Source organism: Microcystis protocystis FBCC-A270 (assembly GCF_050500235.1).
In the GTDB taxonomy this organism is placed as follows: Bacteria; Cyanobacteriota; Cyanobacteriia; order Cyanobacteriales; family Microcystaceae; genus Microcystis; species Microcystis ichthyoblabe_A.
In genome coordinates, this window is sequence record NZ_CP191407.1 from 572,173 (window position 1) to 629,843 (window position 57,671).

At 44.6% G+C, this 57,671-nt stretch carries 46 protein-coding genes, 2 tRNA genes and 1 pseudogene (2 of these 49 only partly in view); 23 read left to right on the top strand and 26 right to left on the bottom strand.

Annotated features, from left to right (window positions below):
* Both ACQY1X_RS02680 and ACQY1X_RS02685 read left to right on the top strand, forming a co-directional pair.
* Window positions 1–484, top strand: the end of a protein-coding gene (locus tag ACQY1X_RS02680) for a DUF262 domain-containing protein (RefSeq protein ID WP_430015359.1). The gene continues 626 nt to the left of window position 1, outside the view; only the last 484 of its 1,110 coding nucleotides appear in the window; the start codon falls outside the window, past its left edge; its stop codon occupies window positions 482–484.
* A gap of 484 nt (window positions 485–968) precedes the next feature.
* Complete coding sequence (locus tag ACQY1X_RS02685; RefSeq protein ID WP_043997324.1) at window positions 969–1,358, top strand: RidA family protein; 390 nt, start codon at window positions 969–971, stop codon at window positions 1,356–1,358.
* 40 nt (window positions 1,359–1,398) lie between these two features.
* Here the strand turns inward: ACQY1X_RS02685 and ACQY1X_RS02690 are convergent, their stop codons facing one another.
* The 5 genes from ACQY1X_RS02690 to ACQY1X_RS02710 all read right to left on the bottom strand — a co-directional run bounded on the left by ACQY1X_RS02690 (window position 1,399) and on the right by ACQY1X_RS02710 (window position 10,607).
* A complete protein-coding gene (locus ACQY1X_RS02690) occupies window positions 1,399–3,279 on the bottom strand; it encodes a DNA-directed RNA polymerase subunit gamma (protein ID WP_002737004.1) in 1,881 nt (626 codons plus the stop codon).
* Between the two features lie 147 nt (window positions 3,280–3,426).
* Window positions 3,427–4,932 carry a WD40 repeat domain-containing protein gene (locus tag ACQY1X_RS02695; RefSeq protein ID WP_430015360.1) on the bottom strand — a complete coding sequence of 502 codons (1,506 nt, stop codon included), beginning with the start codon at window positions 4,930–4,932 and terminating at the stop codon, window positions 3,427–3,429.
* A gap of 42 nt (window positions 4,933–4,974) precedes the next feature.
* Window positions 4,975–6,555 carry a photosystem II high light acclimation radical SAM protein gene (locus tag ACQY1X_RS02700; RefSeq protein WP_430015361.1) on the bottom strand — a complete coding sequence of 527 codons (1,581 nt, stop codon included), beginning with the start codon at window positions 6,553–6,555 and terminating at the stop codon, window positions 4,975–4,977.
* Between the two features lie 78 nt (window positions 6,556–6,633).
* Window positions 6,634–10,164, bottom strand: coding sequence for a chromosome segregation protein SMC (gene smc, locus ACQY1X_RS02705; RefSeq protein WP_430015362.1), 3,531 nt, complete (start codon window positions 10,162–10,164; stop codon window positions 6,634–6,636).
* Between the two features lie 173 nt (window positions 10,165–10,337).
* The gene (locus ACQY1X_RS02710) at window positions 10,338–10,607 is read right to left on the bottom strand and encodes a YciI family protein (RefSeq protein WP_002771659.1); all 270 of its coding nucleotides are present in this window, start codon (window positions 10,605–10,607) and stop codon (window positions 10,338–10,340) included.
* Window positions 10,608–10,928: 321 nt separating this feature from the next.
* Here ACQY1X_RS02710 and ACQY1X_RS02715 point away from each other — a divergent pair, with 321 nt between their 5' ends.
* On the top strand, window positions 10,929–12,176 hold the full coding sequence (locus tag ACQY1X_RS02715; protein ID WP_430015363.1) for a phosphatase PAP2 family protein: 1,248 nt from the start codon (window positions 10,929–10,931) through the stop codon (window positions 12,174–12,176).
* 292 nt (window positions 12,177–12,468) lie between these two features.
* Here ACQY1X_RS02715 and ACQY1X_RS02720 read toward each other — a convergent pair whose 3' ends face one another.
* From ACQY1X_RS02720 to psbU, 4 genes are all read right to left on the bottom strand, one after another.
* Window positions 12,469–13,542: a glycosyltransferase gene (locus ACQY1X_RS02720; protein WP_069474661.1), complete on the bottom strand. Its 1,074-nt coding sequence runs from the start codon at window positions 13,540–13,542 to the stop codon at window positions 12,469–12,471.
* A 9-nt stretch (window positions 13,543–13,551) separates the two neighbouring features.
* Complete coding sequence (locus tag ACQY1X_RS02725) at window positions 13,552–14,655, bottom strand: HEAT repeat domain-containing protein (RefSeq protein WP_430015364.1); 1,104 nt, start codon at window positions 14,653–14,655, stop codon at window positions 13,552–13,554.
* 206 nt (window positions 14,656–14,861) lie between these two features.
* The gene (gene nadB, locus ACQY1X_RS02730; protein WP_430015365.1) at window positions 14,862–16,532 is read right to left on the bottom strand and encodes an L-aspartate oxidase; all 1,671 of its coding nucleotides are present in this window, start codon (window positions 16,530–16,532) and stop codon (window positions 14,862–14,864) included.
* A 192-nt stretch (window positions 16,533–16,724) separates the two neighbouring features.
* Complete coding sequence (gene psbU, locus ACQY1X_RS02735) at window positions 16,725–17,132, bottom strand: photosystem II complex extrinsic protein PsbU (RefSeq protein WP_104395577.1); 408 nt, start codon at window positions 17,130–17,132, stop codon at window positions 16,725–16,727.
* A 486-nt stretch (window positions 17,133–17,618) separates the two neighbouring features.
* Between psbU and ACQY1X_RS02740 the strand changes: the two genes are divergently transcribed.
* The 5 genes from ACQY1X_RS02740 (at window position 17,619) to ACQY1X_RS02760 (ending at window position 22,600) form a co-directional block, all read left to right on the top strand.
* Complete coding sequence (locus tag ACQY1X_RS02740; RefSeq protein ID WP_002735346.1) at window positions 17,619–18,254, top strand: peroxiredoxin; 636 nt, start codon at window positions 17,619–17,621, stop codon at window positions 18,252–18,254.
* A gap of 591 nt (window positions 18,255–18,845) precedes the next feature.
* Window positions 18,846–19,148, top strand: a complete 303-nt coding sequence (locus ACQY1X_RS02745; protein WP_430013924.1) for a ferredoxin — start codon at window positions 18,846–18,848, stop codon at window positions 19,146–19,148.
* 134 nt (window positions 19,149–19,282) lie between these two features.
* Window positions 19,283–19,367 (top strand) — tRNA-Tyr (locus ACQY1X_RS02750).
* An 8-nt stretch (window positions 19,368–19,375) separates the two neighbouring features.
* Window positions 19,376–19,447, top strand: a tRNA-Thr gene (locus ACQY1X_RS02755).
* Window positions 19,448–19,591: 144 nt separating this feature from the next.
* Complete coding sequence (locus ACQY1X_RS02760) at window positions 19,592–22,600, top strand: alpha-mannosidase (RefSeq protein ID WP_430015366.1); 3,009 nt, start codon at window positions 19,592–19,594, stop codon at window positions 22,598–22,600.
* On the opposite strand, the gene psbN is transcribed toward ACQY1X_RS02760, so the two are convergent.
* Window positions 22,597–22,728: a photosystem II reaction center protein PsbN gene (psbN, locus tag ACQY1X_RS02765; protein ID WP_002736132.1), complete on the bottom strand. Its 132-nt coding sequence runs from the start codon at window positions 22,726–22,728 to the stop codon at window positions 22,597–22,599. The genes ACQY1X_RS02760 and psbN overlap by 4 nt on opposite strands.
* A gap of 168 nt (window positions 22,729–22,896) precedes the next feature.
* Between psbN and ACQY1X_RS02770 the strand changes: the two genes are divergently transcribed.
* The 4 genes from ACQY1X_RS02770 (at window position 22,897) to ACQY1X_RS02785 (ending at window position 25,960) form a co-directional block, all read left to right on the top strand.
* Window positions 22,897–23,745 (top strand): carbonic anhydrase, encoded by an 849-nt coding sequence (locus tag ACQY1X_RS02770; protein WP_430015367.1) that lies wholly within the window; start codon window positions 22,897–22,899, stop codon window positions 23,743–23,745.
* An 82-nt stretch (window positions 23,746–23,827) separates the two neighbouring features.
* On the top strand, window positions 23,828–24,844 hold the full coding sequence (gene glsA / locus ACQY1X_RS02775) for a glutaminase A (RefSeq protein WP_002736106.1): 1,017 nt from the start codon (window positions 23,828–23,830) through the stop codon (window positions 24,842–24,844).
* Between the two features lie 390 nt (window positions 24,845–25,234).
* A complete protein-coding gene (locus ACQY1X_RS02780; RefSeq protein WP_430015368.1) occupies window positions 25,235–25,594 on the top strand; it encodes a YtxH domain-containing protein in 360 nt (119 codons plus the stop codon).
* On the top strand, window positions 25,595–25,960 hold the full coding sequence (locus ACQY1X_RS02785) for a hypothetical protein (RefSeq protein WP_002735843.1): 366 nt from the start codon (window positions 25,595–25,597) through the stop codon (window positions 25,958–25,960).
* A gap of 453 nt (window positions 25,961–26,413) precedes the next feature.
* Here the strand turns inward: ACQY1X_RS02785 and ACQY1X_RS02790 are convergent, their stop codons facing one another.
* The gene (locus ACQY1X_RS02790) at window positions 26,414–28,972 is read right to left on the bottom strand and encodes a COR domain-containing protein (protein WP_430015369.1); all 2,559 of its coding nucleotides are present in this window, start codon (window positions 28,970–28,972) and stop codon (window positions 26,414–26,416) included.
* A gap of 534 nt (window positions 28,973–29,506) precedes the next feature.
* Between ACQY1X_RS02790 and ACQY1X_RS02795 the strand changes: the two genes are divergently transcribed.
* Together ACQY1X_RS02795 and ACQY1X_RS02800 are read left to right on the top strand one after the other, a co-directional pair.
* Window positions 29,507–30,313, top strand: coding sequence for a TPM domain-containing protein (locus ACQY1X_RS02795; RefSeq protein WP_002775882.1), 807 nt, complete (start codon window positions 29,507–29,509; stop codon window positions 30,311–30,313).
* 150 nt (window positions 30,314–30,463) lie between these two features.
* The gene (locus tag ACQY1X_RS02800; protein WP_016514674.1) at window positions 30,464–31,168 is read left to right on the top strand and encodes an LmeA family phospholipid-binding protein; all 705 of its coding nucleotides are present in this window, start codon (window positions 30,464–30,466) and stop codon (window positions 31,166–31,168) included.
* A 387-nt stretch (window positions 31,169–31,555) separates the two neighbouring features.
* Here ACQY1X_RS02800 and ACQY1X_RS02805 read toward each other — a convergent pair whose 3' ends face one another.
* The 3 genes from ACQY1X_RS02805 to ACQY1X_RS02815 form a co-directional block, all read right to left on the bottom strand.
* The gene (locus ACQY1X_RS02805; RefSeq protein ID WP_036395313.1) at window positions 31,556–32,794 is read right to left on the bottom strand and encodes a DUF445 domain-containing protein; all 1,239 of its coding nucleotides are present in this window, start codon (window positions 32,792–32,794) and stop codon (window positions 31,556–31,558) included.
* A 35-nt stretch (window positions 32,795–32,829) separates the two neighbouring features.
* Window positions 32,830–33,528, bottom strand: a complete 699-nt coding sequence (gene ubiE / locus ACQY1X_RS02810; protein WP_016514676.1) for a bifunctional demethylmenaquinone methyltransferase/2-methoxy-6-polyprenyl-1,4-benzoquinol methylase UbiE — start codon at window positions 33,526–33,528, stop codon at window positions 32,830–32,832.
* Window positions 33,529–33,653: 125 nt separating this feature from the next.
* On the bottom strand, window positions 33,654–34,523 hold the full coding sequence (locus ACQY1X_RS02815; RefSeq protein WP_430015370.1) for an MBL fold metallo-hydrolase: 870 nt from the start codon (window positions 34,521–34,523) through the stop codon (window positions 33,654–33,656).
* 130 nt (window positions 34,524–34,653) lie between these two features.
* On the opposite strand from ACQY1X_RS02815, the pseudogene ACQY1X_RS02820 reads away from it, so the two are divergent.
* Window positions 34,654–34,971 (top strand): annotated as a pseudogene (locus tag ACQY1X_RS02820) (class I SAM-dependent methyltransferase); the annotation flags it as partial.
* 4 nt (window positions 34,972–34,975) lie between these two features.
* On the opposite strand, the gene ACQY1X_RS02825 reads toward ACQY1X_RS02820, so the two are convergent.
* The 5 genes from ACQY1X_RS02825 to ACQY1X_RS02845 all read right to left on the bottom strand — a co-directional run bounded on the left by ACQY1X_RS02825 (window position 34,976) and on the right by ACQY1X_RS02845 (window position 39,854).
* On the bottom strand, window positions 34,976–35,962 hold the full coding sequence (locus ACQY1X_RS02825) for a DMT family transporter (RefSeq protein ID WP_193979721.1): 987 nt from the start codon (window positions 35,960–35,962) through the stop codon (window positions 34,976–34,978).
* A gap of 67 nt (window positions 35,963–36,029) precedes the next feature.
* Window positions 36,030–37,073 carry an AI-2E family transporter gene (locus ACQY1X_RS02830; protein WP_430013933.1) on the bottom strand — a complete coding sequence of 348 codons (1,044 nt, stop codon included), beginning with the start codon at window positions 37,071–37,073 and terminating at the stop codon, window positions 36,030–36,032.
* A gap of 29 nt (window positions 37,074–37,102) precedes the next feature.
* Complete coding sequence (locus ACQY1X_RS02835) at window positions 37,103–37,963, bottom strand: shikimate dehydrogenase (protein ID WP_043997319.1); 861 nt, start codon at window positions 37,961–37,963, stop codon at window positions 37,103–37,105.
* A gap of 284 nt (window positions 37,964–38,247) precedes the next feature.
* A complete protein-coding gene (locus tag ACQY1X_RS02840; protein WP_002737069.1) occupies window positions 38,248–38,625 on the bottom strand; it encodes a hypothetical protein in 378 nt (125 codons plus the stop codon).
* A gap of 233 nt (window positions 38,626–38,858) precedes the next feature.
* The gene (locus ACQY1X_RS02845; RefSeq protein WP_430015371.1) at window positions 38,859–39,854 is read right to left on the bottom strand and encodes an amino acid ABC transporter permease; all 996 of its coding nucleotides are present in this window, start codon (window positions 39,852–39,854) and stop codon (window positions 38,859–38,861) included.
* A gap of 85 nt (window positions 39,855–39,939) precedes the next feature.
* Between ACQY1X_RS02845 and ACQY1X_RS02850 the strand changes: the two genes are divergently transcribed.
* The 3 genes from ACQY1X_RS02850 to ACQY1X_RS02860 all read left to right on the top strand — a co-directional run bounded on the left by ACQY1X_RS02850 (window position 39,940) and on the right by ACQY1X_RS02860 (window position 42,106).
* Window positions 39,940–40,455 carry a single-stranded DNA-binding protein gene (locus ACQY1X_RS02850; RefSeq protein ID WP_024970685.1) on the top strand — a complete coding sequence of 172 codons (516 nt, stop codon included), beginning with the start codon at window positions 39,940–39,942 and terminating at the stop codon, window positions 40,453–40,455.
* Between the two features lie 243 nt (window positions 40,456–40,698).
* Complete coding sequence (locus tag ACQY1X_RS02855; protein WP_002736449.1) at window positions 40,699–40,950, top strand: UPF0175 family protein; 252 nt, start codon at window positions 40,699–40,701, stop codon at window positions 40,948–40,950.
* 337 nt (window positions 40,951–41,287) lie between these two features.
* On the top strand, window positions 41,288–42,106 hold the full coding sequence (locus ACQY1X_RS02860; protein WP_430013935.1) for a PEP-CTERM sorting domain-containing protein: 819 nt from the start codon (window positions 41,288–41,290) through the stop codon (window positions 42,104–42,106).
* 116 nt (window positions 42,107–42,222) lie between these two features.
* Here the strand turns inward: ACQY1X_RS02860 and ACQY1X_RS02865 are convergent, their stop codons facing one another.
* The gene (locus ACQY1X_RS02865; protein ID WP_123230458.1) at window positions 42,223–43,794 is read right to left on the bottom strand and encodes a Na+/H+ antiporter; all 1,572 of its coding nucleotides are present in this window, start codon (window positions 43,792–43,794) and stop codon (window positions 42,223–42,225) included.
* 135 nt (window positions 43,795–43,929) lie between these two features.
* Here ACQY1X_RS02865 and ACQY1X_RS02870 point away from each other — a divergent pair, with 135 nt between their 5' ends.
* Together ACQY1X_RS02870 and ACQY1X_RS02875 are read left to right on the top strand one after the other, a co-directional pair.
* Window positions 43,930–44,469: a DUF3038 domain-containing protein gene (locus ACQY1X_RS02870; RefSeq protein WP_194014799.1), complete on the top strand. Its 540-nt coding sequence runs from the start codon at window positions 43,930–43,932 to the stop codon at window positions 44,467–44,469.
* 168 nt (window positions 44,470–44,637) lie between these two features.
* On the top strand, window positions 44,638–45,975 hold the full coding sequence (locus tag ACQY1X_RS02875; protein WP_430015372.1) for a DUF4335 domain-containing protein: 1,338 nt from the start codon (window positions 44,638–44,640) through the stop codon (window positions 45,973–45,975).
* A 152-nt stretch (window positions 45,976–46,127) separates the two neighbouring features.
* On the opposite strand, the gene ACQY1X_RS02880 is transcribed toward ACQY1X_RS02875, so the two are convergent.
* Window positions 46,128–46,391: a TIGR02450 family Trp-rich protein gene (locus ACQY1X_RS02880; protein ID WP_430013938.1), complete on the bottom strand. Its 264-nt coding sequence runs from the start codon at window positions 46,389–46,391 to the stop codon at window positions 46,128–46,130.
* 129 nt (window positions 46,392–46,520) lie between these two features.
* The gene (gene lexA / locus ACQY1X_RS02885; RefSeq protein WP_002737392.1) at window positions 46,521–47,135 is read right to left on the bottom strand and encodes a transcriptional repressor LexA; all 615 of its coding nucleotides are present in this window, start codon (window positions 47,133–47,135) and stop codon (window positions 46,521–46,523) included.
* A gap of 904 nt (window positions 47,136–48,039) precedes the next feature.
* Between lexA and nifJ the strand changes: the two genes are divergently transcribed.
* The 3 genes from nifJ (at window position 48,040) to ACQY1X_RS02900 (ending at window position 54,289) form a co-directional block, all read left to right on the top strand.
* Window positions 48,040–51,594, top strand: a complete 3,555-nt coding sequence (nifJ, locus tag ACQY1X_RS02890) for a pyruvate:ferredoxin (flavodoxin) oxidoreductase (protein ID WP_430015373.1) — start codon at window positions 48,040–48,042, stop codon at window positions 51,592–51,594.
* A 2-nt stretch (window positions 51,595–51,596) separates the two neighbouring features.
* The gene (locus ACQY1X_RS02895; protein WP_430013940.1) at window positions 51,597–52,622 is read left to right on the top strand and encodes a dihydroorotate dehydrogenase-like protein; all 1,026 of its coding nucleotides are present in this window, start codon (window positions 51,597–51,599) and stop codon (window positions 52,620–52,622) included.
* Window positions 52,623–53,080: 458 nt separating this feature from the next.
* Window positions 53,081–54,289 (top strand): ATP-dependent 6-phosphofructokinase, encoded by a 1,209-nt coding sequence (locus tag ACQY1X_RS02900; RefSeq protein WP_430015374.1) that lies wholly within the window; start codon window positions 53,081–53,083, stop codon window positions 54,287–54,289.
* Window positions 54,290–54,476: 187 nt separating this feature from the next.
* Here ACQY1X_RS02900 and ACQY1X_RS02905 read toward each other — a convergent pair whose 3' ends face one another.
* From ACQY1X_RS02905 to ACQY1X_RS02920, 4 genes are all read right to left on the bottom strand, one after another.
* Window positions 54,477–54,692 carry a type II toxin-antitoxin system HicA family toxin gene (locus ACQY1X_RS02905; protein ID WP_002754319.1) on the bottom strand — a complete coding sequence of 72 codons (216 nt, stop codon included), beginning with the start codon at window positions 54,690–54,692 and terminating at the stop codon, window positions 54,477–54,479.
* A 2-nt stretch (window positions 54,693–54,694) separates the two neighbouring features.
* The gene (locus ACQY1X_RS02910) at window positions 54,695–54,943 is read right to left on the bottom strand and encodes a type II toxin-antitoxin system HicB family antitoxin (protein ID WP_002736552.1); all 249 of its coding nucleotides are present in this window, start codon (window positions 54,941–54,943) and stop codon (window positions 54,695–54,697) included.
* A 37-nt stretch (window positions 54,944–54,980) separates the two neighbouring features.
* On the bottom strand, window positions 54,981–55,106 hold the full coding sequence (locus tag ACQY1X_RS02915) for a hypothetical protein (protein ID WP_256378255.1): 126 nt from the start codon (window positions 55,104–55,106) through the stop codon (window positions 54,981–54,983).
* A gap of 511 nt (window positions 55,107–55,617) precedes the next feature.
* A protein-coding gene (locus tag ACQY1X_RS02920; RefSeq protein ID WP_430015375.1) for an eIF2A-related protein crosses the window boundary here: on the bottom strand, window positions 55,618–57,671 show its 3' portion. It continues 1,774 nt past the right edge of the window; only the last 2,054 of its 3,828 coding nucleotides appear in the window; the start codon falls outside the window, past its right edge; it ends in the stop codon at window positions 55,618–55,620.

Here is a 57,671-nt window from a genome sequence, read left to right on the forward strand (position 1 = left end):
TCAATATGAAAACTGGCTTTTGCTGATGGATCGAAAGCAGAAAAAAGCATCTCGGTTTGAAGATGAAGAATTAGTGCTTCGTTTCTTTGCTTTTTATGATGGATACCAGAACTACAAGGGGAAATTGACCAGATTTTTAAATGATTATATGTATAAACATAGATTGGCTCATGAAGATTTTATTCAAGATAAAGATAAATTATTTAAGCAAACTGTTGACTTAATTTATGATAGAATCTTCAAAGAGGAACCTCTCAAAACCAGTAAAGTTATTGCTGAGGGAATTTTGTTAGGAGTTGCCAAAAATTTAGATACTTTAGTCAATCTCTCCAATGGTGAATTACAAGACAAGTATTCTAGATTAATAAAATCTGAACCATTTTTGACTAAAAATTTAGCTAGTGGTATTTATCAAAAAGATAAGGCTTTAGAGAGAATTAATACATCTATCAAAATTTTTTCATCTACTGGTAATGATTACTAAAGATTATTTACTCAAGACGTTAAACTGGCTTGATCAACTCTATAATGACCCTACAGCTGATAATCAAAAAACTTCTTCTTATTCCAAACTAGCTCTTATAGAATTATGTGGCTGGATCGAGGAAACTATGGATGATATAGTTTTAAGATGTGCTAAACGATGCTTAAAGTCCGAAGCTAACAAAAAATTCATCGATAAGACTATTAGTGGTACTCATAGTTTTGAATATGAACCTTTTAGAAAAATGTTGATGATGGTTATTGGTTTAGCAACATTAGAAAAAATCGAAAAAAAGTTAGAAAAAACTGGTAAAATTAGTGCTTTAAAAGGTTATCTTGGTAATCTAAAAGATAGTCGCAATCGAGCGGCTCATACTCATACTAAAGGTACTTTGAGAACTTATGACGCTCCTTCTAAAACTAAACCTGATTTTGATAAAATATATGGTTTGTTAAAAGAGTTAGATGCAGAATTGCAACGTCATATGAATAATCAGGTCATCCGTACTGATAAAGCTCCGGCCCCTGTGGGTCCCTATAATCAAGCGATCGCCGCTCCTGGTCCTTTTCTCTTTGTTGCGGGACAAATTCCCCTAGATCCCGTCACGGGTGAAATCGTCTCCGGGGAAATTAGCGCCCAAACCGAACAAGTTATGGCTAATATAGAGGGCATTTTAACCGCTGCTGGGGCTAATTGGTCAAATGTGGTGAAAACTACCGTCTTTCTCTCGGATTTAGCCAATTTTGGGGCGATGAATCAAGTTTATGCCCGTTATTTCCCCCCGGAAACTGCCCCGGCCCGGGCCTGTGTGGAGGTGGCCCGTCTTCCCAAAGATGTGCTAGTGGAAATAGAATGTATTGCCGCTTTAGCCTAAAAATTAAGGTGGGCAATGCCCACCCTAACCTAATCTCTCTCTAGACCACCAAAGCCTCTAGAATCGTCTTATTGTAGATAATTCGCCCTACAGTAGTACGCACATACTGAGAAATTATCTCACCATCCTTCTCCCGGGTTTTGCGCTCCCGATAATATTTCCAGATGCTGCCATCGGGGAGAGTTTCCGTTTCCAGGACTTCCTCATCGGGTTTATTGGTTTTCACCTTTTCTCCCACTGGTAAACGCAACCACACAGAAGCGTGCAGATCCACCAATCCCTGATCAAAAGAGCGAATAGCGTCATCCATGCTGGCGAAATAACGACCCCCACCCTTTTGGGCCTTGGGATTTTCGGCCGTGAGATAATAACAACCCAAAACCATATCCTGAGAAGGGGCAACAATCGGGCGACCGGTCGCCGGTGAGAGAATATTATGACAGGCCAACATCAATAAGCGCGCTTCCGATTGTGCCTCCAGGGAGAGGGGAATATGTACGGCCATTTGGTCCCCGTCAAAGTCGGCGTTAAAAGCGGGACAGACGAGGGGATGTAACTGAATCGCCCGGCCCTCCACCAATATCGGTTCAAACGCTTGAATGCCCAAACGGTGCAGGGTAGGAGCGCGGTTTAACATCACCGGGTGTCCCGTGATCACTTCATCCAAGACGTGCCAAACATTGGCATCCCCCCGTTGGATCATTTTCTTGGCTGCCTTGATATTATTGACGATGCCTAATTTAATTAAACGATGAATAACGAAGGGTTGGAACAATTCGATCGCCATTTCCCGGGGTAAACCGCATTGATAGATCTTCAATTTCGGACCGACAACGATAACCGAACGTCCGGAATAGTCCACCCGTTTGCCGAGGAGATTTTGACGGAAACGCCCCTGTTTACCCTCGATAATATCCGATAAAGACTTCAGGGCGCGATTATTGGCTCCCACCACCGTGCGACCGCGACGACCGTTATCAATTAAAGCATCGACGGCCTCCTGTAACATCCGTTTTTCGTTGCGGACGATAATTTCCGGGGCGAGAATTTCTTGCAGACGGGATAAACGGTTATTGCGGTTAATCACCCGACGGTAGAGATCGTTCAGGTCAGAGGTGGCAAAACGGCCGCCGTCCAACTGCACCATCGGGCGTAAATCGGGAGGAATCACGGGAATTACGCTTAAAACCATCCATTCTGCCTGAGAACCCGTGGCGATAAAGTTATCGATTACCCGGAGACGTTTAATTAATTTTGCCCGTTTTTGCCCTTTACTTTCGACAATTTCCGTCCGCAGTCTTTCCGCTTCTTCTTCCAGGTTAATTTCCTGTAAGAGTCTTTGGATAGCCTCGGCCCCGATACCCACTTCAATGCCGACTAATTCCGAGTCCTCCGCGTAGATTTCTTCTTCGATCTCTAACCATTGATCTTCGCTGAGGAGTTGTTTATAACTAAGATTGCCGGCATTACCCGGATCGAGAACCACATAGGCATTAAAATAGACGATTTGCTCCACGTCCCGCAGGGGCATATCGAGCAGGATACTGAGATAACTGGGAATACCTTTGAGATACCAAACGTGGGTGACGGGGGCAGCTAATTTGATAAAACCCATGCGATGACGACGTACCCGCGACTCGGTGACTTCTACCCCGCAACGTTCACAGACAATTCCCCGGTGACGGACTCGTTTGTATTTACCGCACCAACATTCCCAGTCCTTGGAGGGTCCAAAAATTTTCTCGCAGAATAACCCATCCATTTCCGGTTTGAGAGTCCGATAGTTGATCGTTTCTGGTTTGGTTACTTCTCCGACGACTTGACCGTTAGGTAGGGTTCTTTCTCCCCATTGCCGAATTCTCTCGGGGGACGCTAAACCGATTTTGACGTAATCAAATCTTTGATCTGTTGGAGTCTTCATTCTGAATTTTTTACTATGGGTAATGATTCTGGGTTGACAACTATTAGGCAGAAACGACGGTTAACTCAGTCACTTTTTCTTGGGGTCAAACTGGCCCGATCGAGTCCGGGACACTACATTATACAATTTTTCTAGTTCGATCGACCATTAAGTGATATTTTCCCAGATGGTTATGCTGCCGTCGGCCGCGGCCGCCGCTAGGTGACAATAATCGGGGCTGAGAACTAAACTGGAGATCGGCGATGATCGCTCATTGGTGGCGCTGAGAGTTGCGATCGCCTGTTGAGAATTGGCTAACCAGATTTTAATTTCTCCGTCGGTTCCCCCGGTAAATAACCACTGACCCTCCTCTGCAAATACCAAGCTTGTCACCTGACCATTATGGGCATTAATCACCCGAATTGGCGCAAAATGACCGCTTTTCTCCTGGTCGTATTGCCAGATTTTCACCGTCCCATCCACACAACCGGCGGCAATAATCTGACTATCAGCAGCGATCGCCAGACTCTGCACCGAAGAAACGTTACCAGATAGGACGGCGATTTTTGCTCCCGATCCCAATTGCCAGAGGGTGACAGTGCCATCACCCCCAGCTGCGGCGATAAAATCTTGATTAGGAGCCACTGCTAGGGCATAAATTGCCCCCAGACTGTCATAGGAGCTAAATTCTTCGTTTTCCTGCTCTAAATTCCACTGTTTTAGGGTTTGATCGTAACTACCACTAACCAAAAAATGCCAACGGGGGGCAAAATCTAGGCCGTGAATCGAACCGAGATGACCGAGGAAAATTTGATTTAATTCCAGATTACTGCCATCCCTGGCTAAAGTCCATAATTTAACGGTTTGATCGAATCCCCCCGTCGCTAGATGATAATCGCCGTTTCCGGTCACTGCTAGGGCTAAAATGCCCTGATCATGAGCTTCCACCGTATTAATCAGGGTTCCTCTCGCAAAATCCCAGATTTTTAGGGTACGATCCCAACTAACGCTAATTAAAAACCTTTGATTTTCGGTAATTGCGATCGCTGTAATCATTTCCCGATGGGCGCTCAGACGGCGATAATAATGCCAATGGGGGACAGGGGGGGAAGTGGGAGTTAAATTAAGGGCAGGTAGGGTGATTTGTGGCTCATTTTCCGCTTTTATGGCGTTAATATCTGCTGATTCTTCCTTAAGCGGCAAAATCTCTCTTTGTAAGCGACTGTAGGATTTTTCCAGATGTTCGATGCGTTCCAGCAGCCCGTTACGGTTGATGTATTGAATAATTTGATTGTAGGACTGTTCGAGGGCGAGAATATTCTCCTCTAATTCTGCGATGGCACTGGCGTTATCCCTGGCCACTGCGGGACTGAGGGACTGTATTTGTGCTGATAAAGCTTCTTTTTCTTCTTCCCACTGCTCCTGTAAATGACCGGTCATTTCAGTTAAGCGTTGACGTTGCAGGGTTCTTTCTCGGAGACGATTGAGAATATTCAACCCGAAAGTCACGACTAGGAGGAACAAAGGCAAAAACCCCGCACCCATGGCGATAAGGGTAAGCAGGGTTAATCCTAGGGCGATATATTCCGCTAATTCTAGCCCATGGAGGCGATGGTCGGTCATTTTGCAGTTACCGGTAAAGGGATTTTGATCATCTCCTGATTTCAGACTCATGGTAACGCTAATTGCCGCCTTAGGATTGACTAAAATTAATTTTTAAGCAGGAGTTAAGACTTTTTTCTTAGTTTCTATCGGTGCGGTTAAAGCGGATTCTAAATCGGCCTTCCCTAGTCTTGCTTCCAAAATTTTCAGCACTTCCCGTCCAAAATCATCGGGATTTTGTCGCCATGCTTGCAGACAAACTTCGCCAAAGAATGACCCCAAAGGTTCGGGATTCCAGAGCAGTTTTTTGGCTGTCCAGGGCATTAAACTCATGGGATCATAGTCGGGTTTAATAATTTCCTTTTTGAAGGCGTATTCTTCTAGATGGGTGTGGGGTTGTAGTCCGATAAAAAAGATGGCTGGTTCCACTTTATCGACTCCAAAAATATTTTCTAATTCCCGATGATAGGTGATAGTTTGACGAATAGTTTCTAGGGTTTCATCAATAACATTAAAGGAATAATTTACCGAAACTATATCATTAAAACCTGCCGCTTTTAAGTCTCGACAATTTTGCAGAACTGTCCGCAAATTATAGCCCATACGCATTTTTCGGACTAATTCCTGAGAACCACTGGTGATGCCGATTTCAAAGTAGTTCATGCCTGTTTTTACCATTAAATCGCACAGTTTTGGGGTAAGATTATCGGCGCGAATATAGGCAGCCCAATGGATATCTTTCATCCCATCGGCGAGGATTTTTTCTAATAGTTCTTCTACATCGTTGATAAATTTTCTGGTGGGGATAAATTGGGCATCGGTAAACCAAAAATTGCGAATGCCGCGGTCGTATAATTGGCGCATTTCCTTAACTACTTCATCGGCGGGATTAATGCGTACTTGTTTCCCTTCGACGACGGTATAGATGCAGTAGCAGCAGTTATGGGGACAGCCGCGCTTGGTTTGTACCCCGATATAAAAGTCGTTTTCTTGGAAATAGTAGGAAAATTCCGGCCAAATACCGGCGATGTAATCGTAGTTACAAGCGGATTTTTCTAAGGGGGTGGGGGATTCGTGGATTAAACGCGGCCGGGGTGTGGTTTCTCCGACCACATAACAACGTTCATCGCTAAAGTCCCGGCCGGAGAGGAATTTTTCTAGCAGGGTTTCCCCTTCTCCCACTGATACAATTGTTCCTGTGGGCAGTTTGGTTTTTAGTTGTTCGTAGAAAACACTGACGGCACCACCCCCGACGATAACTCGCGCTTCGGGATGGTATTTTCTGGCCCGCTGCAACCCTCGGCGAATTAGTCCCTGATTCCGCCATAATTCCCCGTAGTAGGCTGTTGTCACCTTTAAACCCCCTAAAGCACCTCGCAGCTTGATTAGGGGGTTTTTAGCGTAGTAAAATTCAAAGGCGTTTTGTAGGGGATTACCACCGCGACCACCGACGGGGGCATATATTTGAATATCCCGCCAGGAGAATACTAGCAGGGTGGGCTGAAATTCGTCAACACAGCGATCGAGTGCCTGGTTAAAGTCTAAGGGGGGGACGGTGCCAAGGTCAAAGATCCTTTGTTCGATGTCGGGGAAGAGTTTATGAACGTGGTCGGAAAGATAAACCACACCGATGGGGAAAATGGGGTTACAGGGGAGTCTAACGTAGAGGATGCGTTGTGCTTGCGGTTGAGTCATGAGATTTCTGAATGGGACGGGGACGCATTCTGAGTAATCTTAATATAACTTAACTTTGCTGGGCTTGTCTGGGAGAGGTTAAACTTTAATTCCTAGTACCTGTGTATGGGTTCCCCGTGCTTGGGTGACACCGATGGTTCTTTCCGATGCTTCAATCATCGGCCGACGCAAACTAACAACAATAAATTGCGCTTGTTGTGCTTGTTTTTGAATCATTTTGGCCAATTTCTCCACATTTGCCCCATCTAAAAACATATCCACTTCATCAAAGGCATAAAAGGGAGAAGGACGATATCTTTGTAGGGAAAAAATAAAGCTTAAAGCGGTTAAAGATTTCTCCCCCCCAGACATGGAACTTAATCGCTGTACGGGTTTTCCTTTCGGATGGGCCACCAGATTTAAGCCACCATTAAAGGGGTCATTTTCGTCTTCTAGTTGTAAGTAACCGTCGCCATCGGACAGGGTGGCAAATATACTCTTAAAGTTTTCGTTAACGGCAGTAAATGCTTCCTGAAAAGCATTAAATCTGAGGGTGGTAAAGTTTTCTATGCGTAAAAGTAGTTCGGTTCTTTCTCCCTCTAGAGTTTGCAGTTTTTCTGATAGTTCATCTAATCTCTCTTTGGTTTTTTGGTGTTCTTCTAAAGCTAACATATTCACAGGTTCTAAAGCTGCTAATTTCTTTTGTAACTGCCGAATATCGCTTTGAATTTTCTCGAAATCTCGCTCGCTTTCAGGAATTTCAGGCAAGGGATTGGGTAAGTCGCTTTCTAGTTGACTAATTTCTGTCTGTAAAGTGGTTAGTAATGCTCGTCTTTCCTCTTGATTGTTGACTAACTTCTCCGATTGCCAGATAGCCTGTTGTTGCTGGTTTTGTTGTTGTCGCAAAACTGTCTCTAATTGGTCTCTTTTTTGCTTGGTTTCCCCTAGTTGTCGGGATAATTGCTGTAAAGCTTGATTGATTTCTAAAATATGGTGATCAAGTTTTTCTATCTCCAGATTACCGATATTTCTCTGATTAACTGCATCGGTAATTATTTTCTCAATCTCAATAATTCTATCCCCAGACTCTTGACTTTTTTCCTCTAGTCTGATCTGTTGACTTTGTAAATCTTTTAACTGTTCGCGGACTGTAGCGAGGTGATTTTCTTGGGTTTGTAACTCTAATTCTTGAGCGCGAATTATTCCCTGTACCTGTTGCCATTCGCTATGGGTATGATTGGCCTCTAAAGCAGTTAATTTCTCCTGTTCTTGCTGTAAAGATAACTCTAACTCAGGAATTTCTCTGGTTAATACCTCTAACCGTTGACGAGAAATAGTAATTTCCTCTTGCTGTCCCGATAATTGACGGGTTAAATCCTCTTTTTCTGTGGTTAAACGTTGTAAATCCTTGCTTAATTGTTGTAGAGATAATTGATTTTCCCGATGACTTTGACGGGTTTCGGTTAACTGTTGGGTTAACTGACTGATAAGATTATTAACTTGAGTAATTTTTTCTTCGTTGCGGGTAAGAATGCGATCGATTTCTGCTAATCTTTCCCGTAGAGATTCCGCTTCACTAGACTCCTTCGGAGAAATTTTACCAAAACGCAGCCCCGATCGCGTCGGTTGGCTGCCTCCGGTCATAGCGCCAGTCATCTCTAATAACTCGCCATCCAAAGTAACGATGCGATATTGATTGATATAATAACGGGCAGAATCTATATCCTCGAAAACCACCGTACTGCCAAAAATATAGTTAAAAACCTCCCGATACTGGGATTGAAACTTAACTAAATTCACCGCTAAATCCAGATAACCCCGCGCGTGACGCAGAGAGGAAATATCCTGGGGACGGGGAGGACGAATTTTATTCAGGGGTAAAAAAGTGGCCCTACCGATGCGACGCTGTTTTAGTAAGGCAATTCCGGCAGCCGCAACGCTATCATCTTGGACGACTACATGACCTAAACGACCTCCGGCGGCGATTTCCAGAGCAATTTGATAACGTTCTTCTACTTCGCCCAATTGTGCCACTAATCCGCAGATTCCGGGCAAATCTGACTGTAATAATATTTGAGTGGCATAGGTTCCCTGGGCCTCCTGTTGCGCTTGCTTAGTCGCTTCCAGTTTATCTAATTCCCTCTGTTTGTCCCGTTGTTCCTTGAGCAGACGTTTTTGGGTGTCCTGACTGATAACGCGATTTTGTTCAGCAATGGTGAGTTTTTGGGCTAAATTTTGGATATCTGGTTCCGATTGATTAATTTTTTGTAATATTTCTTGACTTTCTTCTGTTTTTGTGCTAATAACTTGCTCTAATTCTTGCAGACGTTGACCAGCTTCTACTATATTAGTTTGCAATCGATCGCATCTTTCGGTCAATTGGGCCCGTTGGCTACGGTAGGGGTTTAATTGTTCCTGAAGACGGGTAATATTGCGGGAAAGGTCACTTTGTTCTTTTACCCAAGCTTCTGACGCTTCCGCGAGACTACTTGCTTGCAGACGATAGTTTTCTAGGGTTTCCCTTGCGGTTTGGGTTGTCCGTAGGAGATTGGGTAAAATTTCAGTTTCTAAACGGCTTTTTTGGGCAGTAATCTGATTTAATTCGAGATTGTAGCGATTAATTTCCTCTAAAAGTCTGTTTTTCTGTGCCTGAGATTCTTTTTCGAGGTTTTCTAACTCTTTTTGTCGTTGTTGCTGTTGTTGTCGTTTGGCCTGTTGACTCGCTAATCGGGAAGTCAGGGACAGGTGTTCATCTTCCCCAAAAGCTTTAACCTGTTGATTGAGTTTCTCTAATTCTTGACTATTTTGGGCGATTTGTTGGGATAAATTGGCGATAGTTTCCGTTAAAACCTGTTTTTCCCTTTCCCCAGCTTGAATTTGTCCTTGTACTTGCTGGCAGCGCTGCTGGAGATTTTGCCAATGGAGGACAATTTCCCATTGTTGCTTTTCTTGGACTTGGGCCTTGAGTTTTTGGTATTTTTCGGCTTTAATGCGATCGAGTGCTAATTTCTCCAGAGATTTTTGCAATTCTGTGGCAATAATTTGGCAGCGTTCTTCTCTTTCTTTAACCGAATCGATATTCTCCTTAGTTTTCTCAATTTTGCGGTCAAATTCGGCTACTCCTGCCAATTCGTCGATAATTTCCCGTCTTTCCTTGGCATTCATGCTGATAATTCGGGTTACGTCCCCCTGTAACACCACGTTATACCCTTCGGGATAGATGCGTAAACGGTTTAATTGGTCGTGAAGTTCGCTAACCGTACAGGTTTCCCCATTGATATAGTAGGTAGAAGTATAGCTGCCACCCTTAGCCACTTTTAAGCGTCGGGAAACCGTCCAATCCCTATCGGTTGCGTCAGGAATATCGGCAATATCAAAAGTCACCGAAACACTCGCTTCTGAGCTATGACGTTGACTGTTATAGCTGTGATTGACTAAATCCGGTAATCTTTCGGCCCGCATTCCCTTGGAAGTAGCTAATCCCAAGCAAAATAGCAATGCGTCGAGAATATTCGACTTTCCCGAACCATTTGGACCGGAAACCACCGTAAACCCCGGTAAAAAGGGGATGGGAGTCGTTCCCCCGAAGGATTTGAAGTGTGAGAGTTCGACCTTTTTGATGTAAACCATGGCAATAAGCAAAAAGTAGGCAAGCTATCAGCTGTCAGCTGGAATCGATAAGGGATAACTCCGGTTTATCCTTGACAATATCCTCAGACTTGACCGGAGATGAGTTTGATTAGTTGCGTAGTTGGAAAATTTTATGACAACACCCTTATAGAAAAATATAGCTGATAGCCCCCTTAGATGGCTTGAATCCATTCCTTGACTTGGTACTCTGTCCAGATGCCATTTTGCCAGTAGGGATCCGCTTCGATTAATTCTCGCACTTCCGACTCGCTGGCTGCCTGATAAATTGCGAAAACTTGGCTTAAATCTGCCGTTGGTCCGATAGTAATGAGAATTCCCCGTTCTTTCTGTTGATTTAATCCCTCTAGATGCGCTTGACGATAGGGTGCGCGTTTTTCCAGCACATTTTCACAATAACTACCCCAGACAACAAATTTCGGCATATTTGACCTGTACTCTCTTGATCTGTTGCTATTCTACGATCGAATCGTCAATCAGACTAAATCGCTATAGAAAAGTGGCAAGTGGCAGGTTTTTCGGTTATCAGTAAACAGTCATCAGTGAACTGAACAGTCAAATCTGATAAGTAATAACTGCAATAGTTAATTTTTGTAAAAAGTAGTTGACAAATTGCCAGTGCTTTAAAGTGGGATTTACGTCACTTAACTTCTTGTTAATAGCCTAAACTTCTATGGTTACTATTGAAATTATTCAATAGACTGGGGCTGTTAAGTCAAAGTTGCGATATTAAAGGAGGTAACGATATGAACGTAATTATCGAGTGGAATGACGTTTTTTTAGAAACTATTCGGAAAATTGGTGGCGGTCCGACACCGATTGCCCGGGCGGGGGCGATGTTACAGGTGGCGATGTTTAACGCCATTAATGCCCTTTCGGGGAATTTATACAGTCCCTATCCTAGCAATTTAAAGTTAAAGCCTGATCCCGGTACTTCTCCTGAAATAGCGGCGGTTTATGCGGCCCATCGTATTCTTAGCCGGATTTATGTCAATCTGACCATGACTTTTAATACTGCTTTGGATACATCCCTGCAAAGATTAAACGTGGTTAAGATGTCCGATGCCGATACCAAAGGTAAAACCTTTGGGCAGGCCGTGGCCGATTCCATTCTCACCCTGCGTCAGAATGACGGTTCTGACCAACCTCCCCTGTATAAACCGGGTAATCAGCCGGGGGATTGGCGACCGACAGGATCCGGGGATGCGGTTGCCCCCCAATGGCCGGACGTGACTCCCTTTGTCATGACTTCTGGGAGTCAATTTCGGGCGCCCTTTCCGGGTAACTATGCTAATAAAATCGACCTTCTCCGTAGTCCTGAATATGCAGCCCAGTTTAACGAAGTCAAACTGTTAGGGGCGGCCAATTCCTCTGCGCGTACTGCTGCACAGACTAGAATTGCCTTTTTCTGGGCGAATGATGTGGATGGAACCTATAAACCCCCCGGCCATCTGTTCCGCATTACCCAAATTGTTGCCCAACAAAGAAATTTATCTCTACTGGAAACAGCGCGTTTATTTGCCCTAGTGGGTTTAGTCATGGGTGATGCCGCTATTGTCGCGTGGGATGCTAAGTACCGGCTGCCGATTAATCTCTGGCGACCGGAAACAGCGATCCGTCTGGCCGATCAAGATGGTAATCTTTTAACCGAAGCTGATCCCAATTGGCAACCCCTATCAATTAATACCGCCGGTCAGCGTTTTAGTCCCGCTTTCCCTGCCTATGTTTCTGGTCATGCCACTTTTGGGGCGGCCCACGCTGGGATTATGCGTAATTTCTTTGGTACTGATAACGTCACTTTTACTGCCGACACGGACGATCCTAACGCCGAGGGGATTAAACGCACCTATAATAGTTTTAGTTCGGCGGCTTTGGAAAATGGTCGCAGCCGTGTTTATCTGGGAGTTCACTTCCAATGGGACGGTGACCACGGTTTCTGGTCGGGTACACAGTTGGCTGATTTTGTCTATGCCAGAGTTTTACAGAGAGTTTAGGTAGAGTAATCGATAAACTACGCCTACCCATTAGTTTGAGGTAGGCGTTTTTGGCTCTTCTAGGTTCTGTGTGATAAGTTTAATACCAATTCTCCAAAGTCTGACTACAGAAGTTTAATCCCCCTAAATCCCCCTTAAAAAGGGTGACTTAAATTCGATGTGTAGTTTTCATTTAGAGAAATGGTATAACTTATCATAGGATCGATCAATCTTTGTGTTCTTTGTGTCTCTGTGGTTGATCCCGAACCCTTCTGGGATAAAGATTTAACCAGACTAAACCAAGAGAGCCTATTTATTTTTGACTGCGAGCAAAAATTTCTTCAAACCAATTAATAGCTCGATTTCCTAAAGCTTCTAGGGAATATTTTTGCTCCACTACTGCACGACAAGAATATCGATCGATCCGGTCTAAATTTTTAATTCCCGTAACTAATCCCTCGATACTATCGGGTTCAACTAAAAAACCAGTTTTTCCATCTTCAATAATTTCTACCGGACCACCACGACCATAGGCAACTACGGGAACACCACAGGCCAAAGCTTCAATAGCTCCGTTACCAAAAGCCTCAACCCAGCGCGGGGTCATCAACAGGCCAAAACAGTCCCCTAGCTCTTTTTGTAGGCTCCTGGTGGGCAAAAACCCACGATAATCGACTAAATCGAAACTATAGTTATCCTGTAAATTTTGCCAGTAGAGAGGATCGGAAATATGACCGAAAACGCGTAAAGGTACGCCCAACTGTTGACAAGCGGCGATCGCATCTTCTAGAGCTTTTTCCGGGGCAATCCGTCCCACCCAGGCCAGAGAGGGGGACGGATTGGCCCGAAACTGATACAAAGATACGTCTAAACCATTAGCCAAACAGCGATAGGGGGGAGATATTGAGAAAGTTTCTGCTTGGACGACGGTGTGAAAAGCGAGTAAATGGGGAAAACTGCGGTAGGTTTTTTGAATAATATGATCCATCGCCAAAGAAACGGAAGCCATGCTGACTAAATGGGCGACGGGAGTAGCAAAAAAAGGAGTGAGATAAAAAGGGAGCCAATCGTAGGCAAAATTAACAATTAAATCGTACTCATTTTGTACCTGTTGGGCGTAGTGCCACATATTGGCCAAAACGGCATTTTCGGGCATTAAAATCGGGGCTTCCCTGCCTTGACTTTGGGCGGAAATCTGGGCATTTCCTGCTATAGTAATCAAGGGGATATCATGCAATTGCGAGGCTTCTGGAGCCACTACCCGCACCGCGTACCCTTGCTTATTTAGAGTGCGAGCGAGATTATAAATAGTTAGTTCTACGCCACCGCCGTCCCCCGATCCCAAAAATCCCACGGGGGTGGAGATAAATAACAGTTTTCGACTCAATTTTGCACCTCAGTTGGGTGTAGTTTCGGTGAAGGTCGGTGTGGTGTCGGTGAAGGAAGTATCCTGTACATCGTCATCTTCTGGTTCACCAGTAGTTTCTAGGGGAGCAATATCTAAACGGGGAGCTAATTGCAGATTTAACTGTCTAACTGCCCAGCGTGCTGTTTCTTGCACTTCCTCATCGGGATCATCGAGGGCATGACAAATTAATTGACTGATCTGAGACATGATATCGTAGAGTCTGGTTAAATCCCGAATGGCATTTTTCCGCACCTGGGGATTTTTATCCTGGAGAGAGATAGCCAAAGCTTGGTTCATCGGCCGCAGGGAGCGGGTGCAGATTTGAGCGAGAGCTTCTAGGGTTAAACTGCGTTCGTAGGAATCTCCATCCACCATGCTATCGACTAAAGGCTGCATTGCCCTAGAATCGGACACCTGTGCCAGCTTCCAAACCGCCCTTCTACGGGTACGGGGATCGTTATCGCGAAGACTTTCAATTAAACGCAAGATTAAATCTACGTTCGGGATGCGGGAGGTAGCTTGTACGAGCAAAGAAGGGTCGAAATCCTCGTCACCACTGCCATTAATGTCACTGTCAGTTTTGGTGTCTGCGCCGAAGGGATTGCCATTGCCCCTAGAAAAGTTGTCGAGTGGGTTTTTAGGATTGGCGTAAGTTGTCTTTTCGCGCCGTTTTGAGGCTTTGCCCTTGGGACGATATTGGAAGAAAAGCGATAGTAAAGCTGCCAATAAAGCGATGGATAACAGGGCCGAGCCAGCAATTAATGGTATTGGTGAAGCCGCATTTTCGGCGCCAGCGTTGGCAGCCCTGGTGGTTTGACCTAGATACTTCTTCGTATTAGCGATCGCATTTTGAGCAGAGGGGTCGTTCGGAAGTTGTGCCAGAGCTTGTTGAAATTTTTCCACGGCGAGTTGATAATTCTTTTGGCTTTTGGCCTCGTAACCAGCTTTCATCAACTGCTCGTAAGTGGCGAAAGTCTGGGTTTGCTCTAACCCAGGTAAAGTTTGAGCGTTAACCTTGGATAAAACCTGAAAATCATGACCCCAACTGCTCACACCGATAGCTAACAACAATAAAAAATTAGGTTTGATCATAGAATTTATGTAACTGCTTGGGGGTTGGTAAAAGTATGATAGCCTAAAAGCTATAGATGAGAGGCACTCAACTCCAGAGATGGGTCATAGACTAGGATGATTGGGAAAAGCCCCCGGTCAGCGTCAGACCAATAGTGCCGCTGCTGGGATCGGAGATAGAGTCCACTGTTTAACGCTGAGGGATTATCTGTGAAAAACTGGCTCAATTAAGCTTGTACCGGAGTTTTGTGCCAGGTTCGGCCTTGAATAGTCGTGTGTAATTGCCAATTAGCTACGATTTCTGGATAATCGCCCCGATAGTGACCACCTCGGCTTTCTGCCCGTAATAAGGCACTTTCCAGAATTAAGTCGGCGATATCTAAAAGATTTAATGTCTCGATCGCTATTCTTATTTCTAACTGCACCGAGGGACACAAAAATAATTGTCCTTTGTCGGGGAGAAGATTCTGGAGAAATTGGCCTATCTTTAAGGAATGTAACTGTTGTTTCCACTGTTGCACCCGTAGGATAGCAATTTCTAACTCATTTTGAAATCGGCAAATTCCCGCATTTTCCCACATTAAAATCGGTAATTCTCTCCGTACTTTTTGCCAGTCTTCCTGTTCTTCCTGCCAGTTTTCCGCAATTTCTAAGGGTTTTTCGGGTCTTTCCCCCAGAAAGTTTTCTGGCTCCAGACCTATTGCAGCTAAACTTGCCGCAAAGACAATACATTCCAAGAGAGAATTACTAGCTAAACGATTAGCCCCGTGAACACCTGTACTAGCGGCTTCGCCGATCGCATACAAACCAGATAGAGAAGTGCGGGCGTTTAAATCTGTGGCCACTCCTCCCATCCAATAGTGAGCGGCGGGGGCGACCGGAATCACATCCTCAAACACATTAATGCCCCATTTTTGACAGATGCGGATAATATTGGGGAAACGATAACGCAGACGCTCCGGTTCGATTGGTCTTAAATCTAGATATACTTTGGCATGGGCGGGATCGTCGGAGGTTTTCTGCAAATGGCTAAAAATCGCCCGACTCACCACATCCCGGGGGGGGCCAATTCTCCGGGCCCGATGATAATCGAAGACAAAACGCCGCCCCAGAGCATCAATTAAATGCGCTCCTTCGCCGCGCACCGCCTCACTAATTAAAAACCGCGGTGCCCCCGGCACAGTCAAAGCGGTGGGGTGAAACTGAAAAAATTCCGGGTCGCGAATCACTGCCCCAGCACGCCAAGCGAGGGCGACTCCATCCCCCGTGCTAACGGCGGGATTAGTGGTTTGGGCATAGACTTGACCGCCGCCTCCCGTAGCCAGAATGACTGCTTGCGCTCGCAGCCAACAGAGATGATCTTGATGGAGTAAACAAATACCTTGACAGCGTTGCCCTTCCGGGTCAAGCCAGAGTTTCAGGGCGATCGCTTGGGGAATAATGGTAATATTGGGCCGCTCGGTCACTTTTTCCATCAGGGTACTGACGATCGCTCTCCCCGTGCGATCGGCTGCGTGCAGCACCCTGGCCTGGGAATGGGCAGCCTCAAGAGTGCGGGCTAAGTCGTCTCCGGAGCGATCAAAACTAACCCCTAACCGCAGCAAATCAGCGATCGCTTGGGGGGCCTTCTCGACTAAAAACTGCACAGCATAGCGATCGCATAAGCCCGCTCCGGCTTTCAGGGTATCTTCTAAATGGAAAACGGGGGAATCTGCCGGGGAGGTGGCTGCCGCAATTCCTCCCTGCGCCCAATCACTAGCCCCAGTTTTTAAATCTTCTTTGGTAATTAAACCCACCTTTAAGTTAGGGGGTAAACACAGTGCGGCATACAATCCCGCCGCTCCCGATCCCACCACTAACACATCTTGATAACTCGGCAGTTGCGAGGAAACGACCATGTAGGAGTTAATTGATAAATTCTATTTATTCTAGCATTTCATTTCTCTATAGTTCTGGCAAAAATCCCCGGTTTTTAGCTTGGGGCAGTATGCCAGATTCTTTCTTTTGCCTCTTGCCTTCAGAAGCTGATCACTGAAAAAGGTGAGCGATCGCCCACCTAGAAATTTTTTTAAAACCGTAATTAACTAGATTTAGTAAACTCCGGGGTTAAAACGGTCATCACCCTCGATAAATTCTTTAGAAGGCTCAGTAACGGTAAATTTCTCCAGATTAGCCTGTAAACGCTCTTTTTGAGTATCCGAGAGTCCGGGGATATTGAGGACATCTTCCACTTCTTCGTAGGGGGCGTTTTTGATGATTTTACCGGCTAAATTGGGATAGAACCCTCTCAAGTCCCGGAAATCGCGAATATCACTGTTATTGAGGTCGATTTTCGCCCCAAATTCTGTGGTTAGTTTGGCATCAGCCGCATTTAAGACCGCCACGGGATGAGAGGGAAGGGTGATCGAGGTAAGATTGAGAGCTTGAGCGGGAACTTTGCCCCAAAAACTCCCGATAATCAAGGCAATTACCGCCAGCAGACGAACAAGATTCTTCATTGCAGTTGTGGTCTCCTAAAACCAAGGCAAATTAACGATCAGGACAAGAAATGAAGCCGTCAGCTTTCCGACTAGGCATAGGGTGGGTAGTTGGGATTTGCCACCGCAGCCTAGCTATTAGCTGAACGCTGATAGCTAGTTAAAAAAGTTATATCATGCCATTAGACCAGATCATAACCTAGTTTGCCCCCCTAGGGGAAGGGTTTTGCGGTTTTGGGGTTTGATCACAAAGAACAAGTTGGTTAGGACAATCTAAATCGCTAAAACCCTTTTCTGGCAAGGATTTTCCTGATGCCATCTGGCGGCTGCTACAGTTGAATTTCCCTATTTCCCTATTTCCCTATTTCCCCACTTCCCCCATTTCCTCATTCCCCTATCCCCTAACCCAATTATTATAAATCCCTAAAATTATCGCTGACGAACAGCACTCCTATGGCATCATAGACTGTTGCTTGTCTTGAAATACATAATAAGGAAGACACAATTATGGCTCTCCAATTGGGTGATATCGTTCCAGATTTTACACAAGATTCTAGTGCAGGTCCGATTTCTTTTCACCAGTGGGTAGGAGATAGCTGGGTGGTGCTGTTCTCCCACCCGGCTGATTATACCCCCGTTTGTACCACGGAATTAGGTACGGTGGCTAGTCTTAAGTCAGAATTTGAGCGACGTAATGTGAAAGTGATCGCTTTGAGTGTCGATAGTGCCGAATCCCATCGGGGTTGGATTAATGACATCAACGAAACTCAAAACACTACCGTTAACTATCCGATTATCGCCGATGGCGATCGCAAGGTATCCGATCTCTACGGCATGATTCACCCCAATTCCCTCAATAATCTGACGGTACGTTCGGTGTTTATTATCGATCCCAACAAAAAATTACGTTTAACTATTACCTATCCTGCCAGCACGGGACGCAATTTTAACGAGATCCTGCGGGTAATTGACTCCCTGCAGCTCACCGATAACTATCAAGTGGCTACCCCGGCTAACTGGACCGACGGTGGCGATTGTGTGGTGGTTCCCTCTATTCCCACTGAAGAAGCTCGTAGCAAATTCCCCAAAGGAGTTGAAGAAATCAAACCCTATCTACGCATGACTCCCCAACCTAATAAGTAATTAGGGTTTGCTAATCGGTGAACCAGATACTGGAAAACTGACAATCCGAAAACCAAGAAATCGTCAGGGAGGGTTAGCCATCCGTTTTAACGGATGCTACCCCTGGCAACAGGGGATTTATCTCCCTATATCATTTATTGGTTTGATTGTCAATATATTTTTTCCTAGTTTCCCTAGATGTGTTAGCGGCAGTAGTGCCGAAAAGCAATTTCTTGGCTGGGTTAAAGACAATTCATCGACATCTATCTTAACCATAAGTTAAATTAATATTTAATAAAAATCGGCTCAAGACGAAAAAAACGATTAGCATTATAGCTCCAAATGCTTAGTAGTGGTTAGTTTAGCTAGATTGTAGAGGGATGAAATTATCTAGAGATCGAGCAAGTATCCTCAAGAATTCTGGGTTAGATATATAAGTAAATTTTATTTTAAGTTTATTTAAGACTGTCATTACTAATGCAAGGCTGAGTCAGGCAGATTTTCCCGTAGTATCAAAAATGAAACTCGCTCGCATCGTTCACTCTGAGGACGGGCGAGAGGCAATTGTAGAGACTGCCGCTTTCACTAGCATTTAATTAAGAGGAACAACCGATGCCAATTTATAAAGTCACCCTGAAAAATGAATCTGAAGGACTTAATGCTACAATTGAGGTTCCCGATGATGAGTACATTCTCGATGTAGCTGAAGAGCAAGGACTGGACTTACCCTATTCCTGCCGTGCGGGAGCTTGCTCCACCTGTGCAGGTAAAATTGAATCTGGTACTGTCGATCAATCCGATCAATCCTTCTTAGATGACGATCAAATTGAAGCGGGTTATGTCCTCACCTGCGTCGCCTATCCTACCTCTGACTGTGTGATCCTCACCCACAAGGAAGAAGACGCTTTGAAGTAATCTTCAAGATTATCAGAAAACTCCCATTAAAGCCATGGCTTTAACGGGAGTTATTTTATGGCTCAAAAATTTTTTTCCCTAAACACTTGTGGGTTTTAGCTAAGGGTGCTATGATTGTTAATCGTGGAATTAATGGGTCGGTGCCCGAGTGGTTAATGGGGGCGGACTGTAAATCCGTTGGCTACGCCTACGCTGGTTCGAATCCGGCCCGGCCCACCACGATCAATGCCCGTGTAGCTCAGTGGTAGAGCACACCCTTGGTAAGGGTGAGGTCATGAGTTCAATCCTCATCACGGGCTTTCTCTTTCCTGATCATTCTCAATCAACCATTGAAGGATGAGATTAAGCAAGTCTTCAGCACTATGGCGTTAACAGAAGTTATCCCCTAGCCCGATTAGGCATCGATCGCCTAAAATAGTCAAAATTAACTTATTTGTTGGCTCATGTCTCCCCTCGACAACATCGCTAAACTGTCTCACCTCACCCGCACAGATGTTCAGAAAAATTGGTTGATCGCTACAGCAGCGGGAAACCCAATTCAACCCGTCACCCTCAATGAAAAACAATACATTATTTGGCCAGCCGGCAGACAAATTCAATATCTAACTCAAAAAATTATTGTCCCCGAACATTTAGCCGGTTATCCTTTAGCGGGAATGGAACTGAGATTAATCCTAACTTGGTGGGCGGAAGATGTCAAAATTTATGTTAATAATCAATTTATCCAAGCAGGAGATCTCTTTGATTCTTCCACGCGCATTTTACTTTCTAACTCGGTCTCTACTGGTCAAGAAATTCTTGTTACTCTGCGTTTAGTCAGTCCCAATCATGATATTGGTGGTTTGATGAAATCCCAGTTAATCTATGAATATAGCCAAGCGATCGATCCTAGTTTTGTCGCTGATGAATTGACCATTCTCCATAATTATCTGCAAACTTTTTATCCTGAAAACTTAGCAGCTTTTACCGCTACTCTCGATAATATTGACTGGGATAATGTCACCAACAAAGATAGATTTAATCAATCCCTAGAATCAATTCGTCAATCCCTACAACCCCTCGCTCAACCTCTCAAAGAACGCAGTTTTCATCTTCTCGGTCATGCACATTTGGATATGGCTTGGTTGTGGCCGTTGGCAGAAACTTGGCAAGTGGCAAAAAACACTTTTATCTCGGTTTTAAACCTGCAAAAATATTTTCCTGCCCTCATATTTGGTCATTCTAGTCCCCTAATTTACGAATGGATAGAAAAACATCATCCTGACCTGTTTAAAGCAATTCTAGAGGCATATAAAGGGCAATCCTGGGAACTTTTGGGCGGGATGTGGGTAGAACCAGAAGTCAATTTAATCTCTGGGGAATCCCTATTTCGACAGCTGCTTTATGGACAAAAATATTTTCAAGAAAAATTTGGACAAATCACTAAAACTGCTTGGCTGCCGGATACCTTTGGGTTTCCCTACCAATTGCCACAAATTCTTAAATCCTTTGGCATCAAATATTTTGTAACTGGGAAACTACATTGGAATGATACGACTAAATTTCCCCACGGTTTTTTCTGGTGGCAATCTCCCGATGGCAGTAAAATTCTTTCCCTAATGTCTCCTCCCAATGTTGCTGGAGTTATGGATACTAATCCAATTATTATGACCGATCATGCTCTCAATTGGGAACGGCAAACCGGCTTAAAAGATATTTTTTGGCTGCCCGGTGTTGGCGACCATGGCGGCGGTCCGACTCGTGATATGTTAGAAGTGGCACAACGTTGGCAAAAATCTCCTTTTTTCCCCCAGTTAAAATTTAGCCAAGCAACAACTTATCTGGACAGTCTGGAGACAAGTAATCTTCCTATCTGGGATGATGAATTATATCTAGAATTTCATCGCGGTTGTTATACCACTCACTCTGACCAAAAAGCCTATAATCGTTACTGTGAAATCCTCTTGTATCAAGGGGAATTATGGTCTTCTCTGGCTAATATCTTACTAGAGATTCCCTATCCGAAAGTTGAGATAGAATCCGCTTGGAAAAAGGTTTTATTAAATCAGTTTCATGATATACTGCCCGGTACTTCGATCCCCGAAGTGTTTAGGGATGCTAATCAGTTATGGCGGCAAGTTATCACCACAGGTGAAGCAATTTTAGATCAAGCTTTACAGGCAATTGCTAATCAAATTAATTTACCTAATCCCCCCCATCCCCAAGCAAAACCTTTTCTAGTTTTTAATTCTCTTAACTGGGAAAGATCTCAGGTTATCTCTTTATCTATAGGATCTGTAAATTACTCAGTTTATGACTTGAATAATTGTCTTTGTCCTTCGCAATTATCCCACAACAATCAGCTATTATTTCTCGCTGAAAATATTCCTTCTGTGGGTTATAAGTTATTTTGGTTAGTTCCCAATCAGCAAGCAGCCGAGCAAAATTTAACTAACTGCCAATTTACTTTAGATAATGGCTTGCTTAAAGTTACTATTAACTCAGAAACGGGGGATATAGATAGTATATTTGATATAATTAATCAAAAAGAAATCCTACAAGCTGCTGGTAATCAATTACAGGCATTTAAAGATCAAGGACAATATTGGGACGCTTGGAATATTGATCCGAATTATCAACAATATCCCTTACCAAAAACAGTATTAAAATCGATCGAATGCTTAGAATGTGGTCCCTTGCGCTGGCAGATTCGCGTGATCAGAAGTTTAGGTGATTCGCAATTTTGTCAAGATTATATCTTAGAAAAAGATGCTCCTATTCTCGAGATTAAAACTATTGTTAATTGGCAGCAAGAACATACTTTAGTAAAAACCGCTTTTCCTCTTACCCTAAACAGCGATTTTACCACCTATGAAATTGCCTGTGGTGCGATCGAGCGTGATCACGAACCAGAATCGCCAAAATGGGAAGTTTACGCCCATAAATGGGCGGATTTAACCGATACAGAGGCAAACTACGGGGTAAGTCTTTTAAATAATAATAAATATGGCTATGATGCTACTAACCAGCAACTGCGATTAACTCTGTTGAGAAGTCCCCGATGGCCCGATCCCGAGGCGGATCTGGGAAACCAAGAATTTACCTATGCAATATATCCCCATCAAGGTAACTGGAAAACGGCGAAAACTGTCCATCACGCTTGGCAGTTAAACTCACCTGTCAACGTTATTTTTATTAATAATTCTTCTCGATCAACCCAGTTGCCACCCGTGGCACAATGGTTAAAATTCTCGGCCGATAACTTAATTTTAATGAGTTTCAAACAAAGTGAAACAGCCTCTCGGGGTTGGGTAATGCGCGTTTATGAATGTCAGGGAGAAAACGCTGTTATTGATTGGCAAAATCAATTACAATTAACAATAAAAGAATCGATCGATGGTTTAGAAAGAGCGATCGATCCTATGGAGCAAATTTCTCCTTGGCAGATAGCCACATGGTTATTAAAGAATTAATCTTCGTGATCTTCAAAAGGATCGCTTAATTCTGCTGCCGGCGGTCCAAAAGCGGTATAAAGAGCTAAAGCGGTAATTCCTACCAAAGCGGCAGCGATCGAAACACCCAAAATTGTTGCAGTTTCCATAGAATAAAATTTGCTTAGATACAGTCTGTATCTTATCTTAACAAAATATAACCGATCTCGCAGCCGATAACGATCGCTAATCTGGCCGGTTGCATTGCTGTTATCTCATGCCCGATAATGCTGAAAGGATCGAGTAAATAGCGATCAAACTAAACCAGAAAAATTATTATGAAGAAACTCCTACAGGGACTAGAAAAGTTCCAGAGTGGTTATTTTGATGAACATCGGCAATTATTTGAGCAACTCTCCCACGGACAAAAACCGAGAATCCTGTTTATCACCTGTTCCGATTCCCGTATCGATCCTAACCTAATTACCCAAGCGGAGGTGGGGGAATTATTCGTAATTCGTAATGCGGGGAATATAATTCCTCCCTACGGAGCAACCAATGGTGGTGAAGGTGCATCTATAGAATATGCTATCAACGCTCTCGGCATCGAGCAAGTGATTATCTGCGGTCACTCCCATTGTGGAGCGATGAAAGGTTTGTTAAAATTGCAGAGTCTAGCCGATGAAATGCCTTTAGTTTACAATTGGTTAAAACAAGCAGAAGCTACTCGACGTTTAGTTAAGGATAATTACAAAGAATTAGAAGGGGAAGAACTGATCGAGGTGACAGTAGCAGAAAATGTTCTCAATCAGTTAAGTAATTTGCAAAGCTATCCAATTATTCGTTCCCGATTACATCAGGGTAAATTATCTCTACACGGTTGGATTTTTCGGATTGAAACCGGTGAAATTTTAGCCTATGATCCCATCCTACACGATTTTGTCGCTCCTCATAGTAAAATTGCCCATGCCGAAGCAGCAGACAATTTACCCTCTAGTCGTCATCTTCCCAATAGTCATCCCTTCAAGATTTCTGAGGATTATATCAGGACTCACGCGGAGGTAAAAAAAGCCACTCCTGCGGTTAATACTGTGGCCAAAAAGAATGGCTCCTCGACCCAAAAACCGGGCTATAATTATTTAGAACCCTCCCAAGCTGATCGCATTTATCGCGGTTCGAGAAGTTAATTAGGGATTACAGAAATTCTCTAGAGATGCGCTTATTACCGTCTCTAGAGGGGCAATTAAACGATAACTGCTATACTCCTCTATGGCTTCCCCAAAAGATTTTATTAGTCCCGTCAATTCCGAGCAAGAGTTAGTCTATCCTTTTCGGAACTATCTTAACTATCTGCACGCAAAATACTCTGATTTACAGACGGGTCATATCGCCGATTATATTCCGGAATTAGCCCTAGCAGCTCCAGAATGGTTTGGTATTTCCGTAATTAGCACTGATGGTCAGATTTTTGAGGTGGGAGACTGTCAGCAAACCTTTACAGTACAATCGATTTCTAAAGCTTTTGTCTTTGGATTAGCTCTAGAAGATCACGGAAGAGAATACGTTAATAGTAAAGTCGGTGTTGAACCCACCGGAGAAGCTTTTAACTCGATTATTCTCGATGAAAAAACCAATCGTCCCTATAATCCTATGGTTAATGCTGGTGCGATCGCTACCACGGATTTAATCACCGGACAGAATGCCACGGAAAGGCTAAAACGTATTTTAGAAATGTTTAAACGCTATACCGGCAGGGATCACGAGATTAATGTCCCCGTTTTTCTCTCGGAAAAATCCACCGGCAATCGCAATCGGGCCATGGCCTATCTAATGCTAAATTTTGGCATGGTCAGCGATAAAATTGAAGAAACCCTCGATCTTTACTGTCAACAATGCGCCATCCTCGTCCATGCTCACGATTTAGCTCTGATGGCTGCTACCTTGGCTAATGGAGGTGTCAACCCAATCACAGGAATACGGGCGATCGATGAACACTACGTTCAAGATGTGATCAGTGTTATGCTTACCTGTGGAATGTACGACGCTTCGGGAGAATGGGCCTATCGGGTAGGATTACCAGCAAAAAGCGGTGTCGGTGGCGGAATTACGGCAGTAGTTCCCCATCAGTTGGGAATTGGGACTTTTTCGCCCCTTTTAGATGAAAAAGGCAACAGCATCAGAGGAGTGAAAATTTGTCAAGATATTTCAGAGGATTTTGGGTTACATTTATTTAATGTGGCTAAACCAGAACGAGATTTAAAAACATGGCTTGAAGGCAATAGTTGATATTGATAGCTGTCCCCGACAAGAGCGCCTAACGGCCCTGGGAAATTAATTTGGCCAGAGGTCTGTGGAAAAAATTTCAGAAACCTCTTGACAAAAGCAGTGGGTTGTGTGTAATATAAATATTGTGTGAGGAGTATAAGTTCAGCATAAGAGGAACCTTTGGGGTCGAAACACGGCAAGACTCCCAGAGGTTCTTCTTTTTCACTTCCTTATTGGCTCAAAGTCAGCCATAAAATCAGGTTTTTCCCCGATCGCTAGTTTTTCTCAATTTATCCCTTCTAGGTCTGTTGCTGCTTACCAAGAGCAACAGGTCAAAATTTTTGCCGAAGAAACTGCACAAGAGAAGTGTAATTGCCCGTAAAATTGGGAATTAAGTACAAGGGCAATCCTATGGCAGATAACAATAACGGTAACGGTGGCTTATTCGTCGTCGGGGTTTTAGTGGGCAGTGCGATCGGGGTAGCGGCGGGTTTATTAGTAGCGCCGAGATCTGGAAAAGAAACCCGTCGAATTCTGCGAAAATCCGCCCAGGCTTTGCCAGAATTAGCCGAAGATCTGACCACGACGATGCAATTGCAGGCCGATCGCCTATCGGAATCGGCCCGGCGTAATTGGGATGATACTTTAATCAGATTAAAAGAGGCGGTGACAGCCGGAATCGAAGCTAGTCAAAGTCTAGCCACAGACAATCCCTCCCCTGACTCGCAAGAATCCCCCCAAGGCGATAATCAACACTCGAATCACTACTAAATGACCGAACCTATTTTCTGGCTAGGATGTTCTTTACTGCTAGTCGCCGTTAGTTTAACGGCGGTTTTCATCGCCGCTTTACCTGCTCTGCAAGAGTTAGCCCGGGCAGCCCGCAGTGCCGAAAAATTATTCGATACCCTCCATCGGGAATTCCCCCCGACTCTAGAAGCAATTCGCCTGACAGGGGCGGAAATCAGCGAATTAACCGACAATATCGATGAAGGGGTTAAAAGTACCCGCCAAGTTGTCCAAGGAGTCGATCGCAGTCTCGGTAGTGCTAAAGCTGGTCTCAGCAAGCTCGATCGTGGCAGCCGTCGCCTCTTGATCGGTTTTAAAGTCGCTTGGAATACTTGGAAACGCAGTTAAGGAGATGGGGCAGTGGGGTGTGGGGTGTGGGGTGTGGGGTGTGGGGAAGTGGGGAAGTGGGGAAGTGGGGAAGTGGGGAGATAGCAGAATTTCAACTAATACCCCAAAACCCTCAAACCCCAACTCCCTAAAACCCCAACTCTCAACTCCTAACCCCACCAACAAACTTTTTCAGCAAACCCTAAATAGGGTTTGCTGAAAAAGTAGGGGCGAAGCATTCGGATAGAAAATCTACGGTTTCACCGATAAGTTATTGTCCGAATGCTTCGCCCCTACAGGACGCGGAACCATGAAGACGCAAGGTTTTGAAGCACGATTCTCTCAGAATCTTGCACCTGTTTCGGGAGAAAAGCCACAAAACCTCTACCTTGCCTACATTTCACATTTATTCAGCAAACCCTAAATATTTGTAAACTTTTTCGTCTAAGTTACCTTTCTGTGGTAAGCAAATCTTTACTGCTCCGATTTGGGGGTTTCTTGGGGGGTGTCATCGTTGTTGGTTTTTGGTTCTTGTCCTTTAAAAATCGTGATAGATCGCCAAAAACCCTCTAAAAACTGATTGAAGGTCGTTTCATTGATTTTACCCGTCCAGAGCAATAACACAAAGACAATAAAAGCAAAGATAAAAATAATTGTCAAAACGCTGGTAATATGCTTTGAATCTGGCACAAAATGGGCAAACACCGCAACTATACAAGCAACCACAGCGAAAACCAGCAACAAAGCGAGACTAGGTTTCAGGAGATTGGGAGTTTCTGGCGTTTCGGGACTCATAGGGCGATTTTCTCGGCTTTTGCGGCCACGTTCCTCCCTTTCGTCGAGATATCTTTCTCTTTCTGTCTTAGATTCCACTCCTTCTAAGATATCGCGGATATTATATTTGCCGCGCAAATTGGGGAGAGGTTCTTCCACTCTGCCTTGGCGATCGAGTTCTATCAGATGGAGATAATCGACGGGAACTTCTACCCCGGTGGGTTTTTCCCCTTGCAATTCTCGAATCACTAACTTTTCCTGTACGGCTAAATTAGGGATAGTAGCGTGAATTTTCTGAAAATCTGTCTTAATAATAGCTAAAAGCGCACTAGCACGGGAACCCTGGGCTTTTATGCTGATGTAGTTATCTTCCTCGTCGGCACGCACCAAAGCTCTATTAAGATCCATTGTCAGAACCACACCACTACGCCAACGCATGGTTTTATAGATCATCTGGTGATTACGGACGATAAAGCGGGAAATAATGCTACCGGGCAGGATATCATAACGGTACTGGAAGTGTAAAGGTGCGTTTTCGTAGCTATCCACATCCGGTTCATCGATGGGTAGAAGATCGGTGATTAGATAGCGATCGGGACTGTACCCATCAAGGGGAAAACAGAGTTCAAATTTTCCCATCAAATCCATCAAAAATCGGCGTTTATTTTCGGGATAACGTTGGGTTTGTTTGAGAATATTTGCCAGATCTGGCAGTGAAAGAATGCCCTTTTTTTGCACCATCAAATCGTGATTATTGAGAATATCATAAACACCGCTAGTTACCCATTCCGGGTTCAGGACATTGGTTTCATTCAGTCGCGGATCATCTTGGTAGTTGAGGACAATACCGAGATCGTGGAGAAACTGCACTAAACTTTTTTGATCGCTGGCCTCTTTAATCTCGGCTTTCTGACACATTTCCTGATACTTTTCGTAGGAAATAAAGTCATAACTCTCTTGCATCGCTTCTAGTTGAGTTTTGATCTGAAACCAACTATTAGGCAATAAATCTTTGATATGGGGAATAGCATCGATTTGAGAGGCGATTTCTTGCACAAGTTCCCCGATTCCCTCACCGGTTTTACAGGAAGTGGCGATTAGTTTGGTGATTTGGGGATATTTTTTCCGGAGGGTGCGGATCTTAACTTGCGGGGGATGTTCATCAGCACAATTACCCACGATAATCACGGGAGAATTGCCTCCGTAGGTTTCAATGAGTTTTAACCAGTATTCCAGACGGTTTTGCTGTTCGTTTTTGCGGTTGTCGAGGACAAGCAGATAAAGACTGCGTTTAGTCAGAAAAAACTGATGGGTGGTTTGCATCACTTTCTGACCGCCAAAATCCCAGATATTGAGGCGAATATCAGGTTTTTGGGGCAGTTGCCACTTTTCAATATTAATGCCGGGGGTCTTGGGTTCTCCGGAATTAAAGGTATTGTGCAGTAACCGCTTTAACAGGGAAGTTTTCCCCACATCCCCCTCCCCCACGAATAAAACTTTAAGCTCATTAAGAGGGCGTTTTTCCCCTTTATACTTGAGATAACTAAAAATCGCCTGCGGGTTGCCATCATCCCATTTTTCTTCACCCCATCCCTGACGAATAATTTCCGGGGGAACGTTGGTAATCGGGTTATTTTCGAGGACTAATCGCTTCAGGTTGACTAGGTGAGCGAGCGCCTCTGGTATCTCCCTGATTTGGTTAATGCTGAGGTAGAGGATTTGCAGGGAGGTGAGTTGAGCGAGCGCCTCTGGTATCTCGCTGATTTGGTTATTGTTGAGGTTGAGGACTTGCAGGGAGGTGAGTTGAGCGAGCGCTTCTGGAATCTCCCTGATTTGGTTATTGTTGAGGTTGAGGACTTGCAGGGAGGTGAGTTGAGCGAGCGCTTCTGGAATCTCCCTGATTTGGTTATTGTTGAGGTTGAGGACTTGCAGGGAGGTGAGTTGAGCGAGCGCTTCTGGTATCTCCCTGATTTGGTTATTGCTGAGGTTGAGGCCTTGCAGGGAGGTGAGTTGAGTGAGCGCTTCTGGTATCTCGCCGATTTGGTTATGGCTGAGGTCGAGGTATTGCAGGGAGGTGAGTTGAGCGAGCGCTTTTGGAATCTCCCTGATTTGGTTATTGCTGAGATAGAGGTATTGCAGGGAGGTGAGTTGAGGGATTTCGGGGGGAATTTCTGTTAAGTTTCTGCCAGACAGATCCAACTCCCCCGCTCTTTCGTCCTTTGCCCGTTGAATTAACTCTAATACTTCCTGTGCTGTCATTGACCATCCCCCCGCTACTATATTTACTCCATTTTGGCAAAAGATCCAGTTAATGCCACTGGTTGAGACCTCATCAGCTTGAGTTGAGTTTCTGGAGAGTGAACTGAAAACTCGCATCTGATGACCGATAAGGGACTTGCGTGGGAATAATATCCTAGCCAGAAAATCGCTCTGTAGAAGAATCAGGCCGGCCAGATGGCATATTATCAAAGCGCAAGTCCCTTAGCTGCGGGGACTCTCAAAGGCTCTCCCCCTACTTAGGGTGATCAGCAAACCTGGGCGATCGGAGCGCAGGTTCCTTGCGCCCCTACAGTAACGGATTTTGTCCACAATGTAGGGGCGAACTGCGTTCGCCCAAAAGGTACATTAATGTAGGGGCGAACTGCGTTCGCCCAAAAGGTACATTATCAAAGCGCAAGTCCCTAACTGGGTGACTAAAGTTGAGAATTCCCTTAAGATAAAGTAAATAAGTGTAAAGAAACTGAAAGTTAGCCTACACCCTTGCTGAAAAAATTCTCATTGTCTAGAAGTGCTATGCTCAATCGTTTTTGCCGAGGAATCTCGATCGCTCTTGTAATTGGTGTCATTAGCTGTCTGGGTTGGATTATCTGCCCGGATCAAGCTCTAGCGGTGAATAATCCCGAATTACTGCCCAATCAAGCCACTCCGATCGTTGATTTAGCCAATTATCTACCCGCAAAACAGGAAGAGGCATTAATCCGAGATATCGAGACATTTCAAGGGGAAACGGGCTGGAAAATGCGAGTTTTAACCCAATATGACCGCAGCCCTGGCCGGGCAGTGATTAATTTCTGGGGATTGGATGATAAAAGTATTCTCCTAGTGGCCGATGGTCGCGGCGGTAATCTACTATCTTTTAGTATTGGTGATGCCGTCTATGAATTTTTACCCCGCACTTTTTGGATCGAATTACAGGCCCGTTTCGGTAATATGTATTTTGTCCGGGAAAATGGCGAAAATAACGCGATCGTACAATCCTTAGACACGGTAAAAGGCTGTTTAGTTAAAGGTGGTTGTGCGGTGGTCCCCGGTTTACCGAAGGAACAGTGGATTTTAACTTTAATTACCTCAATTGTCGGCGGTTTAGTCTTCGGTTTTGCCGGTATTCCTCGCAAAGAAGGACAGGTTTTCGCTTGGCAATGGGTTTTAATTGTCTCTCCCCTCTGGTTTATCCTCTTTGTTGCTTTTGGCATTGGACCGGTGGTTACTCGCACCAGTGAATTACTGCCCCTTTTCCGCAATTTAATCGGTTTTGCCCTCGGAGTTTTAGTCGCCTATCTTTCCCCTCGTTTTAATTCCCTCAATGCCTCAAAAACCTAAAAATTAGCGGCTTTTCAGTGATCAGTAATCAGTAAACAGAAAGTAGCGAAGTTTTCACCTATAACTGATAGCTGACGGCGGCCCCTCATGGTTTGATCGATCTAGCTCTGTTACAATTAGAAAAATTGTGGAGTGAGTGAGATAACGTTTATGTGGGTCAATACTCAAAGTGAGATTATTAGTAAGGTTTTGCCGCCAGCAGTACGTCTGTTCTTAAGAACGCAAGTAGAACAGATAGAAGATTTAGAAATGCAGCTGCACGGTCATGATCGGCAAATTTTGCGCGGTTATATCCCCGGGGTATTTTTAGCCGTAGGAAAAGCGATTTATCAGGGTTTACATCTAGGTAAAGCGCAATTAAGAGGGGAAAATATTCGTCTTAATATCGGGCAGGTTTTGCGAGGGAAACCCCTAAAAATTTTGGAACCTATTCGGGTTAGCGGTGAAGTGGAAATTAACGAGCAGGATTTAAATAATTCGATCGCCTCGACTATTTTAGTTAATGCTTTTGCCGATTTACTAATTTTTTCCCTAGAAAATAACGGAATTGTTAACGCCAGAGAAATTATCTCACAACAGCGTTTTAACTGGAAAAATGTTCTCTTAAATCAGGGTTATTTCTCTCTTCTCGGCCATAGAGAAACAGGTGCAGAAGTAATTTTTAGCGCTGATATTACCCTAGAAGATGCCCGCACTTTAGGGATTAGTCCCCGACAATGGCAAGGTTTAGCCCCAGATTTATCTATTGATTTGCAACCTTTTACCGTCGATTTAGGCAAAGATGTGGAGATTAAATCTTTTATTCTCGACGATAAAACTCTTTTCTGTCAGGGAAGTTTTTTGATTTTACCTTAACAATAAACGGGATGATTCCGGTGGGTTAACTTAGTTTAACCCACCTAATTAGGGCTTGCTGAATAAAGGTGAAATGTAGGCAAGGTAAGGGTTTTGTGGCTTTTCTCGCGAAACAGGTGCAAGATTTTGAGAGAATCGTGCTTCAAAACCTTGCGTCTTCATCGGCCCGCGTCCTGTAGGGGCGAAGCATTCGGATAAAAAATCTACGGTTTCACCGATAGGTTATTGCCCGAATGCTTCGCCCGTACTTTTTCAGCAAACCCTAATTAGGGCTTGCTGAATAAATCTAAAAACCTTGTTAGATTAAGGCTTTTTCAGGGGGAAAATTCACACCCCACACCCCACACCCTGCCCCCACCAACAAACTTTTTCAGCAGACCCTAATTATTAGCCCGGATTCTGTGCAATTAAAATAACTGTTTGCATTAGTCCAACTAGAAGACCGAGAATACCACCAAGATTAACAATTCCCTGTAATTCCTGTTTAACAATGCCTTGAATGGCATTTTCCAGATCGGCGGGGGAAGTGGCATTTACCCGATCGCGGATCACCTGATCAATGTTGAGAATCGGGATAATTTGGGCGACTAATTTCTCTAAATCTTCCTCTAAATAACGCTCTAAAATTAACGCTAACTCTTGACTAATTACCCCTAATGATGTAGTCATTGACCCCGAAGATTGCAGACGATTAATAATTAAATTAGCGATTTGATCCCAGTCGATTGTTTGTCCAAAATCTTGCAGAAATTGTTCGCCACTTTCTTGAATATAAATTCGCACCGTGTCTCTAGTGGTTTTACGCAATTGTCTGACGGTGGAGATAGGTAAATTTTGTAAAGAGATACTTTGTAACCAGTTTTTCAGACGATTACGCATCTCTAAAGATAGTAATAATTCTTTGATTCTGGTATTAGCTAAATCCTTTTCATCAAGGCAAAAAGTGCGTAAGCGAGCGAGGGCATTGCGTAAACCGAATAAATTGGCTACTACCCAATAGGTTCCACTGGTTTTTTCTCGAAATCCTTCATCGATAACTTGAATATTGCGATCGGTTAAAAAATCGATTAAAGCTAGACGGATAACATCAGCAGGTAGGACGGTTTCTAATAGCCAATCGGAGAATTGTCGCGCCTGTTGTTCACTGAGAGAAAATTCTAAGACTAGGCGATCAAAAATTTGATTGATCTGTTTTTCTAAAAAGTCCTGCCGTCGCGCTAAAACTTTTAGTAATCTCGCTAAAGATTCCCCGAATAAATCGTGAAGAATCGCCGCCAAAATCTCGGCGGTTTTTGCTTGCCGATCGCCTTTTATTTGTTTTAAAGCTAATTGTAACAGCCAGAGTATCGCCCCCTGTACCCTTTCCGTGTCGAGGAGTCGTTTAGCCAGTTTTTGTAATTCCTCGGGGGTTAACAGGGAACCCATGATCGTATCCGATACCCGGACAGCTAATCGATCTTGATTGCGAGGAATTAACCCCGGGGTGAAGGGAAGAGGACGCTTACCGATATAAATCGCCTTGTAGGGACGAAATAGCATTTTTATGGCTACATCGTTCGTAAAATAGCCAATAATTGCCCCCGCGATCGGCGGTAAGATCCATGTCCAAAGAGTAGGGAGATTCAATTTAGCAGCAAAAAATAAACGGAAATGTGAGTAGGTTATTTCTTCAAGACTAACACTCCCATCAGTCCTGCTAGGAGTGGATAGTGAACGGCGCCGGAAAATCCCGACTGATAGCCTAATTTTACCTGTTCTGGGCCCTGGGGAAAGCGATCGATACTGGGACTAATATAAGCGTACTGGTCAGTTAAACCGTAGCGCTCGGCAGCCGGAACGACGATATGATCGAGATACCAGTTTTGGAATAATTTGGCGATGGTTTCGGTGGGTTGATGGAAGTCAAGAATCGCCGCTTTAGCACCCGGTTTCAGGACTCGGTATAATTCCCCCAAACATTGGGCAATATCGACCACATTGCGTAATCCATAGCCAATAGTGGCACAATCAAAGCTAGAATCGGCAAAGGGTAAATTGAGGGCATCCCCTTCCATCCAGTTAATATTAGTGGCGCTAAAACGTTGACGGGCGATTTTTAATTGTTGTGGGGAAAAATCTAGTCCGATCACTTGGCCGGTTTTACCCACTTGTTTTGATAATAGGTTAGTCAGGTCGCCACTGCCACAACAGATATCGAGGGCAAAATCTCCTTTTTCGGGTTGACACCACTTGACTGTCATTAATTTCCAGATATGGTGTAATCCTAAACTTAATTCCTGATTGAGGCGGTCATATTCGGGAGCGATCTGATCAAAAATTGCTTGTATTTCTGTGGAGTTAGGTGAGGATTGATTGGACATTTTTATAATATAGCACCAGAGAAAATCCCAGATCAAGTTATATCATTCTATCCTATCTCCGCCCACGGAGATAAGCTGTTGACCATCTACAGCAGTTATCTTCATGGTGGGAACAGTAGCTTAGGTTACGCTTCATCTATCCGAGAACCTTCCGGTCGTAATTCGATCGAGAGTCCTTCCCGGGCGAGAATAGTTTGAGGCAGAATCTTTCTTACCTGTTCCCCAATGCGATCGAGAAAATCGTCATTATGGGCGGGATCGTGATGAAATAGAACTAACTGCTTAACTTGCGCTGCCTGGGCGATTTTGACTGCCTGTTGCCAAGTGGAATGACCCCAACCCACCTTAGAATACTTAGGATCGTTGTATTCCTCATCGGTGTAGGTAGCATCAATAATCATCACATCCGCTTGCCAGGCCAAAGCCAGAACGTTATCATCAAAGCGATCGGGAAAATGTTCGGTATCGGTAATATAAGCTGCCGATAAACCCTGCCAATTTACCCGATAACCCACCGCTTCCCCGGGATGATTTAAAGGACGGGTTTCGACGGTGAAATCGGCACAGTAGAGGGTTTTGCCCATTTCTAGATTATAAAATTCTAAATCAGCCCGCATAATCTGCAAAGGCACGGGAAAATTAGGGTGTGACATCTGATCGTGTAATCTTTGCTTGATGGTTACTCCGTTGGCAGAGGGAATCCCATAGATTTTAAAAGTATTGCCCCTGATAAAAGCGGGGATAAAAAAAGGAAAACCCTGAATATGATCCCAATGGGAATGGCTGAAAAATAAATGGGCTTTCACTGGACTTTCTGTCATCAAAGACTGTCCTAGGATGCGTAACCCCGTACCACCGTCGAAGATTAATCTTTCTCTACCGACTTGCATCTCGACACAGGAAGTATTACCACCATAACGAACGGTTTCCGAACCTGGACAGGGAATGCTCCCCCGCACTCCCCAAAATTTGATCTGGAAGCATTTGTAGGGCATATTAGAAGCTCCTCTACTTGTGCTAATAGGCTAATAGTTAGATTAGCACTCTTCCACAATTAAGGCAGTGACTTCATCCCGAAGATAACGATCTATGATTAAGGGTGAGGATCGTCACTTTTGCAAGAGCATGGATTTACAGAAATTCTTAGAAAAACTGCCCCAACAGTATCAGGATTGGGGATCGGCTTTAATGTCCCCTATTTCCGAGCAATTAACCCTTTTAAGCCAAAAAACTGCCTCCTATCCCGATCGCAATCTCTTTCCCCTGCTCAATCTAGCCGTTGCCTGTCTGCAACCAGACGAGGTTTACTGTCAAATTGGTTGTTTTCGTTGCGGTAGTTTAGTCGCCGCTTTCTGCCATAATAGCGATCGCTGCGGTTATGGCGTAGAAGCTTTTTTTAAATACGATCCATCGGGAGAAAAACTAACTGTATTATCTCAAGATTGAGTTAGTTGCTTTTGGGTATAAGTGAGGAAAGATTAGCAAAAATTGCCCGCACTTGTGGGGATATTTTTTCCCTTTGATTGATTAAATAAATACTAACAAGGGTTAAAGATACCCCCGCCCATTGCAATACACTTAACATCTCACCGAGGAATAAATTCCCGAAAGTGAGGGCAAAAACCGGAGTTAAAAAAGTCAAAGAACTTAAACTGGTTAAATTGCCTTTGGCGGCTAAATAAAAGAATATTCCATAGGCGATCGCACTACCAAAAATAGTGGCATAACTTAAAGCTAACCAACCATTTAAATCTACATTTTGCCATTGATGGGATTCGGTGAAACCTGAAGCTAAAAATAGCGGCAATCCTCCTAAAATCATGTGCCATCCGGTGGCGCTGACGGGATCCGCATGACGACAGACAAACCGGATTAACACTGTTCCCACCGCCATGGATAGGGAAGCCAAAAGCATCAGCATTTCGCCGCTATTTAGTAATTCCTGCCAGCTAAAGTCAATATTTACCGCTTTTTGTCCAAAAAAGTCATAAAACCATTGATCGGGCAAGCCGATTAAACTAATTCCCCCAATCCCTAAACCCAATCCTAACCATCCCCAGACACCGATAACTTCTTTAAATAGCCAACTGGACATTAAAGCCACCGCTAGGGGTTGGGAGTCAATAATTACCGATCCTAACCCCGCCCCGGTGCGATTTAACCCCAATGCCAGAAAACCTTGAAAAAGAGTGCCATCCATGAGAGCAAAAAGGGCAATCCATAACCATGCTTGCAGGGTTTTGGGCTGAGGACGACCTAAAAACCAAGCTACCATTAAAACTAACATTCCGGCGGGAACAAGGCGAATTCCCGCCATAAATAGGGGGGTGGTGTGGGGGATAACACCCTTCATCGCTACCATCGCTGTTCCCCAGAGAAAAAACGGTGAGATAAATAAGAGGGGCGAGGATTTCTTTAAATCTAGGTTTTCCATAGGTAGCGATCGAGTGTTGTGGATAACAAATTTCTCTAATTGTATAGTAGAAACTGGGGATCGGCTCTTAATTCTCCTGACTTTCTTTTAACTGATTTTCCTCTAAATCTGTTATTGGTTTTTCTTCCCCGTAACTGATCCAGATCGCAATCATTCCGGCAATAGGAATGGAGAGAAAAATACCTAATAATCCCGCAATTCTTTCGCCGATAAAGAGGGATAAAAATAAAATTACCGGGTTTAATTCTAGGGCATTGCCCATAACTTTAGGGCGAATAATATTATCTTGAATTTGTACCAAGACAACACAGACAATAAAAGCTTTAACGGCAATTGTTAGTCCTTGGGAGGTAAAAGTCAAGATAGTTACCAACAAAATGCCCAGGGTTGCCCCGATACCCGGGATAGCATCGATAACACCAAGAATACCCGCTAAAATTAGCCCATATTGAATTCCCAATAGGGAAAAACTTAAGAAACTCGTCACCGATAAAAAGAGCATTAATAACAGTTGCCCGCGAATAAATCCCAGAAAACTTTGTCGAAAAGACTTGGCAAAACGCTCCCGGTATGCTGGGGGGAGAAGTTGCAAAAAACTTCGCCAGAGTTTATCACCGTCGATGAGCATATAAACACTGATCACCGCCCCGAAAACGCCGGTAAAGACACTGGAAAAAACTCCTTGTACGACCGATAAACCTGTGGCTAAACCAGTTTGTAGGGTTCCCACCATTTTATTCCAATCTAATCGATCGAGAAAGTCTTGAAAGGGTAAAAAATCTTGTTGACCCAGGGCATCGGTAAGATTGAATATTAGTCCTTTCCCCTGACTAACTGCTTCTAATCCTATGCCTGTGACTAATCTAAATAGGAGGATAAAAGCTACTAGGGTGGTAATAGCAATGGCTAGTCCTCTCGGTAGATAACGAGATAACCAAACCACGGGATAATTTAATAGAGCGGCCAGGACTGCCGAACCAGTAAAAATAGCGATTGTCCCGTAGAAATAGTTAATTAAGATAATCAGACTCCAGCCACAACCAAATAATAATAGATAGCGCACTAGAATCGAGTTATTCAGAGTTTTCCAAAAGGAGCTAGAAGGGGTCATAAATCAAGCCAGAAATAGGATTTTAGCATTTAGAATTGTTTTAACAAAGCTTCCCGCATGACCGAGACGGGGACGGGTTGACCTAACCAGATTTCTAGTGCGATCGCTCCCTGATTAACTAACATTTCTAACCCATCAATAATTCTTATCCCTCTAGTCCGGGCCAACCGGAGAAATTTGGTCGGCCGGGGATTATAAATTAGATCGTAGGCGATCGCCGATGAGGGCAAAAGGTCTAATAATTCTAACTCAACAGGGGATTGTTCGCCCTGGGGGGACATTCCGATGGGGGTAGAATTAATCAGAAGTTCTGTGGTGGGTAGCAGCCCCTCTAATTCGTCCCAGCCATGCACTTCTAGGAGGTCATAGAGGCTTGTATTCGCCCAACTTTCTTTAAAAGGATCTAATTTCTTTTGATTGCGTCCTACCACATGAATTTTGCCACAGCCCAACTGGGCGCAAGCCACCACTACCGCCCGGGCAGCGCCGCCATTACCTAAAATAACTGGATTCACCCGACTCCAATCTTTGTCAAGGGATTTCAAGGGTGCGAGAAAGCCATCCACATCGGTATTCGTTCCCTGCCAGCCAGTTTTCGTGCGCCAGACGGTATTAACTGCGCCTACTAGCCTTGCTTTCTCGGTAATTTGCGATAATAAGGGAATAATTGCTAATTTATGGGGAATTGTGACGCTAAAACCCTCTAGATCGATGGCGGACAAACCAGCGATCGCAGTTGCTAAATTTTCCGGGGCGATCGGTAGGGGAAGATAGACATAATTTAGCCCCAAGGCATCGATAGCGGCATTGTGCATGGGGGGAGAAAGAGTATGGCCGATGGGATCGCCGATTACGCCTAATAACTTGGTTTTTCCGTTAATAATGGTCATAAAAAAGGTGGGCTTTCCCCACCAAAGTTTAATCTCAAGGGTAGCCAATGCTCACCTTACTATAGTAGGGTTTGCTGAAAAAGTTTTTCCTGGGGGCAGGGTGTAGGGTGTGGGGTGTGGGGTGTAGGGTTTTACCGATTTTGAGGGGGTCAATTACCTAATTTTCAGGGAAAAAGTCCAGGAATTTTTCCCCCGATCACTCCCAGATCCATTACTTTTTGATGGCCAAAAGGTCTAAAAGTTTTACCCAACAAGGTTTTTAGATTTATTCAGCAAACCCTATACTATTTCTTGATTTCGCGGGCCATTTTCAGGAAAGGATTGATATTGTCATCGTTAGCGCGACGAACGTTATCATTAGCAGCGTTAGCCTTACTATTAGCCTCGGAAGTAGCCGATTTTGCCACAATACCGTTATCGGTGACTTTGCTGACTTCCATAGAAGAAATCTGTTTAATCGATTCGCCACCCTTTTTATTCGAGGCAGTTTTCGGGAAAGTACGTCGGATCGTGATCGGTGTCCGCATAAAGTCGATATCACCGAGAGTTTTAGCGTCATCGGGTTCCAAGTAAAAAGCCTCTTTCGGTTCCGGTGCGCTCATATCCATCGGTTCATCGACGTATTTCGTCTTATTGCCAAACAGGCCAAAGAATCCAGCCATTTTCTCGCTCTCCTAAATAAATATATTTACCATAAATTGCTGCTGATTGTTAAATCATATCAATATTTATGACAAAAAGCCAGGTAGCCATCTATCAGTTATCAGTTATCAGTTATCAGTTATCAGATGTGAGTTTTCAGTTCACTGATTACTGTTTACTGTTTACTGTTTACTGGACGGCTACGCCGTGCCTTTGGCAACACTGAAAAGCTTCCCACACCCCATCACCCCAATCAACGCTGTTCTAACCTACGACTGGCTAGGGACATAGAATAACAGAAAATCCAGTAAATAAACGCCAAAAATAGATAAACCTCTGGATAATCGCCGATAAATTTCGGATTAGCTAAAACCGAGCCTGCCATACCCAAGAGGTCCACCAGTCCCACGATCGCCAGTAGAGAAGTATCCTTAAATAAACTGATAAATTGACCAACAATAGCAGGAATGACCGCTTTTAAAGCTTGGGGTAGAACGATCAATAATAAAACGAAAATCGGTTTTAACCCCAAGGCTTTGGCCGCTTCAATTTGACCTTTGGGAATCGCTTGTAAACCACCGCGGACATTTTCGGCCAGATAGGCTGCTGCAAAAAGGGTGAATCCGGCGATCGCTCTGATCACCCGTTCCGGTCTCGTCCCGGCGGGTAAAATTAAAGGTAACATCACCTGGGCCATGAATAAAATTCCCAACAAAGGTAAACCGCGCAATAATTCGATATAGCCAATAGATAGCCAACGAATTGCCGGTAATTCACTCTGTCTCCCCAGGGCTAATAATACCCCCAAGGGGAAAGATAAAATCATACTGGCGATCGCTACTAATAAAGTTAAGATTAAACCACTGAGATCATCGAGGGGAATTGTCGTTAAAAATAATCCCCCCAATAGTAACCAAGCAATTAAAGGTAAAGTCAATAACCAGAGCAATCCCCACCAGCGTTGGAGAAAAGCGGGGCAATTGGGGAAGCGACCCCGGTTTAATTGCCAAGAAAACAGCGATAAAGCCGCAATTATCGTTAAAATCAGCCAAATTCGCCATATTGACTGTTCTGGATAACGACCGACCACAAATAAACCGAGATTTTCCGTCACTACAGCCCATTTTGCCCGATTTATCGCCCAATCGAGAAAACTTAAGCCCCCCCAGAGGCTGAGAAATAGACCCGCAAGGGTTAAGATGACGTTGTACCAAGTGTTAAAGAGATTTTTTCTTAACCAGAGTCCCATAAAATTCCCCAACCTCCCCAGTGGTGATCATTGTACTTTTTCAGTACAATGGTGCTATTAGAAAAATTCAGACTGATTTTCGACCATGAACAGTTGCATTTTAATGGCTAAAATTGTCCGTCGTCCCGAATTACGTTATACCCAAGATAATCAAACTCCCTACGCTCAAATGTTAGTCGAGTTTTCCCCCAATCGTGCCGAGGCAACCCCAGCTAATTTAAGGGCCGTAGCTTGGGGAAATTTAGCCTCAGAAGTCGCTCAGAACTATAATGAAGGCGATCGGGTAATTTTAGAAGGTCGTCTCTCGATGCAGACGATCGATCGTCCCGAAGGTTTTAAGGAAAAACGGGCCGAATTAGTCATTAGTCATCTCTATCATCTTGACGGCAGCGTGAGTAGCGGTGAAATGACGGCCCCGACTCCGGAAAAAGTCGTGCCAATCAATACCCACAAATCGAATAAAACCCCGGTGGAAAAACCCGTCGCACCTGTCTCCCCCGGGGACTTTGAATACGACGCATCCTATGAACTTTCTAATCCTTCCGCTTGGCAACCTAGCGACACATCGGTGGAGGAAAATTTAGACGATATTCCTTTCTAAGTACCCCAACAGAATTAATGGCTCTTCTCGATTTTGTCTGATAATTTTTGCTTATGGAATCGTGAAATGCTGATCGGGCAAGACTTTCAGCACTATTTTGACGTTCGGCGATGCTCATTCGAGCCGAGGAAGAAACTATCAGTATAGACCTCGTTTTCACACAGAAACCAGAAGAGCCAAAGCTTTAACTGAGATATGGCAGGCTAGAGAAAATAATAAGTATTAGCGCGTGAGGATGTCTTAATGCAAATTACCCTGAACCTACCGGATAACCTCAGCCAAGCCGAAACCTTTAACCAAGGCGACTGGCTCCGGGAGATTGCCATTGCGCTGTTTCAGCAAGAGCGGATTTCCCTCAGTCGCGCCAGTAAAATTGCCGGGATGGAAGTCATGGACTTTCAAAAACTGCTGGCAGATCGCGATATTTGTGTTCACTACGATGTAGAAGACTTTGAGCAGGATGTTCAACATCTGCGCGATCGAGGCTGGCTATGATCGTGGTCAGCGATACCTCCGCCCTTGCCAATCTGGCGATCATCGATCATCTCTGGTTGCTAGAGTCAATTTACCAAACCGTGTTAGCGAAATTTTGAACCCTATTACCGAATCTGACACACCGCGCCACAATCCCTCACGGAAGGCGATCGGTCGCCTGAGAAGCAGTAAAACAGGGGAAAATACCTGAAACTCTTTCCCCTATGAATCCCTAAGCTAGGGAGAAGAATATAAAGATTTATTAAATTGTAGTTTTTGATACAGTTGTGGGGGGGGGAGTGTGTACCGTCAAAGTTGTTCCTCGTCGAATGTAATTAGCAAAAAGACAATTTTAAACATGAAAAACCGAATTTTTTTCCTGATGACTGGACTCGCCGTCAAAGTGCCAGTTGCTGCTGGAACAGTATTTATAACTTTAGAAACGATTGGCTTACAATCAGTAAATGCGGCTGTTTTAGCACTGAATTCGTCATTAGATTTACAAGCTACAGCCGACGCTGGAGGTGGATTAGTGACCGATACTGACTCCTACAGTCAGGGAAATACAATAAATCCTTTAAGTGCATCAGTCAGTGCCCTCGCAACTTCTGGTACAGCTTCGGTTTTATCTAAGGCAACAGCAACTGCTTCATGGCTCAATACCTCTCAAGGTCAGGTAGTTTTCTCTGACGTGGGCTGGGAAACATTTAACTCTAATGGACAGGCTACACTTTTCGGTGGTACAGACTGGACTTATACCTTTTCTTCCGATACAGATGGTATTTTTACTCTTGACTATAATATTCCTGTTTCTACTGACACAACAAGTAGTTTTGGCTTGAATGGCTTTAACTTTATTTGGTCTGGCTTTGAAGGTGGTGAATTTTTAAATTTAAATTCATCTGGCACGTTGACACGAACAATTACAGCGGGAGACACTTTCACTGTTAATATCAAAAATCAAGCCAATATCTTCTTCGGTGGTAATTTAACTAGGAAGGCATTTATGGACGGGATTTTTACGTGGAATATACAGACGACTACCGTTCCAACCGTTCCCGAACCCTCTACCATCCTCGGCCTCCTCACCCTCGGCACACTCGGCGCAGCTTCCACCCTCAAGCGCAAACTAAAACCCTCCCAATCCACTGAAAAAGAAACTACAAAAGTCTCCTAAAATCCCCCATAAAACCCCACAAAAACCCCTTCATTAATTGGAGGGGTTTTTGTCATAAAACCCAGTCGTTGATCGTTAGGAGAATTGAGATTGATTGTATATACCCCAAAGTAGTCCTACTGATCAGTAATTTTACTTTCAGCGAGAATTTCTTGGAGGACGGGGGATAAATTGCTAGTTAAACGGCCGGCTCGAATAAATTCAGCGTAGGTATCAGCTTCGATATCTAGGAGGGTTTCCCGAAGTTGTTCCATTGTTAATAGCTGTAATTGGGGATAACTATCGTTGAGAGATTGAATTTCCGCTTCTACGGTCTTTAACTTTTCTTTGACGAGATGCTGCTCATAACTAAAAAATTCGGGGGCAACATCGGGAGATTTATCTAACTTAGAAAGATAGTCTAAAACCCTTTTTAAAGCTACCCGTCGGGCTAAAAGTTCCGCATAGTTTTCTCGAATTGGTTGATCACCGATCAGGTCTAATCTCGATAGGAAAGTTTGAATAGTTAATCCCTGAACCAAAAGGGTAAAGAGAACAACTCCGAAGACGATATCGATGATATCCTGACGATTGGGAAAAATAACCGGCACACTTAAAGCTAGGGCAATAGAAACGGAACCGCGCAAACCTCCCCACCATAAAACCGTTTTTTCTCGCCAATTAATTTTAGTTTCCATCAAGGCATTACTAACAGTTGCTAAAGCAAAGGTAGCCAGAAAACGGGCCGCTACCACGGCGGCGATCGTGATAAAAATTAAATTGAGATTATCGGCTAAACTGGAGAGACGAATCTGATCGCCGATGAGGAGAAAAACGATCGAATTGACAAAAAAAGCGAGAAACTCCCAGAATTCCGTGACTAATAGCCTCGTACGGGGACTCATGCTGATTCTAGAGCCAAAATTACCCAAAATAATCCCCGTAGTCACCACTCCGATTACCCCCGAACCCCCGAACTCCTCGGTTAATAAATAAGCACCGTAGGCGGACACAAGAGTTAAAGACTGTTCCACTAGGGGTAAATCGAGACGTTGAGTCAGATAGGAAATACCAAAACCCACTAAACAACCCACTGCCACCCCGATACCGATAAAAGCGGCAATCCGGCTAATGGTTGTCTCTAAGGATAGACCACTAGCACCGAGGGGAATTTCCACCAAAAGAGCGAAAGCGACCACAGCGACCCCATCATTAAATAAGCTTTCCCCTTCCAAAAGCACGGTGAGTTTTTTACTGGCCCCTAATTCGCGAAAAAGAGCGACAACAGCGACGGGATCCGTAGAAGAAAGGCTTGCACCCACTAATAATGCCGTAAATAGGGGTAAATTAGTCAATTCATCTAGGGTAAAACCAACCCCGAAAATCGAGATAATTACGCCGACAATAGCGAAAAGACTGACGGGAATCCAATTATCCTTCAGATCTCGCCAGCGCGTATTCCAAGCGGCTTCAAATAGCAAAGGGGGCAGAAAAATTTCTAGAATCAGTTCGGGGGATAGGTTCACCAGACGGATATCGATAAAAGCTAAACCTAAACCGACTATCACTAACAATAGGGTGTAAGGAATTTGGCGAAACCAGCTAAAAATCCTCGAAACCGTGGCCACACTCAGGGAAACGGACAAAACAATTAGAAATTGTTCCAAATTTTGCTTAATGACTTCATCAGTAGCGGATTCTAAACTCATTGGGTGGGAGGCAATCGGTGAGCGGACGTGCAAGAAAAGAACAATCTAAATTATTATTACACTTTAGAACCAGTGATTTTTTCTCCTAAACCCAAGTTTTTCTGCTGGCAATTCCTTTTATCTATGTCCTTGACTATGCCTCAGTCTGCCGAGTCCTCCACGGGTGAGGATTTACCCCTAGCTATCTCACCCAGTAACGAGCAGTTAGAGAGTATTAATAGCTATTTAAACCTGATTTTGGCGGCTTTAGTCTCTCTAGCTAATTTAGACTCCGAGTCTATCACCCAAGCAGCCCAAGAATTAGCCTTAGATGCAGATACAAGCGATCGCCTAGTTGCCCACCACTGGCAACCCCAGTCAAAACTTTCCCTCGCGGACATCCGTTCTCTAGTTCTCCTCCTCTGTCATTTGGCCCAAAAAAAGCAAGAGTTAATCCGTCGCGCTGTAATTCTCTTGGAACAAGTGGGAACTCAAGGACAAGAACCAGTTAAAACCACACTTTTGGGCAATTATATTGATAATTTTCGCTTAAAATACCCAGAAATATCGGAAAATAATCTCAGCGATTCTAGCCTTGCTTCCCTAGCCTGGAAATTATTAATCGATTTATTGTTCTACAGCAGCCCCCGCAGTCATCTCCTTCTCTGGCACACCCTTTTAGCAAGTAAAAAGTAAAAAGCCTATCAGTTATCAGTTCTCAGTTATCAGATGTAAGTTTTCAGTTCACCGATTACTGTTTACTGTTTACTGGACGGCTACGCCGTGCCTTTGGCAACACTGAAAAAAAGCTTCCCAGTTCATAATTCATAATTCATAATTCATAATTCCCACCGATAACTAAAAATGAGTAATCTAATTCGCAAATATACACCCCCCACCTGTACCCTAGAAATTTGGGGAAATAGTTCGCCTCTAGCGGTTTGGCTGGGTAAAAATGTCTTAAAGGATGCCCACTTTCAATTGCGCTTTGATGATCCTAGATTGAGTGAGGAAAAACAGGTGACGATCAAAGGCGATCGCACACAATTACAACTCCTAGGGGAAATTGTCGCTAATTATGTGCAGAATTTACTCTCTAGTCCCGTTTCTACCCTCTCTTTCGTGGCTAGTGGTTCCCCCGAAAGCCATCTCCCCTCCTTACCCTCTCTCCGTTGTCAGGGACTTCTGCAGCATCAATTATTTTTAGGTTCCCTGCTAACCGATCAGGATAAACAGGAGATCGAATTAACCACATCGCAATTATTCGATCTAGCCAATGCTTTAGGGGAGTATAACCATGAAAGCCCCCTAATACCCCCTTTAATTCGCCAGAAAACCCGAAAAAATGCCCTGATCTGGACGGGATTAATCGCCTCAGCCCTAATAACTATCGGGGGAATAGCGATCGCATTTTATCAACAGCAACAAGTGGCCAACAATGATTTAACCATCGATCCCAATAGTGCCAAGATTCCCCAACCCTTGCCAACGCTGCCTTTACCCCCCACGGGAACAGCCGCCCCAAACCCGCAGTTACCGGCAAATTTGGGCAATAAAACCCCTTTACCGCCACCGCCCCCCGTGGGAACCGTTCCAGCCCCAGTTCGTCCCTCTAGCGTCCCCCTGGTGATTCCGCCGTCCACTTTACCGCCGCCACCAGTCACAGGTTCGCTTCCCGGCGGCACGGCGATCATAATTGAACCGAATAATCAGAACATCCCGATTACTGCCCCCCCCGTCACTGGCGCTCAGGGTACAAATGCACTAGCAGATGTCCCCCCCACCACGATGAATCCGAGTCCAGCACCGCCAAAATTGCCCAATTTACCGCCTCTAAGCCCTGTTAACCCCGAAAATGTCAATTTAGACCCCAAACCGTCCACAAGTACCGCTAAAGCCCCAGAGACGAACTTACTAGATACAATTCCCCAAGTGGCAGAAACCAGAGAATATTTTCAGTCCCGTTGGCAACCCCCGGAAAGTCTCAAGCATACTCTAGAGTACCGTTTGGTCTTAAATCAGGATGGTTCCCTAAAACAGATTATTCCCCTGGGACAGGCGGCGAAAATCTATCTCGATCGCACTAATATGCCCCTGCTTAATCAACCTTTCGTGTCTCCCCTCGATATCTCTGGTAATCCCCAATTGCGTCTAGTTCTTGGTTCTGATGGTACGGTGCGGACTTTTATGGAACAGCAATAGGGGACTTGCGTGGGAATAATATCCCAATCGATCGGAGGGCGCAAGCTTTGCGCCCCCACAGTAACGGATTTTGTCCACAATGTAGGGGCGAACTGCGTTCGCCCAAAAGGTACATTATCAAAGCGCAAGTCCCTAGGCTGTACTGCATTTAATTAACAAATAATCTCGTCGGTGCTGTCGGGTTGGTTCATTTCCGTTAGAGTTTGCCAACCGGATTGCCAGAGATTCGAGTCTTGCAACTGTTTAGCATTAATCCAGAAGCGGACAGTCGGATCGCAGGAAGCGACTAATTCAGCAAAAACCCATTGACCGCGATTTTGACGATTGACCACTTGAAAATGTCGCCAGCCCCATGTTTTTTGTTTTGCCGTCCATTTTGACCCCAAGAGATGGGGATACTTCTGTTTTTTGGGCATAAAAGTTAAAACACCTGAGTGCGGGATAGGCTAAAACCCTTATATTATCCTAGTTTGCCAACCCGATTCTTTTCCAGAAGCCAAGGAGAGGAAAAATGATCGGGGCGCTTAAGTGCGCCCCAGTTTTGGCTAATAACCGCGCCAAACACCAACCAAAACCCCTTGCACCTGTACTTGTTCAGTATTGGCTGTAATTGGTTGATATTTTTGATTGGAGGGTTGGAGAGTGATGATTTCGCCTTCTTGGTAGAAACGTTTTAAAGTAGTACCGTGGCCTTCGACTCTAGCGGCGACGATTTCCCCATTGGACACCCCTTCATTGCCTGTGAGAGAACGCATAATCACCAGATCCCCATCGGCAATATGATCCTCGATCATACTGTCTCCAGAAACGCGCAGAGCATAACAGTCTTGACTGCGTTGCAACAGGTTAGAAAGATCGAGTTTTTCTTCCACATCGGTGAAGGGTTCCACTAAACCACCAGCAGCGATCGCACCCAGAACCGGTAAACCTTGCACTGGTTGTTTAAGAATCCGCAGGGTGCGTGCTTTTCCTTCTGTCCAATCAATATAGCCTTTGGCGCGTAAACGTTCTAAACGGCTTTGAATCGGTGCGGGAGAGCGTAAATTCATCGCTCGCATCATTTGCCGGATGGAAGGGGCGTGCTGAGTAGTGCGAATGTACTCAATTAGCCAGTCGTACAACTCCTGTTGCGCTTGAGTAAGGGATTCGAGGTTAGTCATGATCTATTTTCCTATCCTTGGGTTAAGATAATTTGTACTTTAGTTCATTTGTGTTTAACCTAGTACATCTTAACTTCATCGGCTGACTAAATCAACTGGTTATTAGATCTCTTGCAAAAATCAAAAATTGTCGTGCTTGGTTAGGAGACTCCGAGACAGCCTTGAATCAGTTATCAGTTAGGGACTTGCGTGGGAATAATATCCCAATCGATCGGAGGGCGCAAGCTTTGCGCCCCTACAGTAACGGATTTTGTCCACAATGTAGGGGCGAACTGCGTTCGCCCAAAAGGTACATTATCAAAGCGCAAGTCCCTTATCAGTTATCAGATGCGAGTTACAGCGTTTCTCAGATAGATGAGGTTCGTTCTTGCGGCTACCATACTTGATTAGCAAGGGTTAATCTGTACTTCACATTTACGAGAAAGGCCGTATCGGTTCACTGATTACTGATTACTGTTCACTGATAACTAAAAAGTCTCCCTTCTCCCCACTTCATAATTCATAATTCCTTCTCCCTGTTCATAGACAGTCTTAACGAGTAATTTAGATAGTCAACAGCTTATCTTCTGACCTAGCACTTTTTTTTTAAAAGTATCATTAATTTTTATCTCAATTCTGAATATTAATTAACCCCAGGGTCGGTTGCTGGCAAACTCAGCAGCGTATTAAGAAAAAATAACGAATTGCTAGAAAGCCCAGAATCTGGATAATGATCGAGGTGGAGACAGAAAAATTGCTCTACTTAAGCCTGTCTGCCGTAAGCGTCCAATAGTAGATAGGGAGTCAGAAGCGACGCTCAAGAAAATCCTTCGGTTGTCAGGGAAACGAGAGGATATTTAGTGCGAAATTGAGCCGTAAAAAAACTTAAAATCCCGACAAATATCGTAAAAACTAAGGGGAACACATGACCACAAAAACCTATGCAACCATAGATGGTAACGAAGCTGTTGCACGCGTTGCCTATCGTCTCAGTGAAGTAATCGCTATTTATCCTATCACTCCCTCCTCGCCTATGGGTGAATGGTCCGATAGTTGGGCAGCCGAACGGAGAGCTAATCTCTGGGGAACCATTCCTTCCGTAATCGAAATGCAGAGCGAAGGTGGGGCAGCGGGAACCCTGCACGGAGCGCTACAAACAGGCTCTTTAACTACCACTTTCACTTCCTCCCAGGGATTATTATTAATGCTCCCCAACTTCTACAAAATTGCGGGGGAATTAACCTCTTCAGTAGTCCATGTGGCAGCCCGTGCTTTAGCAGCCCAAGGGTTGTCAATTTTTGGGGATCATAGTGATGTTATGTCTGCCAGAAGTACGGGTTGGGCTATGTTAGCGGCTAATTCCGTTCAAGAAGCTCAAGATCTGGCGGCTATTGCCACAGCTACCACCCTAGAAACGCGGCTTCCTTTTCTGCACTTTTTTGATGGTTTTCGTACCAGTCATGAGGTGCAAAAAGTCGAATTAATTAGCGATGAAATTCTCAAAGAACTGATAGATGAAGACCTAATTATTGCCCATCGTCAAAGAGCTTTAACTCCCGATCGACCAGTGTTACGAGGCACGGCACAAAATCCCGATGTTTATTTCCAGGCAAGGGAAAGCGTCAATCCTTTCTATCATGCTTGTCCCGATATCACTCAAAAAATTATGGATCGTTTTGCCCAATTAACAGGACGGCAATACCATCTCTATGAATACCACGGTGCGCCCGATGCCGAAAGAGTGATTATGTTAATGGGATCGGGAGGGGAAACCGTCCATGAAACCGTGGATTATCTCAATCAAAATGGGGCTAAAGTTGGGGTTTTAAAAGTTCGTCTCTATCGTCCCTTTGCCGCCGACAAATTACTGGCAGCTTTGCCCACCACAGTGAAAAAAATAGCCGTTTTAGATCGCTGTAAAGAACCCGGTGCCGGGGGCGATCCGCTATATTTAGACGTGGTAAATGCCTTTATGGAAAACTACGAAGGCAAGCTGCCGAAAATTGTGGGAGGACGCTACGGTTTATCTTCCAAAGAATTTACTCCAGCCATGATTGCTGGCATATTTGATAACTTAAGTCTCGACAAACCGAAAAATCACTTCACTATTGGTATCGTTGACGATCTTACCTTTTCCAGTCTGGAATATGACCGCAGTTTTTCCACCGAACCGGACGAAGTAGTGCGGGCGGTTTTCTACGGTTTAGGTTCCGATGGTACGGTGGGAGCTAACAAAAATTCAATTAAAATTATCGGTGAAGATACTGATAATTATGCCCAGGGTTATTTCGTCTATGATTCCAAAAAATCTGGGTCTGTCACCGTTTCTCACCTACGCTTTGGCCCCCATCCGATTCGCTCTACCTATTTAATCACCGATGCTAACTTTATCGCCTGTCATCAGTGGGAATTTGTCGAACAATTTGATCTGCTAGAAACCGCTAAATCGAACTCAATTTTTCTCCTCAATAGTCCCTATCCACCGGAGGAGGTGTTTAGTCACTTACCCCGCCATCTCCAGCAAACTATCATCGATAAAAATCTGCAAGTTTATACGATTAATGCCACTCAAGTAGCCAAAGAAGCGGGGATGGGCAGTCGGATTAATACCGTGATGCAGGTGTGTTTCTTTGCCCTAGCGGGGGTTTTGTCGCGGGAAGACGCGATCGCACAAATCAAAAAAGCCATCCGCAAGACCTACGGCAAGAAAGGCGAAGAAATCGTGCAGATGAACATCAAAGCTGTGGATTCTGCCCTAGAACACCTCTATCAAGTCTCAATTCCCGCCACTGTCACCCCTGAAGCTTTTGAATTAAGACCACCGATTCCCGACAACGCACCCACTTTCGTCCGAGAAGTCCTCGGCAAAATTATCGCCCGTCACGGGGATGAATTGCCCGTTAGCTCCCTTCCCAACGATGGTACTTACCCCACCGCCACTAGCCAATGGGAAAAACGCAATATTGCCCAAGAAATCCCCGTTTGGGATGCGGATGTCTGTGTTCAGTGCGGTAAATGCGTTCTTGTTTGTCCCCACGCCGTTATTCGCTCGAAAGTCTATGATGAGGCCGAATTAGCCACGGCCCCGGAAACCTTTAAAGTCGCGAATGCCAAGGATCACGACTGGAAAGGGCTAAAATTCACCATCCAAGTGGCCGCCGAAGATTGTACCGGTTGCGGTCTCTGTGTTGATGTTTGCCCCGCTAAAAACAAATCGCAACCACGTCTAAGAGCGATTAATATGGCTCCCCAATTGCCCCTGCGGGAACAGGAACGAGTTAACTGGGATTTCTTCCTTAATTTGCCTAATCCAGACCGATTAAGCCTAAATCTCAATAAAATTAACCATCAGCAAATGCAGGAACCTCTCTTTGAGTTTTCCGGCGCTTGTGCCGGTTGTGGTGAGACTCCCTACGTTAAATTAGTCAGTCAGCTATTTGGCGATCGCATGATAGTAGCTAATGCCACCGGTTGTTCATCTATCTACGGAGGTAATTTACCGACAACACCCTGGGCAGTTAACGCCGAAGGTCGCGGGCCGGCCTGGTCGAATTCTCTCTTTGAAGATAATGCCGAATTTGGCTTAGGATTCCGAGTTTCCATCGATAAACAGGCAGAATTTGCCGCCGAACTGTTAGCAACCCTTGCTAGTGAAATCGGAGAAAGTCTAGCGGCAGATATTCTCAATTGTCACCAAGTCGATGAAGCGGAAATTTACGAACAACGGCATCGGGTAGAGGCCCTAAAATCCCGTTTAGGGGAATTAACCCCGACCACGCAGGTGAAAATGTTGTTATCCGTGGCCGATTATCTGGTCAAGAAAAGCGTCTGGATTGTCGGGGGTGACGGTTGGGCCTACGACATCGGTTATGGTGGCTTAGATCACGTTTTAGCCAGTGGTCGCAATGTCAATATTTTGGTCATGGATACGGAAGTTTACTCGAATACGGGCGGCCAGGCCTCGAAAGCTACTCCTCGCGCTGCCGTAGCTAAATTTGCTTCTGGTGGCAAACCCAGCCCGAAAAAAGACCTCGGTTTAATGGCCATGACCTACGGTAACGTCTATGTGGCCAGCGTGGCTATGGGGGCAAAAAACGAGCAAACTATCAAAGCTTTCCTAGAAGCGGAAGCTTATAACGGGCCGTCGTTAATTATCGCCTATTCTCACTGTATTGCTCACGGGATCAACATGACCACCGCCATGAACCATCAAAAAGAAGTGGTGGAAAGCGGTCGCTGGTTAATGTACCGTTATCATCCCGATTTAGCTAAAGAAGGCAAAAATCCCCTGCAATTGGACAGCCGTGCGCCTAAACTTACCGTAGCGCAAACTCTCTACTCGGAGAATCGCTTTAAGATGTTGGCCACCAGTAAGCCGGAGGAAGCTAAACGTCTGCTCAAAGAAGCACAAGCAGATGTGGATACGCGCTGGCAAATGTATCAGTATTTAGCAGCAAAAGGTACAGGGAGCAACGAATAGTTATGAATCTACACACTACTTACATGGGTTTACAATTGCGATCGCCGCTAGTCATCGGTGCGGCCGCACCCTTGAGCGAGGATATCGACAATATCAAGAGAATGGAAGACTTCGGAGCCGCTGCCGTGGTTTTACACTCCTTTTTCGAGGAGCAGATTAAACAGGAAAGACTGGCTCTACACCATCATTTTACCCACGGAGCCGAGAGTTTTGCGGAAGCTTTGACTTATTTTCCCGAACCGGAGGTTTTTCACGTTGGTTCCGACGAATATCTCAACCATATTCGCAAAGCCAAAGAAATGGTCGATATTCCCATTATTGCCAGTCTCAACGGTGAGACCTCTGGGGGATGGTTGGAGTATGCCATTCAAATTCAACAAGCGGGCGCTGATGCTTTGGAGTTGAATGTTTATTATGTTCCCAACGACCTAGAATTAACCGGAAATCACGTCGAACAAAACTATGTTGATATCCTCAAAATTGTCAAATCGGAGGTATCAATTCCCGTCTCGATGAAGTTAAGTCCCTACTTTAGCAATACGGCCAATATGGCTAAACAATTAGCGGAAGCAGGGGCCGATGGGTTGGTATTATTTAACCGTTTCTATCAGCCGGATATCGACTTAGACACCTTGGATGTTCACCCTAATATTATCCTCAGTAATCCCCAAGCAATGCGTTTACCCCTGCGCTGGATTGCCATGCTTTACGGTCGTGTAGCGACGGATTTTGCCGCTACCAGTGGTATTCATAACGCCATCGACGTGATCAAAATGATGATGGTAGGGGCAAAAGCGACCATGTTAGTTAGTGTTTTATTACGCCACGGTTTGGAGGAAATTACCAAGATCGAACAGGGTTTATTGCATTGGTTGGAAGAAAATGAGTACGAATCGATCGAGCAGTTAATTGGCAGTATGAGTCAAATGAATTGCCCAGATCCGACTGCTTTTGAACGGGTACAGTATATGAAAGCCCTGCAAAGTTACGAACCTGTTTGGAAACGTTTTCAAACCACCAGTAAATAAAAGTGGGAAGCTTTTTTCAGTGATCAGTAAACAGTAATCAGTAATCAGTAATCAGTAATCAGTGAACTGAAAACTTAAGTAGGTAGGCGTTAAAAATTATCAGACACCCCCCTTATCAAGGGGGGCAGGGGGGATCGGCACCCCCCTTATCAAGGGGGATCCCCCCGCCTATCGGCACCCCCCTTATCAAGGGGGGCAGGGGGGATCGGCACCCCCCTTATCAAGGGGGGCAGGGGGGATCGGCACCCCCCTTATCAAGGGGGGCAGGGGGGATCGACACCCCCCTTATCAAGGGGGGCAGGGGGGATCGGCACCCCCCTTATCAAGGGGGGCAGGGGGGATCGAACCTAAAATCGATTTTTAATTTAATTATAACCAGCTACTTAACTGAAAACTGAAAACTTACATCTGATCACTGATAACTGATAACTGACAAAAAAATCCAGGAGGATATAACTATGAACGAGAATCAAAAGAAAAAAATCGGTATTCTTACCAGTGGTGGCGATTGCCCGGGGTTAAACGCGGTAATTCGTGCCGTGGTGAAATCATCAAAACTCAAGGGTTGGGATGTGTACGGCATTCCCTACGGGACCGACGGTTTTATGCAGATTGCCGAGGGAAAATATCACCCCCAAGATTTGATCCTGACTCAGCATGGCTATAACCTACCCGGGGTCTTGAAAGGATTAGACGTTTTGCAGTTTCTTAGTGGTAGTGTTTTGGGTTCTTTGAGCAAAGGACATCCCGAAAACCCAGAAATTGCCACGAAAATCCTGCAAGGATACGAAATGCTGGGATTAGATGCCCTGATCGTCGTTGGGGGCGATGGGAGCATCGATATCATCTACGATCTCGCCCAGAAAGGCAACTGGAATATTATCGCGGTTCCCAAAACCATCGATAATGACGTTCCCTATACGGAATGGGCAGTCGGTTTTACCACTGCCGTGGATATCGTCACTCAAGCTTTGTATGATCTCACCTTTACCGCCGCTAGTCACGAAAGGGTGATGATTGTGCAGGTGATGGGTAGAGATGCCGGTCATCTAGCCCTTCATGCCGGAATTGCCGGGGGGGCCGATGCGATTTTTATTCCCGAATTAACCCCTGCTCTCACTCCCGCAATTATCGACGGTTGTTGTCATCATTTGGCAGAATTACGCGCTCAAGGTCGTAAATTCGCTCTCATTGTGATTTCTGAGGGTGTTAAAAACGAAGATAACCAAAAAGAGAAGTATATTGCCGATTATTTAGAAAAATTAATATTTGACAAAACTCGCTCTTTGTGCGTTACCGATCCCGTCTTCTGTTATCTCAATTCCATGGATGTGCGGGCCATGTCTTTGGGACACCTGCAAAGAAGTCGTCCTCCTTTGGCCATGGATCGACTGTTAGCCACGGCTTTCGGCATTAAGGCCGTAGAATTAATAGAACAGGGAAAACTCGATCGCGTGGTGATTTGGCGCGGGGGACAAGTGCGTAGTTTGCCCCTGAAACCAGTGATCAAAATTATCAAACAATGTCATCAAGAGCATCGCTGTGCCTATCCCGTGGATCCTGAGGGTTTTATTGTGAAAACAGCCCGTTCTTTGGGAATTTACCTAGGGGAAAATCCCACAACTGAGACGGCAGTAGTTCCGCAAGCTGTGGAGGCGTTGGTTTAGTTATAATAAAGCGAGAAGGGTTGCTCATACTTTCTCGCTTTATTACTTGCAATAATTTACTGTATTTTATGGCTTTTCTCAGTAATCTGTCATCGGTGGTTAACAATACGTCTATTCTAGCATATTCAGCGCAAGCGATATGAAAAGAATCATAAAGATCAAATCCTAAATATATAACCAATACTGTTTAACTGTTGTCCCATTCTTCATCACTAATACCCGCTTGTTTGAGAATTTCCTTAACTAAATCTTTAGAGATTTCTTGATTTCCATGAGGGTTAGGGATGCGAATTTTATGTTGACCCTTTTTCATAAATTGATGTTTACTACCAGAAAAAGGTCCTGTGTAACCTAAAGCTTTCAATTTTCTGATTAATTTTCTGCGAGAAATTGCTGATGGCATAACTAAACTTCTGCAACTGTTGTAACTTTAATTTCTAATCCATCTATGATAGGTAAAGGGTCGCCATCTTGTAATTTTAAAATGATCCATTCTTCTAGAACTTCTAGTAAGTCTTGACGGCATTCTTCAACGGTCAATCCATTTCCCCAAACACCTTGAAAGCCTTCTATTTCAGCAAACCAAGTACCGTCATTTAGCCTTTTGTATTGTGCTTTTTGTAAAGCTTTTTCACAATAATTGAGTAAGATCATTTTCTTCTCTAAATCTCCATAATATGTAACTATATTATCACTTCTCCTCACCAATCCCATCACACAAATGCCTATCCTCCTCCTTAACGCCAGAATTAGGATTGTGCAAATAAACCCGCACCCAATCGCAACTACGCCCCATTAAAGCGTTTAAGTCCTGCATTGTCCTACAATCTTTCTGTATTGTCCTACAACTCTTCTGCATCGCCCTATAATCCTTCTGTATCCTCACAAAGAAGTCTAAACCAAGATTAACGGGATTTTAGGATTAACTGGATTATTTACTTGGAAACTCCTGACAATCTTTTAAGATTGAGCATCCTGAAAATCCTCTAATCCTCAAAATCCTGATACTGACGATTTACCCCCAATCCCATCACACAAACCCCTATCCTCCTCCCTGACACCAGAATTAGGATTGTGCAAATAAACCCGCACCCAATCGCAACTACGCCCCATTAAAGCGTTTAAGTCCTGCATTGTCCTACAATCTTTCTGTATTGTCCTACAACTCTTCTGCATCGCCCTATAATCCTTCTGTATCCTCACAAAGAAGTCTAAACCAAGATTAACGGGATTTTAGGATTAACTGGATTATTTACTTGGAAACTCCTGACAATCTTTTAAGATTGAGCATCCTGAAAATCCTCTAATCCTCAAAATCCTGATACTGACTATTTACCCCCAATCCCATCACACAAATGCCTATCTTCCTCCCTGACACCAGAATTAGGATTGTGCAAATAAACCCGCACCCAATCGCAACTACGCCCCATTAAAGCATCTAAATTCAATAAATTCGAGTCTGTTTCTACCTTCCAGAGTTTGATAGTGTTGTCCCAACTACCGCTCACCAAAGTCTTGCCGTTGGGACTAAAATTAACGCTTCTGACACGGCTATCATGCCCATGGAGGGTACGGATTTCTTGGCGTTTTTCTACATTCCAGAGTTTGATAGTTTTGTCATCACTACCGCTCACCAAAGTCTTGCCGTTAGGACTAAAATTAACGCTTCTGACAGGGCCATCATGCCCCTCGAAGGTGTGGATTTCTTTGCCTGTTTTTACATCCCAGAGTTTGATAGTTTTGTCATAACTACCGCTCACCAAAGTCTCGCCGTCGGGACTAAAATTAACGCTTCTGACACGGTCTTTATGCCCCTGGAAGCCATGGAAGGTGGGGATTTCTTTGCCTGTTTTTACATCCCAGAGTTTGATAGTTTTGTCATTACTACCGCTCACCAAAGTATTGCCGTCGGGACTAAAATTAACGCTTCTGACACGGTCATCATGCCGCTTGAGGGTGGGGATTTCTTCGCCTGTCTCTACATTCCAGAGTTTGATAGTCCCGTCCCAACTACCGCTCACCAAAGTCTTGCCGTCGCGACTAAAATTAACGCTTCTGACAAGGCCACCATGCCCCTTGAGGGTGTGGATTTTTTTGCCTGTTTTTACATCCCAGAGTATGATAGTTTTGTCATCACTACCGCTCACCAAAGTATTGCCGTCGGGACTAAAATTAACGCTTCTGACAGGGTAATCATGCCCCTTGAGGGTGCGGATTTCTTCGCCTGTTTTTACATCCCAGAGCTTGATAGTCCCGTCATCACTACCGCTCACCAAAGTCTTGCCGTTGCGACTAAACTCAACGCTATTGACAAGGTCATCATGCCCCTTGAGGGTTTGGACTATTTCTACATTCCAGAGTTTGATAGTCTTGTCCCAACTACCGCTCACCAAAGTCTTGCCGTCGGGACTAAAATTAACGCTTGTGACAAGATCATCATGCCCCTTGAGGGTGCGGATTTCTTGGCCTGTTTCTACATTCCAGAGTTTGATAGTGTTGTCCTCACTACCGCTCACCAAAGTCTTGCCGTCGGGACTAAAATCAACGCTATAGACAGCGCTATCATGCCCCTTGAGGGTGCGGATTTCTTTGCCTGTTTCTACATTCCAGAGTTTGATGGTGTTGTCAGCACTACCGCTCACCAATGTCTTGCCGTCGGGACTAAAATTAACGCTATTGACGTTGTCATCATGCCCCTTAAGGGTGCGGATTTCTTTGCCTGTTTCTACATTCCAGAGTTTGATGGTGTTGTCAGCACTACCGCTCACCAATGTCTTGCCGTCGGGGCTAAAATTAACGCTTGTGACCCAGTTATCATGCCCCTTGAGGGTGCGGATTTCTTGGCCTGTTTCTACATTCCAGAGTTTGATAGTGTTGTCCTCACTACCGCTCACCAAAGTCTTGCCGTCGGGACTAAAATCAACGCTATAGACAGCGCTATCATGCCCCTTGAGGGTGCGGATTTCTTTGCCTGTTTCTACATTCCAGAGTTTGATGGTGTTGTCAGCACTACCGCTCACCAATGTCTTGCCGTCGGGACTAAAATTAACGCTATTGACGTTGTCATCATGCCCCTTAAGGGTGCGGATTTCTTTGCCTGTTTCTACATTCCAGAGTTTGATGGTGTTGTCAGCACTACCGCTCACCAATGTCTTGCCGTCGGGACTAAAATTAACGCTATTGACGTTGTCATCATGCCCCTTAAGGGTGCGGATTTCTTGGCCTGTTGACCCATTCCAGAGTTTGATAGTCTTGTTATCACTACCGCTCACCAATGTCTTGCCGTCGGGGCTAAAATTAACGCTTGTGACCCAGTTATCATGCCCCTTGAGGGTGCGGATTTCTTGGCCTGTTTCTACATTCCAGAGTTTGATAGTGTTGT

Bases quoted from the DNA above. Each gene is read 5' to 3' on its own strand.
- ACQY1X_RS02870 (WP_194014799.1), top strand. From the start codon at position 43,930: ATGCCTCAGTCTGCCGAGTCCTCCACGGGTGAGGATTTACCCCTAGCT.
- ACQY1X_RS02795 (WP_002775882.1), top strand. From the start codon at position 29,507: ATGCTCAATCGTTTTTGCCGAGGAATCTCGATCGCTCTTGTAATTGGT.
- ACQY1X_RS02900 (WP_430015374.1), top strand. From the start codon at position 53,081: ATGAACGAGAATCAAAAGAAAAAAATCGGTATTCTTACCAGTGGTGGC.
- ubiE (WP_016514676.1), bottom strand. From the start codon at position 33,528: ATGTCCAATCAATCCTCACCTAACTCCACAGAAATACAAGCAATTTTT.
- psbU (WP_104395577.1), bottom strand. From the start codon at position 17,132: ATGAAGAATCTTGTTCGTCTGCTGGCGGTAATTGCCTTGATTATCGGG.
- psbN (WP_002736132.1), bottom strand. From the start codon at position 22,728: ATGGAAACTGCAACAATTTTGGGTGTTTCGATCGCTGCCGCTTTGGTA.
- ACQY1X_RS02895 (WP_430013940.1), top strand. From the start codon at position 51,597: ATGAATCTACACACTACTTACATGGGTTTACAATTGCGATCGCCGCTA.
- ACQY1X_RS02725 (WP_430015364.1), bottom strand. From the start codon at position 14,655: ATGATCAAACCTAATTTTTTATTGTTGTTAGCTATCGGTGTGAGCAGT.
- ACQY1X_RS02760 (WP_430015366.1), top strand. From the start codon at position 19,592: ATGTCTCCCCTCGACAACATCGCTAAACTGTCTCACCTCACCCGCACA.
- ACQY1X_RS02700 (WP_430015361.1), bottom strand. From the start codon at position 6,555: ATGACTCAACCGCAAGCACAACGCATCCTCTACGTTAGACTCCCCTGT.
- ACQY1X_RS02875 (WP_430015372.1), top strand. From the start codon at position 44,638: ATGAGTAATCTAATTCGCAAATATACACCCCCCACCTGTACCCTAGAA.
- ACQY1X_RS02835 (WP_043997319.1), bottom strand. From the start codon at position 37,963: ATGACCATTATTAACGGAAAAACCAAGTTATTAGGCGTAATCGGCGAT.
- glsA (WP_002736106.1), top strand. From the start codon at position 23,828: ATGGCTTCCCCAAAAGATTTTATTAGTCCCGTCAATTCCGAGCAAGAG.
- ACQY1X_RS02790 (WP_430015369.1), bottom strand. From the start codon at position 28,972: ATGACAGCACAGGAAGTATTAGAGTTAATTCAACGGGCAAAGGACGAA.
- ACQY1X_RS02740 (WP_002735346.1), top strand. From the start codon at position 17,619: ATGGCTCTCCAATTGGGTGATATCGTTCCAGATTTTACACAAGATTCT.
- ACQY1X_RS02850 (WP_024970685.1), top strand. From the start codon at position 39,940: ATGAACAGTTGCATTTTAATGGCTAAAATTGTCCGTCGTCCCGAATTA.
- ACQY1X_RS02865 (WP_123230458.1), bottom strand. From the start codon at position 43,794: ATGAGTTTAGAATCCGCTACTGATGAAGTCATTAAGCAAAATTTGGAA.
- ACQY1X_RS02770 (WP_430015367.1), top strand. From the start codon at position 22,897: ATGAAGAAACTCCTACAGGGACTAGAAAAGTTCCAGAGTGGTTATTTT.
- ACQY1X_RS02825 (WP_193979721.1), bottom strand. From the start codon at position 35,962: ATGGAAAACCTAGATTTAAAGAAATCCTCGCCCCTCTTATTTATCTCA.
- ACQY1X_RS02800 (WP_016514674.1), top strand. From the start codon at position 30,464: ATGTGGGTCAATACTCAAAGTGAGATTATTAGTAAGGTTTTGCCGCCA.
- ACQY1X_RS02860 (WP_430013935.1), top strand. From the start codon at position 41,288: ATGAAAAACCGAATTTTTTTCCTGATGACTGGACTCGCCGTCAAAGTG.
- ACQY1X_RS02780 (WP_430015368.1), top strand. From the start codon at position 25,235: ATGGCAGATAACAATAACGGTAACGGTGGCTTATTCGTCGTCGGGGTT.
- ACQY1X_RS02685 (WP_043997324.1), top strand. From the start codon at position 969: ATGAATAATCAGGTCATCCGTACTGATAAAGCTCCGGCCCCTGTGGGT.
- ACQY1X_RS02710 (WP_002771659.1), bottom strand. From the start codon at position 10,607: ATGCCGAAATTTGTTGTCTGGGGTAGTTATTGTGAAAATGTGCTGGAA.
- smc (WP_430015362.1), bottom strand. From the start codon at position 10,164: ATGGTTTACATCAAAAAGGTCGAACTCTCACACTTCAAATCCTTCGGG.
- nifJ (WP_430015373.1), top strand. From the start codon at position 48,040: ATGACCACAAAAACCTATGCAACCATAGATGGTAACGAAGCTGTTGCA.
- ACQY1X_RS02830 (WP_430013933.1), bottom strand. From the start codon at position 37,073: ATGACCCCTTCTAGCTCCTTTTGGAAAACTCTGAATAACTCGATTCTA.
- ACQY1X_RS02815 (WP_430015370.1), bottom strand. From the start codon at position 34,523: ATGCCCTACAAATGCTTCCAGATCAAATTTTGGGGAGTGCGGGGGAGC.
- ACQY1X_RS02785 (WP_002735843.1), top strand. From the start codon at position 25,595: ATGACCGAACCTATTTTCTGGCTAGGATGTTCTTTACTGCTAGTCGCC.
- ACQY1X_RS02855 (WP_002736449.1), top strand. From the start codon at position 40,699: ATGCAAATTACCCTGAACCTACCGGATAACCTCAGCCAAGCCGAAACC.
- ACQY1X_RS02915 (WP_256378255.1), bottom strand. From the start codon at position 55,106: ATGCAGGACTTAAACGCTTTAATGGGGCGTAGTTGCGATTGGGTGCGG.
- ACQY1X_RS02690 (WP_002737004.1), bottom strand. From the start codon at position 3,279: ATGAAGACTCCAACAGATCAAAGATTTGATTACGTCAAAATCGGTTTA.
- ACQY1X_RS02745 (WP_430013924.1), top strand. From the start codon at position 18,846: ATGCCAATTTATAAAGTCACCCTGAAAAATGAATCTGAAGGACTTAAT.
- ACQY1X_RS02910 (WP_002736552.1), bottom strand. From the start codon at position 54,943: ATGATCTTACTCAATTATTGTGAAAAAGCTTTACAAAAAGCACAATAC.
- ACQY1X_RS02880 (WP_430013938.1), bottom strand. From the start codon at position 46,391: ATGCCCAAAAAACAGAAGTATCCCCATCTCTTGGGGTCAAAATGGACG.
- ACQY1X_RS02905 (WP_002754319.1), bottom strand. From the start codon at position 54,692: ATGCCATCAGCAATTTCTCGCAGAAAATTAATCAGAAAATTGAAAGCT.
- ACQY1X_RS02695 (WP_430015360.1), bottom strand. From the start codon at position 4,932: ATGAGTCTGAAATCAGGAGATGATCAAAATCCCTTTACCGGTAACTGC.
- ACQY1X_RS02845 (WP_430015371.1), bottom strand. From the start codon at position 39,854: ATGGGACTCTGGTTAAGAAAAAATCTCTTTAACACTTGGTACAACGTC.
- nadB (WP_430015365.1), bottom strand. From the start codon at position 16,532: ATGGTCGTTTCCTCGCAACTGCCGAGTTATCAAGATGTGTTAGTGGTG.
- ACQY1X_RS02840 (WP_002737069.1), bottom strand. From the start codon at position 38,625: ATGGCTGGATTCTTTGGCCTGTTTGGCAATAAGACGAAATACGTCGAT.
- ACQY1X_RS02715 (WP_430015363.1), top strand. From the start codon at position 10,929: ATGAACGTAATTATCGAGTGGAATGACGTTTTTTTAGAAACTATTCGG.
- lexA (WP_002737392.1), bottom strand. From the start codon at position 47,135: ATGACTAACCTCGAATCCCTTACTCAAGCGCAACAGGAGTTGTACGAC.